The sequence below is a fragment of the Anaerobacterium chartisolvens genome, assembly GCF_003337415.1.
Lineage (GTDB): Bacteria > Bacillota > Clostridia > Acetivibrionales > DSM-27016 > Anaerobacterium > Anaerobacterium chartisolvens.
Genome location: NZ_QPJT01000017.1, coordinates 1 through 57,671, shown reverse-complemented (window position 1 = coordinate 57,671; position 57,671 = coordinate 1). Strand labels below are relative to the sequence as shown.

The 57,671-nt window shown below is 42.2% G+C and carries 47 protein-coding genes, 1 tRNA gene, 1 CRISPR repeat array and 1 riboswitch (1 of these 50 running past the window's edge); of the genes, 42 read left to right on the top strand and 6 right to left on the bottom strand.

Annotation, left to right across the window (positions count from 1 at the left end; genetic code table 11):
• The 9 genes in view from DFR58_RS14490 to DFR58_RS14450 are tightly spaced (at most 49 nt apart) and all read left to right on the top strand, a layout consistent with a single transcriptional unit that may run on beyond the window.
• A protein-coding gene (locus DFR58_RS14490) for a Cas10/Cmr2 second palm domain-containing protein (RefSeq protein WP_114298571.1) crosses the window boundary here: on the top strand, window positions 1-1,082 show its 3' portion. The gene continues 1,012 nt to the left of window position 1, outside the view; only the last 1,082 of its 2,094 coding nucleotides appear in the window; its start codon lies beyond the left edge, outside the window; its stop codon occupies window positions 1,080-1,082.
• Complete coding sequence (locus tag DFR58_RS14485) at window positions 1,072-1,653, top strand: RAMP superfamily CRISPR-associated protein (protein WP_114298570.1); 582 nt, start codon at window positions 1,072-1,074, stop codon at window positions 1,651-1,653. Before DFR58_RS14490 ends, DFR58_RS14485 begins: the two co-directional genes overlap by 11 nt.
• The gene (locus tag DFR58_RS14480; RefSeq protein ID WP_114298569.1) at window positions 1,634-2,827 is read left to right on the top strand and encodes a hypothetical protein; all 1,194 of its coding nucleotides are present in this window, start codon (window positions 1,634-1,636) and stop codon (window positions 2,825-2,827) included. Before DFR58_RS14485 ends, DFR58_RS14480 begins: the two co-directional genes overlap by 20 nt.
• Window positions 2,824-3,318: a hypothetical protein gene (locus tag DFR58_RS14475; protein ID WP_114298568.1), complete on the top strand. Its 495-nt coding sequence runs from the start codon at window positions 2,824-2,826 to the stop codon at window positions 3,316-3,318. The genes DFR58_RS14480 and DFR58_RS14475 overlap by 4 nt, the downstream gene beginning before the upstream one ends.
• Window positions 3,318-4,130: a type III CRISPR-associated RAMP protein Csx7 gene (gene csx7 / locus DFR58_RS14470; RefSeq protein ID WP_114298567.1), complete on the top strand. Its 813-nt coding sequence runs from the start codon at window positions 3,318-3,320 to the stop codon at window positions 4,128-4,130. The genes DFR58_RS14475 and csx7 (DFR58_RS14470) overlap by 1 nt, the downstream gene beginning before the upstream one ends.
• Window positions 4,123-4,911 carry a type III CRISPR-associated RAMP protein Csx7 gene (csx7, locus tag DFR58_RS14465; RefSeq protein WP_114298566.1) on the top strand — a complete coding sequence of 263 codons (789 nt, stop codon included), beginning with the start codon at window positions 4,123-4,125 and terminating at the stop codon, window positions 4,909-4,911. Before csx7 (DFR58_RS14470) ends, csx7 (DFR58_RS14465) begins: the two co-directional genes overlap by 8 nt.
• Complete coding sequence (locus DFR58_RS14460) at window positions 4,895-5,728, top strand: RAMP superfamily CRISPR-associated protein (RefSeq protein WP_170138166.1); 834 nt, start codon at window positions 4,895-4,897, stop codon at window positions 5,726-5,728. Before csx7 (DFR58_RS14465) ends, DFR58_RS14460 begins: the two co-directional genes overlap by 17 nt.
• Before the next feature lie 9 nt (window positions 5,729-5,737).
• Window positions 5,738-6,310 (top strand): hypothetical protein, encoded by a 573-nt coding sequence (locus tag DFR58_RS14455; RefSeq protein WP_207659240.1) that lies wholly within the window; start codon window positions 5,738-5,740, stop codon window positions 6,308-6,310.
• A gap of 49 nt (window positions 6,311-6,359) precedes the next feature.
• Complete coding sequence (locus tag DFR58_RS14450) at window positions 6,360-7,256, top strand: DUF6602 domain-containing protein (RefSeq protein ID WP_114298563.1); 897 nt, start codon at window positions 6,360-6,362, stop codon at window positions 7,254-7,256.
• Between the two features lie 238 nt (window positions 7,257-7,494).
• Window positions 7,495-8,317: direct repeats of the CRISPR family, unit length 30 nt; unit sequence GTTGAACCTTAACATAGGATGTATTGAAAC.
• Between the two features lie 321 nt (window positions 8,318-8,638).
• Here the strand turns inward: DFR58_RS14450 and DFR58_RS14445 are convergent.
• Window positions 8,639-9,241, bottom strand: coding sequence for a nuclear transport factor 2 family protein (locus DFR58_RS14445; protein ID WP_170138165.1), 603 nt, complete (start codon window positions 9,239-9,241; stop codon window positions 8,639-8,641).
• 218 nt (window positions 9,242-9,459) lie between these two features.
• Here DFR58_RS14445 and DFR58_RS14440 point away from each other — a divergent pair, with 218 nt between their 5' ends.
• The 18 genes from DFR58_RS14440 to DFR58_RS14355 all read left to right on the top strand — a co-directional run bounded on the left by DFR58_RS14440 (window position 9,460) and on the right by DFR58_RS14355 (window position 33,652).
• Entirely contained in the window at window positions 9,460-9,945 is a 486-nt protein-coding gene (locus DFR58_RS14440; RefSeq protein ID WP_114298561.1) for a hypothetical protein, read from the top strand.
• 767 nt (window positions 9,946-10,712) lie between these two features.
• A complete protein-coding gene (locus DFR58_RS14435; RefSeq protein ID WP_114298560.1) occupies window positions 10,713-11,312 on the top strand; it encodes a reverse transcriptase domain-containing protein in 600 nt (199 codons plus the stop codon).
• A gap of 483 nt (window positions 11,313-11,795) precedes the next feature.
• A complete protein-coding gene (ltrA, locus tag DFR58_RS14430) occupies window positions 11,796-13,085 on the top strand; it encodes a group II intron reverse transcriptase/maturase (RefSeq protein ID WP_114298559.1) in 1,290 nt (429 codons plus the stop codon).
• A 132-nt stretch (window positions 13,086-13,217) separates the two neighbouring features.
• On the top strand, window positions 13,218-14,030 hold the full coding sequence (locus tag DFR58_RS14425; RefSeq protein WP_114298558.1) for a group II intron maturase-specific domain-containing protein: 813 nt from the start codon (window positions 13,218-13,220) through the stop codon (window positions 14,028-14,030).
• Window positions 14,031-14,249: 219 nt separating this feature from the next.
• Window positions 14,250-14,525, top strand: coding sequence for a hypothetical protein (locus DFR58_RS14420; protein ID WP_114298557.1), 276 nt, complete (start codon window positions 14,250-14,252; stop codon window positions 14,523-14,525).
• Window positions 14,526-15,010: 485 nt separating this feature from the next.
• Window positions 15,011-16,348 carry an NADP-specific glutamate dehydrogenase gene (gdhA, locus tag DFR58_RS14415; RefSeq protein ID WP_114298556.1) on the top strand — a complete coding sequence of 446 codons (1,338 nt, stop codon included), beginning with the start codon at window positions 15,011-15,013 and terminating at the stop codon, window positions 16,346-16,348.
• Window positions 16,349-16,457: 109 nt separating this feature from the next.
• Window positions 16,458-17,792, top strand: a complete 1,335-nt coding sequence (gene glnA / locus DFR58_RS14410) for a type I glutamate--ammonia ligase (protein WP_114298555.1) — start codon at window positions 16,458-16,460, stop codon at window positions 17,790-17,792.
• A gap of 19 nt (window positions 17,793-17,811) precedes the next feature.
• The gene (locus tag DFR58_RS14405; RefSeq protein ID WP_114298604.1) at window positions 17,812-18,150 is read left to right on the top strand and encodes an arsenate reductase family protein; all 339 of its coding nucleotides are present in this window, start codon (window positions 17,812-17,814) and stop codon (window positions 18,148-18,150) included.
• A gap of 548 nt (window positions 18,151-18,698) precedes the next feature.
• On the top strand, window positions 18,699-20,468 hold the full coding sequence (locus tag DFR58_RS14400) for a histidine kinase (protein ID WP_242987647.1): 1,770 nt from the start codon (window positions 18,699-18,701) through the stop codon (window positions 20,466-20,468).
• Entirely contained in the window at window positions 20,443-22,158 is a 1,716-nt protein-coding gene (locus DFR58_RS14395; RefSeq protein ID WP_114298553.1) for a response regulator transcription factor, read from the top strand. The genes DFR58_RS14400 and DFR58_RS14395 overlap by 26 nt, the downstream gene beginning before the upstream one ends.
• A 142-nt stretch (window positions 22,159-22,300) precedes the next feature.
• Window positions 22,301-24,034 (top strand): extracellular solute-binding protein, encoded by a 1,734-nt coding sequence (locus DFR58_RS14390; protein WP_114298552.1) that lies wholly within the window; start codon window positions 22,301-22,303, stop codon window positions 24,032-24,034.
• 110 nt (window positions 24,035-24,144) lie between these two features.
• Entirely contained in the window at window positions 24,145-25,047 is a 903-nt protein-coding gene (locus DFR58_RS14385; RefSeq protein WP_114298551.1) for an ABC transporter permease, read from the top strand.
• An 11-nt stretch (window positions 25,048-25,058) separates the two neighbouring features.
• Entirely contained in the window at window positions 25,059-25,940 is an 882-nt protein-coding gene (locus DFR58_RS14380; RefSeq protein ID WP_423230841.1) for a carbohydrate ABC transporter permease, read from the top strand.
• 35 nt (window positions 25,941-25,975) lie between these two features.
• A complete protein-coding gene (locus DFR58_RS14375; RefSeq protein ID WP_114298549.1) occupies window positions 25,976-27,820 on the top strand; it encodes a family 43 glycosylhydrolase in 1,845 nt (614 codons plus the stop codon).
• A gap of 27 nt (window positions 27,821-27,847) precedes the next feature.
• On the top strand, window positions 27,848-29,326 hold the full coding sequence (locus DFR58_RS14370; protein ID WP_114298548.1) for an alpha-N-arabinofuranosidase: 1,479 nt from the start codon (window positions 27,848-27,850) through the stop codon (window positions 29,324-29,326).
• Window positions 29,327-29,350: 24 nt separating this feature from the next.
• Complete coding sequence (locus DFR58_RS14365) at window positions 29,351-29,632, top strand: DUF6171 family protein (protein ID WP_114298547.1); 282 nt, start codon at window positions 29,351-29,353, stop codon at window positions 29,630-29,632.
• A gap of 238 nt (window positions 29,633-29,870) precedes the next feature.
• Window positions 29,871-31,370, top strand: a complete 1,500-nt coding sequence (locus tag DFR58_RS14360) for a glycoside hydrolase family 43 protein (protein ID WP_114298546.1) — start codon at window positions 29,871-29,873, stop codon at window positions 31,368-31,370.
• Between the two features lie 623 nt (window positions 31,371-31,993).
• Window positions 31,994-33,652, top strand: coding sequence for a ribonuclease J (locus DFR58_RS14355; RefSeq protein WP_114298545.1), 1,659 nt, complete (start codon window positions 31,994-31,996; stop codon window positions 33,650-33,652).
• Window positions 33,653-33,794: 142 nt separating this feature from the next.
• On the opposite strand, the gene DFR58_RS14350 is transcribed toward DFR58_RS14355, so the two are convergent.
• Window positions 33,795-33,871: transfer RNA gene (locus DFR58_RS14350), tRNA-Val, on the bottom strand.
• Between the two features lie 82 nt (window positions 33,872-33,953).
• A complete protein-coding gene (locus tag DFR58_RS14345) occupies window positions 33,954-34,775 on the bottom strand; it encodes an AraC family transcriptional regulator (RefSeq protein ID WP_114298544.1) in 822 nt (273 codons plus the stop codon).
• A 166-nt stretch (window positions 34,776-34,941) separates the two neighbouring features.
• Between DFR58_RS14345 and galT the strand changes: the two genes are divergently transcribed.
• From galT to DFR58_RS14305, 8 genes are all read left to right on the top strand, one after another.
• Window positions 34,942-35,931 (top strand): galactose-1-phosphate uridylyltransferase, encoded by a 990-nt coding sequence (gene galT / locus DFR58_RS14340; protein ID WP_114298543.1) that lies wholly within the window; start codon window positions 34,942-34,944, stop codon window positions 35,929-35,931.
• A complete protein-coding gene (locus DFR58_RS14335; RefSeq protein ID WP_114298542.1) occupies window positions 35,928-37,124 on the top strand; it encodes a galactokinase in 1,197 nt (398 codons plus the stop codon). The genes galT and DFR58_RS14335 overlap by 4 nt, the downstream gene beginning before the upstream one ends.
• Window positions 37,125-37,155: 31 nt before the next feature.
• The gene (gene galE, locus DFR58_RS14330) at window positions 37,156-38,142 is read left to right on the top strand and encodes a UDP-glucose 4-epimerase GalE (RefSeq protein ID WP_114298541.1); all 987 of its coding nucleotides are present in this window, start codon (window positions 37,156-37,158) and stop codon (window positions 38,140-38,142) included.
• Window positions 38,143-38,240: 98 nt separating this feature from the next.
• A riboswitch (TPP riboswitch) is annotated at window positions 38,241-38,346 on the top strand.
• A gap of 47 nt (window positions 38,347-38,393) precedes the next feature.
• On the top strand, window positions 38,394-39,071 hold the full coding sequence (gene thiT, locus DFR58_RS14325; RefSeq protein WP_207659237.1) for an energy-coupled thiamine transporter ThiT: 678 nt from the start codon (window positions 38,394-38,396) through the stop codon (window positions 39,069-39,071).
• Between the two features lie 42 nt (window positions 39,072-39,113).
• Window positions 39,114-39,848 (top strand): MBL fold metallo-hydrolase, encoded by a 735-nt coding sequence (locus DFR58_RS14320; protein ID WP_114298540.1) that lies wholly within the window; start codon window positions 39,114-39,116, stop codon window positions 39,846-39,848.
• A 149-nt stretch (window positions 39,849-39,997) separates the two neighbouring features.
• Window positions 39,998-40,888, top strand: coding sequence for an Rpn family recombination-promoting nuclease/putative transposase (locus tag DFR58_RS14315; protein ID WP_114298539.1), 891 nt, complete (start codon window positions 39,998-40,000; stop codon window positions 40,886-40,888).
• A gap of 149 nt (window positions 40,889-41,037) precedes the next feature.
• Window positions 41,038-41,703, top strand: a complete 666-nt coding sequence (locus DFR58_RS14310) for a phosphatase PAP2 family protein (protein ID WP_114298538.1) — start codon at window positions 41,038-41,040, stop codon at window positions 41,701-41,703.
• Between the two features lie 95 nt (window positions 41,704-41,798).
• Complete coding sequence (locus DFR58_RS14305; RefSeq protein WP_114298537.1) at window positions 41,799-44,147, top strand: DNA translocase FtsK; 2,349 nt, start codon at window positions 41,799-41,801, stop codon at window positions 44,145-44,147.
• Between the two features lie 57 nt (window positions 44,148-44,204).
• Here the strand turns inward: DFR58_RS14305 and safA are convergent, their stop codons facing one another.
• The gene (gene safA, locus DFR58_RS14300; RefSeq protein ID WP_114298536.1) at window positions 44,205-44,819 is read right to left on the bottom strand and encodes a SafA/ExsA family spore coat assembly protein; all 615 of its coding nucleotides are present in this window, start codon (window positions 44,817-44,819) and stop codon (window positions 44,205-44,207) included.
• A gap of 241 nt (window positions 44,820-45,060) precedes the next feature.
• Here safA and potA point away from each other — a divergent pair, with 241 nt between their 5' ends.
• The 6 genes from potA to glgA all read left to right on the top strand — a co-directional run bounded on the left by potA (window position 45,061) and on the right by glgA (window position 51,044).
• Window positions 45,061-46,107, top strand: a complete 1,047-nt coding sequence (gene potA, locus DFR58_RS14295) for a spermidine/putrescine ABC transporter ATP-binding protein (RefSeq protein WP_114298535.1) — start codon at window positions 45,061-45,063, stop codon at window positions 46,105-46,107.
• The gene (locus DFR58_RS14290) at window positions 46,104-46,928 is read left to right on the top strand and encodes an ABC transporter permease (protein WP_114298534.1); all 825 of its coding nucleotides are present in this window, start codon (window positions 46,104-46,106) and stop codon (window positions 46,926-46,928) included. The genes potA and DFR58_RS14290 overlap by 4 nt, the downstream gene beginning before the upstream one ends.
• Window positions 46,922-47,713: an ABC transporter permease gene (locus DFR58_RS14285; RefSeq protein WP_423230839.1), complete on the top strand. Its 792-nt coding sequence runs from the start codon at window positions 46,922-46,924 to the stop codon at window positions 47,711-47,713. Before DFR58_RS14290 ends, DFR58_RS14285 begins: the two co-directional genes overlap by 7 nt.
• Window positions 47,710-48,756 (top strand): ABC transporter substrate-binding protein, encoded by a 1,047-nt coding sequence (locus tag DFR58_RS14280; RefSeq protein WP_114298532.1) that lies wholly within the window; start codon window positions 47,710-47,712, stop codon window positions 48,754-48,756. The genes DFR58_RS14285 and DFR58_RS14280 overlap by 4 nt, the downstream gene beginning before the upstream one ends.
• Window positions 48,757-48,772: 16 nt before the next feature.
• The gene (locus tag DFR58_RS14275) at window positions 48,773-49,483 is read left to right on the top strand and encodes a heparan-alpha-glucosaminide N-acetyltransferase (protein ID WP_170138164.1); all 711 of its coding nucleotides are present in this window, start codon (window positions 48,773-48,775) and stop codon (window positions 49,481-49,483) included.
• A 130-nt stretch (window positions 49,484-49,613) separates the two neighbouring features.
• Window positions 49,614-51,044 carry a glycogen synthase GlgA gene (gene glgA, locus DFR58_RS14270; protein ID WP_207659242.1) on the top strand — a complete coding sequence of 477 codons (1,431 nt, stop codon included), beginning with the start codon at window positions 49,614-49,616 and terminating at the stop codon, window positions 51,042-51,044.
• A 68-nt stretch (window positions 51,045-51,112) separates the two neighbouring features.
• Here the strand turns inward: glgA and DFR58_RS14265 are convergent, their stop codons facing one another.
• Complete coding sequence (locus tag DFR58_RS14265; RefSeq protein ID WP_114298529.1) at window positions 51,113-53,581, bottom strand: cyclic nucleotide-binding domain-containing protein; 2,469 nt, start codon at window positions 53,579-53,581, stop codon at window positions 51,113-51,115.
• Between the two features lie 180 nt (window positions 53,582-53,761).
• Between DFR58_RS14265 and DFR58_RS14260 the strand changes: the two genes are divergently transcribed.
• Window positions 53,762-54,307 (top strand): NADH peroxidase, encoded by a 546-nt coding sequence (locus DFR58_RS14260; RefSeq protein WP_114298528.1) that lies wholly within the window; start codon window positions 53,762-53,764, stop codon window positions 54,305-54,307.
• 250 nt (window positions 54,308-54,557) lie between these two features.
• Here DFR58_RS14260 and DFR58_RS14255 read toward each other — a convergent pair whose 3' ends face one another.
• On the bottom strand, window positions 54,558-57,080 hold the full coding sequence (locus DFR58_RS14255) for a sugar-binding protein (RefSeq protein ID WP_114298527.1): 2,523 nt from the start codon (window positions 57,078-57,080) through the stop codon (window positions 54,558-54,560).
• Window positions 57,081-57,671 lie beyond the last annotated feature (591 nt).

The window sequence follows — 57,671 nt, the reverse complement described above, 5'->3', positions numbered from 1 at the left end:
GCAGGGAGGGAAGAGCAGAAAAATGCAGCTTGTGCGGAGTAAGAAATGCAAGCTACACTCTATTGGTGGATGAAAATGAGAAGGTGTGCGGGAGCTGCCTTCATAAGCGTTTTGCGGGAAAGAATGAAAAAAGGCGCTACATGGATGAATACAAGAAGCTTACCAATGACTCAAAAGCACAAATCAACAGTCTTAATGATATTGGGGACGATGTCGCCGTAGTATATGGAGACGGAAACAATATGGGCGGCATAGTAAACAGCGTTGACAGCCTTTATGAGATTATGTATTTCAGCCGGACAACGGCTGAAGCTGCGAAGAGAGCTACCTTTAAGGCGCTCCACAGGATTTACGGCAAAGAACAAAGGACACTTTTTGAAATAATAGCCGTAGGCGGTGACGACATATTCCTTTTTGTCGCCGGAAAGGGAAGCATACAGTTTGCCGCAGAGCTTATAGAGCTTTTTAATGAGGAGTTCCGAACGCTGCACATTACCAAGGATGAAGGTGCAAAGTATGCCGCTACTTTGTCTGTAGGCGTATGCATAGCGGGCAGCAGGACACCTGTCAGGGTAACGTTTAAAAACGCGGAGGACGCACTGCGCGAGGCAAAAAAATTATCCAGAGCCAATAATAAAAATGGTACAGATTCCGGAAGCTTGGGTTTTGTTGCTCTGGACTCGTTTACAGGCACGGACGAAAGGAAGCTTACATGTACTGAAACAGGCGAGAATGTTATGCTTACGCTGCTGCCATATTCTTTGGAGACTGCAAGAGATATGCTGAAGCTGGGAGAGATTATAAGCGGGGATACAAAAAACAGCAGGAGCAATCTTTTTAAAATATTGCAGACAGTCGAGGGAGCAGGCTCTGTCGCTGAAGGGATGCTCATTTACCTGTACGATCAGGCGAGGAATAGCCTCAGGCTTGAAAAGAAGCTTTCGTTTAATACCGTTCAAGGCTTTCAGTGGGCAGGCGGATATTATAAAAAGGGCAGTGAAAATGAAGGCATTAGATACTTGCCATGGAGGGATATACTGAACATATGCAGCTATTACAGGAGGGACATATATGGACAATAAATATTACCGTAAATACCCTGTGCAAATAACCTTAAAATCCCCTCTTAATATAAGCATGGGAGGTGAAAGGGGCATGAGTGCGGTAGTAAAGATGGACAAAACGCCTTTTATTCCCGCATCAACCATAAAGGGAAAGCTGAAGGCCAATTTTTCCAGAATTACGGGGTATCCAATACACATTGGAACTGACCCGGAGCAAATGTGCCCATGCCCTGTATGCGGCATATTTGGAGGAGGAGGCTACCAGCCTTCCAGAATATTTGTACAAAGCTTTTTCCCTGTGGCGGGGAATGAGAAGATACATGAGGCAAAGCTGGGGGCAAGAACAGGAATAGCGGTTGACAGATATCTTAAGACTGCTAACGACGGTTCTCTTTTCAGGACTGAGGTTGTGGAGGCAGGGGCTGTTTTTGCCGGAAGCATTGAGGTATATTTTACAGAATCAACTATAGAGTATGAGGACAGGCTTATAATGGCCCTTGAAATGGTGGAAGCCCTTGGCGGAGGGAAAAGCCGCGGGCTTGGGGCGGTCAAGGTGGAGGTGGGGCAGCTTGCCGAAGGTAGAGCTTAAAATGCAAAGCCCTCTTGTTATAGGGGGAAAAAGGATAAAGGACAATGTAATACCGTCTCTCGACTACATACCCGGCAATTTTGTAAGGGCGGCATTTGCAAAGCAAATTCTTTTAAGGTGTCCCCTGTATGTACCCGGAGAGAAGGACAAGCATGGAAGGTACAATTACGTAGGTTTAAGGGATGGGGAAAAGTGCAAGGAATGCGAATTATTCAGACTTTGTGAAAACTTTTCAAACATTGGCTTTTCCTTCTTTTATCCTAAAGGCTGCGACATTTTGCCGTTTACCTCAAGGAGATGTAAAACAGACCCTGACATTCACCAAATAAGGGATGTGCTTATTTATGGGGATCGCTTAAAATGCAGTGAATGTAAGGATAAAGACAAGGATAAGGCAAGGGGCAGGATGGAGTCTGCAAAGGGTTACATAATGGGAGGCAAAAGCTTTTCTGTTCCTCACATATCCTTTACAAGAACGGCAATTGACCCATACACGGGGACATCACTTGACAGCAGCCTGTATTCCATAAATGCCGTTAACTGTGTAATGGACGGCAATAGCCTTGTTTTTGAGGGTGAAGTATGGGGAGACGGGGCGGAGCTTATAAGTCCTATACAAACAATTATGGTTGGGCGCTATTCCTCAGTCGGTATGGGAAGGATGGGGATAAAGGTGTTAGGGGACGAAAAGAGGCAAAGGAATAATGAGCTTGCAAAAGGGCTGGAAAGTTTTAATAAAAAAATACGCGAAGAAAATATTCAGTATAAAGACAGCCCGGAGGATAAGACATATATACCCATGCTTTTTAAGAGCCATGCAAAGCTTGATTTTAAAGGGATGGAACATCCGCTGGACACAGAAGAGTATCTGGAAAGGTGGGGACAGGCCATGTTTGGACAGGAACAAACACAGCTTAAAGTTGAAAGGGTATACGCGGAGTACGACCTGTACAGGGGCTATGACACATCAAGGGAATGGGGCAAATGGGAAAAGCCCCCCGAAATACGTGTTTTAAAGGGTACTGTGGTATTGCTGTCTGTGCAGGAGCCGATGGATGAAACAGTGAGAAGTCTTGCCTGTATTGAAGGTGAAGGTATAGGCGGCGACAGGCTGAACGGCTTTGGAAGGGTGGAGTTTTGCAGCACATTTCATGCGAAGGAGGAGTCGAAATGAAAAAGAGCGAGATCATAGGCTATGTAAACGAGATAGCAGATAAGACCTCACTGAGAGCCATATTATCCGATAAGGAGACAGGACGGCTTTCACTGGGAAAGACACAGTTCCGCAGCATGGCTGAGCTGTGCCAGAAAGCGGACTGTCCTGAGGAAATTAAGCTTATGCTTGAATATAAAATGGCAAAGGGCAATGGATGGGATATTACAATAGGTGAGGGCAAAAGATGCGGGGATATATTCATAAATTACATAGAAGAGATAGAGAAGAAGACTCTAAAAGACTTTACCCAAGAGGGCGGCGGAGTACCAGAAAATTCAGAAAAGGATGAAAACAATAAGAACAATAAAAGTAAAGAAAACGAGAAAGTCTTAAAGAGCATGGAGCTGTTTTTTGGATATATGTACTGGAAGGCCACTGTGCTTATAGAGGAGAAAAAGCGTGACGAGCAGATGGGAAGCAGAGCCTATCAGAAAGGGGGGATAAGGTAATGCTGTTTAATGAGTTCCATTCCCGAATAAGGGTAGAGGGCAAAATTACTGCCATGAAGCCCATTCACATAGGCACGGGGGAGGACAGTACAAACCCTGCTCAGGTTGATGCGGCAGTGCTTAAGGATTCTGAGGGCAGAGCCATAATTCCGGGGTCATCCTTAAAAGGAGTTCTTAGAAGCAGGATTGAGGGAATTCTTTCAAGCGGTATAGACGGATGGAGAAGCTGCAATATACTGTCAAAGGATAGCTGCACACAGCAAGCGGCTCAGATAAAGGAGGCTTTTAAGGAGAAAGAAAAGGTACTTAAGAATCAGAAGACAAAAGTGGATGAAAGAGACGCGGACAGGAAATTCAGGAGGCTTTTGCAGGAGGAATATATAGAATGCTGTAAGGAGATTTATGAAAATAGCTGTGACGTATGCAGGATGTTCGGAAACGGAAAGCTTGCGGGACGGGTATCTATATGTGACATGTACACAAAAGACAAAATAAATACTGAAAGAAGGGACGGAGTGGGAATAAACAGGGATTCTGGAACTGCACAGCGCGGAGCAAAATACAGCTTTGAGATAGTACCCGCAGGGACAGAGTTTGATTTCCTGATGATAGCGGAAAATCTGGACGAAAAACAAAAGATGCTTCTCGAAATAATTCTGCAAATGCTGAAAGAAGAAGATATATCGGTTGGAGGCATTATCAGCAGAGGGCTTGGACAGATTAAGCTTAGTGCTATAACAAGAACAGAGATAAACAGAGACAACATAGCCGATCATTACGGGCTTGGGAAAAAGGAGGCCAGCAATGTTTAGGAACCTTTATAACGAATGTACAATAAAATTCATCTTAAACGCTGAAAGCCCTATATCAATACGCTCCGGCGAGAACCTTGACCTTGATCCCGCCATGCCTGACAACCGTTTTATACGCAGTATGCATAATGGGAGGGAACAGGTGGTAATGCCCGGAAGTGGCATAAAGGGCGTTTTCAGGAGCAGGGCCGAAAAGCTTTTGCCGGGGTGTTGCAATGTTTTTGGGAATGATTGCTTCAGGAAAGGGAACAAAAAGGAATATCAGGATGATATTAAGCTAAAATATAAAGCCAACTGCCCCGCCTGCCGTCTTTTCGGCAGCCTGTCACTAAAGAGCCGTATAGAATTCCGGGATGCATACCCAGAAAAGGGAAGCGAGGTTGTTATGGGGACACGCCACAACGTGGGAATAGATCGTGTTACAGGGTCTGCGCTTAAGGGTGCGCTTTTTGAACCCGAGGTTCTTGAACAGGGAAGCTTTGGTGTGGAAATTATAATTCGCAATTACTTTAGGTGGCAGCTAAAGGTAGTTTGTCAGGTCATATCCGACATAAACGAGGGATATGTTACCTTCGGGGGGGTGACATCAAGGGGCTTTGGAAGGATGTCCGCCCACAACATAAGCTTTACCGCCAGAGAATATAACGGAAAAGGGCAAAACGGCTTTTATCAGGAAAAGTGCTTTAACAGCCTTGAGGATATAAGCAGCGAGCTAAAGGATGTATATATTACCAAGGAAGAGCTGGAAAGGACGGAGCTTAGTCATGAGTCAATTTTATGATTTTGTAGAGTTCTTAGGGCCAAGGAGCTTTAATGAGAGTGGGAGCCTAAACGGAAGGATTCGGCTTGAAATAACCACTCAAACGCCCATTTTTATAGGCTCGGGCTATGAGGAAATAGAGGAGGGGGAGCTGTGGAAGTGCTTCCAGAGGTACGGAGGCAGCCCGGTTATTCCCGGAAGCACATTAAAGGGTGTCATGCGGACGATAAGCCAGTGTGTTTCATATAGCTGTGCCAGTGTGGACAGGAAAAGGGATCTTCCATTCTCCACAGGTATGTGCAATTGTATAGTATGCAAAACATACGGCAAAATGGGGCTTAAGGGATGTGTAAGCTTCGGAGAGTTTGTTTCACAGAATGCCGAAACCGGAAAGGTACTTATACCCATACAAATGACCCCTGACATAAGCAAAAGGGAGATATATTACAAGGGGGATAAGCTTAGGGGCATTAAGCTATACAGGCATGGAGATTATCGGCTTCTTGAAAATGCACAGGTGCCGGTGGAGGCTGTCATGGAGGGTGCGGTTTTTAAGGGTGAGCTTATGTTCAGCGGCCTTCATGGAAGGCAGCTTGAACTTTTGTGCTATTCACTTGGCTTAGACGGAAGCTTCATACCCAAAATAGGGGGCAACAAGGCGGGCTTTTTCGGAAGCTGTGAAATATCGGCGGGGTATGCATATATGAACCACAATACCTTTGATCCTTGTGAATATGCCAAGAAATACGGGATAAGCGATCTGCAAATAGCGAAGAACAAGCAGAAGGTGTCCGAAATACTGGGTTATGGCAGCAGGGTAAAGGAAATAACGCAATAAGCATGTGGGGTGGTTAATTTGGAAAACAAGGAAGAGCTGCTGAAGGCAGCGTCGCGTCTTGCAGAGCTGGGAACCAGAATTATAGTAGAAAAGTTTGTGTCAATATATCGCCACATACTGGACAGAAATGGGGTGAACCCTAATTCTCCTGTGAGGGAGGGGAATGTGGAGGAAAGGCTTAACTTGGATATAAGAAAGGAATTTATCGAGACAGTAAGCCTGTACTGCCGTAAGCCGGAAATTCTTGGAGGGGGAGAAACAAACAAGCAGAGCTTCAAGAGGTTTGCGGCGGAAGGGCTTGGAATAATGTGCCGGGGTGATGGTGCGGCAAGCTGGAACAAAAAGGAGCTTGCAGAGCTTGGCTTCAGGGAGCTTTCCTTTGTGCTTGGCTGGGCGGGGAGGCTTGCAAAGACAGGGGATAAAAAACCTAAAAATGGGACATTTGAGCATAAGGAAGGGTTTGGGGATTTTAAGGGCAAAAAGACCGAAGATGTTAACACAAAAAAAGAGACTTTACAGCCTGCTAATCTTGATGACAGCTTGGCAATGCTGGCAAAGTCCATAAACAAAAACAGAATGTAATTTTGAAAAAAATAGATTTTAACTAAACTAAACAAAGGAGGTCAAGCCCATGGCTAAACAATACAAAAACCCCGACGTAATAGGCAAAATTGCCGAAAATTACAAGCAGCTTGAGAAATCCATAGTAAGCCAGCTTAAATTTGACTGCCAGCATAACGTGACAATAGGCGGAGTAAGGGAAGAAATATGGAAATCGCTCTTTGAGCAGATTATACCCAAGAAGTTTTCCATTGCCCGCTCAGTCTTCATTATAGACTCAAATGGAGGTGTGTCGGCTGAAGTAGATCTGGCAATTTTCGACGAGCAGTACACCCCGTACATATTTAATTACGGAAACATGAGATTTATACCCATTGAAGCGGTGGCAGTAGTTATACAGTGCAAGAGTAAAGAACCAAAGACAAAAGAGCTTGAACACTGGGTTAAAAGCATAAGTGAACTTAGAACATCCTTAAATTCTATAGCAAGGTTGTATACAGACATTGCAATTGGAGAACTGGCTTATGATAAGGATAGCCACGGTAAAATCCAGCTTGGGGAAAAAGGGAAAAAGACAACCCAAACATCAACCAGACCTATAAGAATACTTTGCCACACAGATCAAATGATTGGACAGAGAAGTCGCATAACTGAAATTTTTGATATTATACTTAACCCTGATAGTAATAAGGACTGTCTTCAAATTTCCATATTTCCTCAAGGCAAAAACTTAGAACACTGGTACAATGAGCTTAACCATGTGGATAGCAAATATGAGAATATCCGTCGTGAATACGGTTCACGTGCTAATGTTAACCTAAATGATTACAGGGTCTTAGATTCGTCAGGCCAGATATCTCTGCTGTCCCTCATATTCCAGCTAAACCAGCTCCTTATGCTGATAAACAACCCTATACCCTTTCCGCATCAGGAATATGCCAAGATGTTTAATGATTACGGTAAATAAGTACATACTTAGTTTGAGAACATTTTCTTTCGGGGACGTTCCGGCAAGAGGGCAAAGCTGCTTTTGTTCCAACCGCCAAAAATACTAAAACCTCTGGAAACCTCACAGCGCAAGGGTTCGGAGAGATTTTCCATTGCAAAAAAAATTTCTCCAAACGACTGGAAAAAAACTGCTGTAAGTGCTACAATAAGAGGGAAAGAGGCAAAATGCCAAAAGCTGAAACCCGCATTTTATGCTGGTTGAACCTTAACATAGGATGTATTGAAACATGGATTAATTAATCCGAAATATAAAAATCAATATGTTGAACCTTAACATAGGATGTATTGAAACGATTGTGCTGCAAGGTCGGTGTACAAGCCGGATATGGTTGAACCTTAACATAGGATGTATTGAAACTGAGCTGGCAATAAGCATCAAGCTTGAGCATATCGAGTTGAACCTTAACATAGGATGTATTGAAACCCCTCAACCGTAACCACCTTTTGCAGCCAAGCATTAGTTGAACCTTAACATAGGATGTATTGAAACTAATCCATCCCTCCAATACATAATTTATATTTGATAGTTGAACCTTAACATAGGATGTATTGAAACTTGCACAATACAAGACATGTAACACCATTGCTATTTGTTGAACCTTAACATAGGATGTATTGAAACCAGATACATTTTTCTTCACATCTTTCAAATCTATTAGTTGAACCTTAACATAGGATGTATTGAAACAAACCCTTAATTATACCGTCACTATAATGGTATAATGTTGAACCTTAACATAGGATGTATTGAAACCGAAATATGCTATTCGTAGAATCAACTACACAATGGGTTGAACCTTAACATAGGATGTATTGAAACATTAAAGGCGCAGATGGATCAGCTGCAGCAACAGGTAGTTGAACCTTAACATAGGATGGATTGAAACAAGGCGGGCTTATATGGGATTGAAGGAGGGGAGTTAGTTGAACCTTAACATAGGATGTATTGAAACCCTGTAGCCTAAATAAGCAAGGCCTGTGCCGATTATTGTTGAACCTTAACATAGGATGTATTGAAACTGGATGATGTAATATGGTTCCCGGCAATGGCTGGCTAGTTGAACCTTAACATAGAATGATAGGATGTATTGAAACTGGCTATATTCCGGCAGGACGTGAATGTCAGCAATCTGTTGAACCTTAACATAGGATGTATTGAAATTATGTAACCATAACACAATGCCACACCTTGCAACACAGTTGAACCTTATCATACCATGGGAACATTTCACTCCCCCAAGCGAAGCTGAATGCCGCAGAAAACAAAGGATGCTTACCGTGTTTTCTACAAGGCAAGCATCCCTTATTGGCATGTATTAGCTCTACTTTACTTTCTTCAGCTTAATTGCCGCCGTCCATTTCCGCAAAAGCTTTGGCAGCGTTCCCTGTCATTGCATTAATCAGACTATCATCGGGAACAATGAGCCAGCTCTTTTTATCTTTGGAGTACGACAATTTAATTTCTACATCAGATGAGATTAAAGGCATATCAGGAGAAGATAAGCTGTTGTCGAAGTACTGTTTTATCAGCTCTTCACTGTTTTGATCCGCATTCTCATCACCGCTTAATGCCATTTCAAAAAGTTTGGGCATTAGCTCACTAATCATTTCAGACACGATCTTTACCAAATCAGGTGAGGTTATTTTTACATTAACGGTAGCAGTGTCCCCATCCTTTTCAGTTGAAATAATTTTATAGTCCAAATTGTTGAATATTTTTTTCATTATCTTTTCTTGCTCTTCATCATCATATGTAAGGTCGTCACTTGCTGAAGACAGGTATTTAGAAGCAGTGTTCACGTCAGCCTCTTTAATTGCTTCAAAAAAACTGGAAACTGCCTTGTCGGGCGACCCGCTTGCGCTTGTACAGGATGCTAATGATGCCGTAAGTGTAAAGAGCAGGCATAAGATAATTGCCTTAACAAAAATATTTTTGTTTCTCATTGTATTTCCCCTTATAGTATACAAATATTTACATGAAATTTTTACATGCATTTTTGCATTATACCATGTTGCATACAAAAAATCAAAATATTTGATTTTTTGTTGTAATTAATTTAAAATGTAAATATTCCTAAGTACGAGATATATTTACTTTCTAAATAAGGCTTGACCTTTATTTAAATATATTAGTATTTTACAAGAAATGGAGCTGTGTTAGAATGATAAAAAAGAAGCAATTTATAATCCTTATAATTTGGATAATAACAATATTTGTATTACTTATTTGGAATCATAATAATTACAAAAAGGTAGCTGCTAAAAATTTGGAAGGCATAGAGTGGGAATTGTTGAATTGCTGTAACTATTTTATGCGTAATGCACAAAATGTTGATTATAATGAAATAAATCAGTCAATAAAGCATTTAGATATGGCTATAAAAAATTATCAAGATAACAGAATAACTCTAATAAGGGCTAATTCTGAAAAAACGATTGACATAATAGATAGCAATTTTCAAAAAATTGCATCTAGCAATATTGTGACTGAAAAAAATATTGAGCAGTTTTATAAAAATATGAATGAATTGAGGGTAGCTATAAATGATTCATTAAAGCAAATGCAGTTTGGTGATATATCTAAAGAATCATCTGAAGCCATATTTAATACTCTTGAGAAGCTAAAATTACATTTGGTTGATAATTAATTGGGAAGTCTTTCAAGACTATGTATATTAAATTTTAAGTCGGCAAAAATCCCCACCCAACCAAAAATTTTATCCAAATATGTATAAAAACATCTTGCCCTTCCAGCATAAAACAGATATAATATTTGCTAGAAAACAAAATAGTGCGGCATCCTGTGGCTTGAGGAACCACAGGCTTGCTCGGGTGAAACCACCACCGTCACAACAGCTTTCCAAGCTGTACCGCACATACATTATTATAAGCGCATTCCTGCCTTTGTGCAAGGACTAGTTTACAAATATTTGTATGCTGTGGTTTGTGTTGCACTTGAATTTTGAATAATTCAGTGCCGTGAACGGGAGGATTCCCGCGCGGCACTTTTTGTTGTGTGCCCAGCATGGGCACAATCTTAAGGGTGAAAGTCCCAAACACGCCCTAGTAGTGGGAAGTGTATAGCTTAAAGCAAGGGTGTCCACCGAGAGGTGGAATCTGAAGGAAGCTGGAGGCAAATCTCTGGTCTGACGAACAGAAATCACATCAGGCGCAAGTTGATGGATAAGGTTGCAATACAAACTGAAGTCCAATAACTACTCAGAATCAACAGCGTAAATGTGGCAGATAGATGGAGAGAAAGATTGTGCTCTTACCTGGGGAGATCTCACGGACATGTGGAACGCCTTTGCGAAGCATGGTTGAAACAAGATTTGCCATGAGAAGTCAGCAGATACCATATTAGCGACCTAATCAACAAGGCCGTGAAGGGTTGAACCTAAGGAGGTGAAAGTCAATGAAAGTTACCAAATTCGGGACGAAGAAAAGCAGAATACACTGTAGTGACAGTGGCTACTGTCAGAGAGATAGTGCGGAACATGAAGGGTATGGCAGAGCGCTTACCGAAAAGAGGATAACTGAAAACAACATCACCGATGCCAACAGTGGAGTGAATGGACTTTTGGAACGAATCCTAGACCGAGAGAATCTTAACCGAGCCTATAAACAGGTGAAGAAGAATAAAGGGTCACACGGAGTCGATGGGATGGAAGTAGAGCATCTTCTACAATATCTCAAAGATAATGGGGATGAGCTAAGAAAGACCATTTTGGAAGGTAAATACCGACCAAAACCAGTTCGACGGGTAGAAATACCTAAGGACAACGGAAAGAAACGACAACTAGGAATACCGACAGTAGTTGATAGGGTTGTGCAACAGGCAATACAACAAGTGCTATCACCGATATATGACCCGATATTCAGTGAAACCAGCTATGGTTTTAGACCGAAACGAAGCGCAAAAGATGCCCTTAAGAAATGTGAGAAATATGCTAATGAAGGATATACCTATGTGGTAGATATGGACTTAGAGAAATTCTTTGGGGCGCCGGGCTAAGCCGGACACTTTCAGCTGGTGGAATTCCAACTCAGGAAAGGAGTGAAGCCGCTCCACCTGAAATCGAGTCTTGGGTGTGTGGAGGTAACGACACATACTAAGCGTAGACAGAGCGAAATCAGGCCGTAACGCAAGTGAAGCGATTGAGCCTCGTTAGTACGTCCGGAGGCCGACAAGGTCGAATACTTGGAAGGCAATAGTAGGTTTCCGATATAGGCGAGGGAACCGGAGACTCCGGCGGGGTCTAAGAGCATGGCATGATGGAAAAGGAAGTGTAGCGGAACCCGGGAGACCCGCCACGGTCTTTGTGAAAGCAGAGTACGCAAGCCGAACGGACCATCCACAAGCAAGCGGAAGCTGTGACGGGAGTCGGACCTGTTGGTAGTACTCGGAGCGTAGGAAAGCTGCGTACATGGGGAAGCGGCAGGGCAAAATGAGTTCTCGACAAGGAAACATAAACTACACAAACAGAGGTAGGCATCTATGTCAACGAAATTGGACGGGATAGCAGTAAAGGCTCGTAAAGACAGGAAAGCGGTATTTACATCGTTGGCGCACATCATTACTCCAGAGTTTCTTAAAGAAACGTGGAAAATGATGAACAAGAAAGGAGCAAGCGGTGTAGATGGAGAGACAACTAAAGAATTCGAAGCAAACCTAGACGAGAGAATACAAGATGTATGGGAAAGGATGAAGGCAAAACGGTATAAAGCACTGCCGGTCAGACGTGTCGAGATACCAAAAGGGAATGGCAAAACTAGGCCGCTAGGGATACCGACTGTTGAAGACAGGCTTGTACAACGTGCTGTCGCCAGGGTACTTGAAGCAATATACGAACAGGAATTCCTGGACTTCTCATATGGCTTCAGGCCCGGCAGGAATCCTCACCAAGCATTAAAGGCTCTCAGAAACTGTATCGTAAAACGAAAGGTGCGACACATATTCGAAGCCGACATTCGTGGTTACTTCAACAACATAAACCATAAATGGCTTATGAAGATGATAAGGCTGCGGATTGCTGACCCGGTAATAATAGGGTTAGTAGGCAAATGGCTGAAAGCGGGAGTAATGATAAATGGCGTAGTAACTCGGAATGAGGAAGGCACGCCACAAGGCGGGTCGATCAGTCCGATACTTGCCAACATATACCTTCATTACGTCCTTGACCTGTGGTTTGAAAAGAAATACAAAACCTACACCCAGGGAGAAGCCTACTTGGTAAGGTTCGCAGACGATTACGTGGCGTGCTTCCAGTATAAAAGAGATGCAGAAAAGTTTGCGAGGTACATGAAGTATCGGATGAACAAGTTTGGATTGGAACTAGCGGAAGAGAAAACAAGACTTATGCCCTTTGGACGATATGTATGGGAAAGGATAGACGGCCATAGTGAAAAGCCGGAATCCTTTGACTTTCTGGGCTTTAGGCATATAAGTGGGATTGGGAACAATGGGCAGTTTGCATTGATCCGGAAACCTACTGTCAAGAGCTGTAGGAAATTTCTTGACAAAGTACATAAATGGTTGAAGGAGCACAGTCACTGGAAAAGGAGAGACCAGCAAAAGCAACTGACAAGCATGCTTAATGGCTTTTACCAGTATTTTTCGCTGTATCACTGCAGAAACAAGCTTGTATACATCCGGGAAGAAGTTGTCAAACAATGGATTAGGTCACTCAGGCGAAGAAGCCAACGACATAAAATGTACTGGTCATACCTGACCAATCGCGAATGGTTTAAGCTTCCATACCCGGAGTTGATACATGCAGATGTCTAATAGGAGCACGAATGTGAATCATTTTGGGGAGCCCGGTGCGGGAAAACTGCACGCCGGGTTCTGATTGGGGCTGGCAGTACAAGGGTAAAACCAAGGCTGCCTTCTACCAGCCACACAGTGAGTCAATCTAAAATGATAGAAATCTTGTCAAGAACTATCAAAGACCGACAGGTCATATCATTGATTCACAAATACTTAAGAGCGGGAGCTATCGTAGATAGGAAATTCGAAGAAACAACCGAAGGTCTGGCACAGGGCGGAAACTTAAGCCCATTGTGTAGTAATATCATGCTGAATGAATTGGATAAGGAACTGGAAAGACGAGGGATACGCTTCGTGCGTTATGCAGATGACATGATGTTGTTTGCACAAACAAAGCGAAGTGCCAATAGAATTATGGAACATATCTTACCGTATATCGAAGGGAAACTAAAACTTCGAGTAAACAGGGACAAGACGTCTGTTGCTTACATTGGAAGAATTAAGTTTCTCGGATATGGGTTTTATCCTTCCAAACAGGGAATTAAGTTAAGGGTGCATAGGAAAACAGTAGCCAGAATGAAAGACAGGATAAAAAAAATCACTGCTAGAAATAGTGGAATCAGCTATGAAAAGCTTAAACTAAACTTAAAGCAATACGTGATAGGTTGGGTAAATTACTACAAACTGGCAGATATGAAAAGTCTTTTAACGCGTATAGATGAATGGCTACGTAGAAGATTGAGGAGTTTCATCTGGAAAAGATGGAAGAAAATCAAGACAAGGTATCGCATGCTGAGAAGGTTAGGATATAACTATCATAATGCAATCAAATACGCCAACACTAGAAAAGGCTACTGGCAAGTAGCCAGTAGCCAAATTCTTAGTTGTTCTATCACAGACAATCGACTTAGAGAGTCGGGTTACCTGTTCTTTACGGATTATTACAAAACTGTTTGTGTATAAACTTAGGAAGCGCCGTATACGAGAACCGTACGTACGGTGCTGTGGGAGGTCGGGAAAATTATTCGATTTTCCCTCCTACCCGATTTCCCTGAAACCGCATGGCACGGGGGAGCTGTTTATTATTCTTAAATACCACCATCCCCTATATCTCCTCTCCCCTGTGCCGGCGGTATTAAGGGGAAAAATATATATTCGTACTAAAAGGGAGAGGGTTTTAAAATGCTTAAGGACATTGAGGATATCACCATTCGGGATTTTTTGCGTATAAGCAGGCTGGAAAAGATGGAATACCTCATCTTAATAAGGCAGACGGATTTTCAGAAGACAAAGGAGTACATTGATGAAAAGAGCGATATAAAAAGGCTTGTGGAGGATTTAATAGAGGGAAGGAATGTAAATGAAGCAAAGCTGCTGCTTGCCGACAAGATATTGGACGTAGAGGACATGTGCTACAGGGAGGGCTATAAGGCGTGCGCGGTGGACAGCTTGACTTAAGGGGATAGTGACGCACGGCGCCGCAAGGCCCAGTAAATCTGCATGGAAATAAGCGGAACAGAGAGGGGGGCATGGAGCCTATTAAAAATTTTCTCACGCAAAAAACCGTCGGCCTTCGGGGGCAGTAAAACACCCCGAAGGCCGACGGTTTTTTACAAATAAATACTTGCGTTTTCGCTGCCTGTTTGATATAATTCGCTATGTTTAGTAGCATGTCTTTTTAATTATCCCCAACTTTTAATTTGGGGTATACAATGGCGTATGCTTATCTAAGTAATGTGCAATGATGTGCATTACAGGGTCATGATTTATATGGCTCTATTAGCTTAATAGCTTTAGGCAGGTTGCTTTAATTGGTACCTGATATTACCTTTTTAAACGCTGAGGTATATTTTTGGTGCCTTTTGGAGTGTTTGTGCTTACAGGGTGTATGAATATGCACTTTAGAAAGCGGTAAATAAAATTAATATGTTGGGGGTTTTGTGATGCAAATACTTAAAAATGTAATGGATCAGGTAATTAAAAGAAATCCTGATGAGCCTGAATTCCATCAGGCAGCTCTTGAGGTTTTAGAGTCCTTGGAGCCGGTGGCTGAAAGAAATCCGCACTGGGTGAGAGCCGGGATATTCGACAGGATTGTCGAGCCTGAGAGGCAAATATTTTTCAGGGTTCCGTGGGTGGATGATCAAGGAACGGTACATGTAAACAGAGGGTTTAGAATTCAATTCAACAGCGCAATCGGCCCTTATAAGGGAGGGATAAGGCTGCATCCTTCGGTAAATGCAAGCATACTAAAATTTCTGGGCTTTGAGCAGGTATTCAAAAACTCGCTTACCGGTCTTCCCATAGGAGGCGGAAAGGGAGGAAGCGACTTCGATCCTAAGGGTAAATCCGATGGAGAGGTTATGAGATTTTGTCAGAGCTTTATGACCGAGCTGTACAGGCATATAGGAGAAAATACGGATATTCCGGCAGGCGATATAGGCACAGGCGCGCGGGAAATAGGCTTTATGTACGGACAGTACAAAAGGATTAAAAACAATTTTACAGGTGTTCTTACCGGCAAGGGCCTGACATGGGGAGGAAGCCTTGCAAGAACAGAGGCTACCGGTTACGGCCTGTGCTACTTTATGGAGGAGGCCTTGCGCGCTAAGGGCAAATCCTTTAAGGATGCCACTGTTGTTATATCAGGCTCTGGAAATGTTGCCGTTTATGCAGCCATAAAGACCAGCGAGCTGGGCGGAAAGGTGGTTGCGCTAAGCGACTCAAACGGATATATTTATGACCCGCAAGGAATTAATATAGATACTGTCAGAAAAATTAAGGAAGTTGAAAGAAAAAGAATAAATGAGTATGTAAAATACCATCCTGGCGCAAGCTATACTGAGGGCTGTGCGGGAATATGGACGGTCAAGTGCGATATAGCTCTCCCGAGCGCCACTCAAAATGAAATTGATGAGGAGTCTGCCACCGCACTTGTATCAAATGGCTGCTATGCGGTGGGAGAAGGCGCAAACATGCCGTCTACACCGGGCGCTATACGCGTGTTTTTAAAGAACGGCGTTATCTTCGGGCCTGCTAAAGCGGCAAATGCCGGAGGAGTTGCCACTTCGGCACTTGAAATGGCGCAGAACAGTATGAGGTATTCATGGAGCTTTGAGGAGGTTGACGCAAAGCTTAAAAGCATAATGGTGGGAATATATAAGGCTGCCAGCAGTGCCGCGGATGAGTACGGGTATCAAGGCAACCTCTGTGCAGGGGCAAATATTGCGGGCTTTTTAAAGGTGGCGGATGCCATGTATTCTCAGGGCATAGCATATTAATTTGTAAATTACTGTTTCCCAAAAGAAGTTTGATTTGGTATAATTTTAAGCAAATACTACCCTGTTCTATTTGTTAAGATTTTTAATTATATGTTTGGAGGTATGGGCTTTGGCTAAATATTCTAAGGAAGATATTATCAGGCTGGCAAGTGAAAATGATGTTAAATTTATTAACCTGCAATTTGCCGATATTTTTGGGATTTCCAAGAATGTGTCGATTACAGTCGAGAATCTTGAAGTGGCCTTGGACGGCGGATGCATGTTTGACGGCTCATCGGTGGACGGCTTTGTAAGAATAGAGGAGTCGGACATGTACTTACTACCTGATACCGATACCTTTGTAATACTTCCGTGGAATGAGTACGACGGGAAAGTGGCACGCCTTATATGTGATATAGTTACCGATGACGGCAATGCCTTTCAAGGGTCGCCCCGGTATATACTGAAAAAGGCATTGAAAGGACTTGAGGATATGGGGTATGACTGCTTTAACGTAGGCCCTGAGTGTGAATTCTTCCTGTTTATAACCGATGAAAATGGAGAGCCAAAGCTTGTAACTCAGGACAGGGGAGGCTATTTTGACTTGGGCCCTGTAGATTTAGGCGAAAATGCAAGACGGGCTATGTGCCATATGCTTGAAAAGCTGGGCTTTGAAATTGAAGCCTCGCACCATGAGAATGCTCCTGGGCAGCATGAAATAGATTTCAGGTATAAGGACGGGCTTTCAATTGCCGATTGTATACTTACCTTCAAACAGGTTGTAAAAACCGTGGCCTACCGCAGCGGCCTTTATGCCACATTTATTCCCAAGCCCATTGCAGGGGTAAGCGGTTCGGGTATGCACACCAACCTTTCCATATTAAGAAAGGGCAAAAACATTTTTTACAGCGAGGCTGACCCCAGAGGCATGAGCCAGGAGGCATACTGGTTTATAGGAGGGCTTATAAAGTATGCCCGGGAGATAGCAGCTATAACGAATCCTATTGTAAATTCCTATAAAAGGCTGGTGCCGGGGCATGAGGCACCAACCTATGTGGCATGGTCGGCAAAAAACAGAAGCACCATGATAAGGATTCCCGCTGCAAGAGGGGAAGCTACCAGAATTGAATTAAGGACCCCCGACTCCACCTGCAATCCTTACCTTGCCTTGGCACTGATACTTAATGCGGGGCTTGAGGGAATAAAGCAAAAAATACAGCCCCCGGATCCCTATGAAAGAAATATTTACAATATTCCAGAGAGCCGCATAGGGGAGTTTGGAATTGACAGGCTTCCTGAGAGCCTTAAGGAGGCGGTTGAGTGCATGAGAGCGAGCAGCATGGTTAAGGAGACTCTTGGGGAGCACGTTTTTGAGAGCTATATAGAGGCAAAAACCCGTGAGTGGAATGACTACAGAAAAGTGGTGACTCAGTGGGAGGTTGGCCAGTATCTTGGAAAATACTGAATATAAGGCGGTGTGGACTGTGAATATTCAGATTTTCGGAGTCAAGAAGTGTTTTGATACGCAAAAGGCGGAGAGATACTTTAAAGAAAGAAAAATTAAATACCAGTATGTTGATCTGGAAAGGTACGGCCTTAGCAAGGGTGAGTTTGAAAGCGTAAAAAGGGCGGTAGGACTAAAGGAGCTTATAAACATAGGTGCAAAGGAGTACAAAGCTCTTGGAATGCAAAACCTTGGAACGGGGAATGTTGCGGAGGAGGTGCTTTTCAAGAACCCAAAGCTTCTTAAAACACCCATCGTGAGGAACGGAAGGCAGGCTGCGGTGGGGTTTAAGCCTGAGGTTTGGGGAGAGTGGGAGTAAATAAGCGCGTGAATGCTTAGCCGGGAATCTCTGTTGCATTGCAGGTTAAGAATTAGGATATTAAAATAATTAAGTAAATATTATGAAATAAAGGCCAGTGACTTCCTGTTTTGAATTCCCGGAAGCCATTGGCCTTTATTCTATGCCGAATTCCGCTTCTCTTATGGAAGTATTTTCCAATAAGATACTATTGATTAAAATTATTTAAGAAGGTATACTACAACTATGCATAACAAAACATTCTACATGTAATTAATTTTCTAAAATATCTAATTTGAAGCTGTATTTGTAGCTATTTTATCCTGTTGTAATATATATAGGATGCAATAAAGATTTTACAAACATGGAGGCTATAATTGCTTACAGAAATTTTTAATAGCAACGAAAAGACGCCTTGCGGGGAAATGTCTCACGGGTATGTCATCAGGCGCTTTTCTTAGATGTATTCCTTACGGGTCAAAAAAATTTCTTCCATCAAGTTATATCCTCCATGTAAAATCTTTATCGCTATATATATAGAAGCAAATAAAAATGAAAAGAGTGATGCTTTGGAGATACCGAAATTTAAATTGGGAAGCAGTATTTTTAGTCGGCTCATTGTTACTTTTCTCATCATAATAATTCCTATATATATGCTTGGAATATATATCAATAGCTGGAGCTTATATACTGTTAAAAATGAAATATCAAAATCCACTGCCGCTCAGGTCTCCTTTTATCTCGAAGGCTTGGAAAAAGAAATTGAAAGGATAAAAATCCTTCAATATGATTGCTTGAATGATGAGTACCTGAATAAACTTGCGATCAGATGGAATATAATGAATATGTATGAAAGAGTTGAATCTTTAAGACAGCTTCAGCAAAGGCTGGTTACTATAAAGAACAGCAGCATTTATATAAAAAATGTTAATGCGTATATCTTTCCCGCAGGAAGAACAGTCTCTTCAAATACGGGGATAGATAATATTGATATGGAAGGATACCGTGAAATACGAGTACCTGCCGATATCAAAGGGGCTCAGATTATTAATTTTAAAGGAGGACTCTACTTGAGTACTCTTCAACAAAAAAACATATCCAATACTAGTCCCCTGTACCTAATAGCAATAGAACTGAATCAGGACGCTTTAGAGCAGGCACTGGCCCAGTTCAATACCCTTGAGGGAAGTGGCTCGATACTTATAAACCTTACGGACAACGGTATAATCATGAATAAATCTGATGCTGCCGATACCTTATCAATTGATAGTGTCCTGGACAATTTAGATAAGAATGGCAGCAGCGGAATGGTATTTAACAAAACCGAGCATACCAAAAACTATATAGTATATGCAAAATCAAATTATTTAAATATGATTTTGCTGAAATATATTCCTGAGGAATTCATATTGAAACCCCTTTGGAGTTATTATATTTGGGTGTGGGTTTTTTCTATCGTATCTGTGTGCATTATACTTATTTACTCATTTTCAACCTATAAATTCATGCACAAGCCGCTGGCAACATTAGTTAAGGCCTTCCGCAAAGTAGAAAGCGGAGATTTACAGGTATCAATCAATCATGATTCCAATAACGAATTCGGTTATCTTTATAAAAGATTTAACAATATGACGAGAAATTTGAATACGCTTATTGATCAGGTATATAATCAAAAGATTCTGATGCAGCGTGCCGAATTGAAACAACTGCAATCACAAATAAATCCACACTTTTTGTATAATAGCTTTTTTATGATAAACACCATGGCAAAGGTTGGAGATGAAAATTTAATACCATTTACCAAGCATCTTGGAGAATATTTTCGCTTTGTAACAAGAAATTCATCGGACTATATACCGCTTTCGGATGAGGTTAACCATGCCGGGGTCTATACAAGTATTCAACTGATGCGTTTTTCCAAAAGAGTTCAAATACAGTTTGCACAATGCCCCGAAATGTACAGCGATTTAAAGGTACCCCGTCTTATTCTGCAGCCCATCATAGAGAACGCATTTGAGCATGGTATTGAAAAGAAAAAAAATGGCGGTATTATACGGATAAATTTTGAAGCGGATGAAAAAGGGCTGAATATTATCGTTGAAGATAATGGAGATGAAATGGCGGACGCACGGCTTTCGGAATTGCAGAAAGCACTGGAATACAGCAGGGAGGATACACAAATTACAGGAATTATAAATATAAATCGCCGCATTAAGCTGGTGTTTGGTGAAAAAAGTGGATTATATGTTTTTAGAAGTGAATTGGGAGGACTCAAGGTGATATTAAAAATTAAAATATCGGGAGGGGATGATCATGCACAGATTGCTGATTGTGGATGATGAAGAAATCATTGTAAATGGGTTATATGAAATATTCAGCAGTATGAGAGCGCTTGATCTGGATGTTTATAAGGCCTATTCGGGAGAAGAAGCAATTGAATGGCTGAATAGAACCAGAATAGATATTGTTCTGACAGATATAAGAATGCCTGAGATTAACGGCTTGGAATTGATGGATATCATTCATAGGAGCTGGCCTCAGTGCAGGGTGATATTTCTTACAGGCTATGACGAGTTTGAATATGTATATAAAGCTATTCAGCATAATGGTGTTAGTTATATCCTGAAAACCGAAGATCACGATAAGGTTATCAGTGTTGTTGAGGAGGCTATTAAGGAGATACAGAAGGGAATAAAAATTGAAGATTTGATTCATAAGGCAAAAGAGCAGATGAATATGGCCCGTGACCTGTTCCAGAAGGACTATTTCATTCATTTGCTGCACGGAGATCCCTCACTGAATATCACCAAGCTTCAATTTGAACAGCTTGAAATCCCAATGTATCCCGACAAGCCCGTAATCTTGCTGCTGGGGCATGTTGACAACATTCCGGCCGACTTATCCTACTGGGATAAAATACAGTATCTTTATTCGGTAAAGCTTGTTATGAGCCGGTATTTGAATACAAATACAAGAAGTGTCAATGTGTTGAATGAAAGCTATAGATTCGTTTTGTTTATACAGCCTAAGGAGCTGCAAGCTGCAAACAGTGAACAGCCTGAAACGGCGGCCTTTTATGCCAAGACCATTTCGTTTTTAAAGGGAACCCTTGAAGTGATTCAGGCTGCCTGTACCGAGTCTATCAACGCATCTATAAGCTTTGCTCTGGGCGGAGAGCCCTGCGTATGGGAAGATGTATCAAAAAAGTATCATTCCCTGAATCAACTGCTCAATTTTCGGATTGGAACAGGAATTGAAATGCTTCTGATTGATAAGGAATTCAAAAACAATATTTTAAATACAGCCTCTGAGGTTCCCGAGCTGGAAGCAGGCAGCGAAGCTCTGGAGGGGATTTTGAGGCAGAAGGAGCTGCATACGCTTGAATTATATCTTGAATCGGGACAAAGAGATAAGTTCTTTGAAACATTAATCCGATTGATTGACCCTTTAAAAGCTATCAGGAGCAAAAACAGCAATATAGCGATAGAAGCCTATTATAAGGTAGCCTTAAGCCTTTTGTCTTATATAAATCGGTGTAAGCTTACCCAAAAGATTGCATTTTGTATCGACCAAAACAGGTTAATGCGAATAGATAAGCATGAATCATGGGAAGAAGGAGTAGAGTACATTTATAGTCTTTCAGATATTATTTTCAAAATACAAAGCGAGGAGCAAAACAAGAGAGCCGACAGTGAAATTAACCATATACAGGGGTTTATAGAGCAGCACTTAAGTGAGGATCTTTCTCTGGTAAGACTTGCCGAGCAGGTATACTTGAACCCGTCATACCTTTCCCGCTTATATAAACAGGTTACAGGAACAAACCTTTCTGATTTTATAGATAATGCAAGGAGAAAAAAGGCCAAGGAGCTATTGGAAAAACAAAGTGTGAAAATTCATGAGGTTGCAAAATCGGTTGGGTATGAAAGCGCGGCCTCTTTTACAAGATTTTTTAGAAAGGTAGCCGGCTGTTCTCCTCAAGAATATCATGAGGCATACCTGACGGGTAAACAAATGACAACAAAGTAAAGCCCGGATAATTATACTGCATGTTTGGCAAATCGACAAGTAAACAATTGATAACAAGGTAAAAACATGTGTATGGAAATGACATTGCATAGCTAGTATAATTTTAATTGAGGCCTCAATTAAAATTATTGGGAGGAAGAAAATGAAGATTAGCTATTTTAAGAAAATAATTGCCTTGACTGTAGCTCTTTTTCTATTAGTTTCACTAGTGGCAGGCTGTGGGAATAGCTCTAAAGATAATAATTCGGCATCAAGCACGGCAGAACAGGGAAACGAATCAACCGGGGCTTCTGCTCAAGGAGGGGATAAGAGTCCCTTGGGTAAATACGAGCCCGCTATTGATATTTCTTTTGTACGCGGTATAGACGATGATCTTGCGGCAAACATATTGCCTAAAACACCTGGAGAAACACTTGAGGACAACCGTTGGACCAGGACCTACAAAGATGAACTGGGTATTAATATAAAATATGATTGGACTGTAAAGGGAAATGAAGTTTCCGATGCATTTGTTCAAAAAATCAATGTGACTCTGGCATCGGGAGAGCTTCCGGATGTTATTCTTGTCAATCCCCCCCAATTGAAGCAGCTTATTGACTCAGACATGGTTGAAGATATGACCCAATATTATAACGATTATGCGTCGGATTTGTTAAAGAAATATATGACTGAGGAGGGTTCGGGAAATATTGATTCCGTTACCTTTAACGGTAAAATGATGGCCGTTCCCGAAATTCTTGCTATTAACGAATTGGCCCAATACCTGTGGATAAGGAACGATTGGCTGAAAAAACTGAATTTAGATCCCCCTAAGACAATGGATGATGTCTTGAAGATAGCAGAAGCCTTTACAACAAGGGACCCCGACGGAAACGGAAAGAATGACACTTACGGAATTCCAATTACCAAGGATTTATATAGCGGATGTATGGGAACAGAAGGCTTTTTCGCGGGTTATCATGCATACCCCAATATGTGGGTAGAGGATAGCTCCGGGAAGCTTGCATGGGGCAGTACATTGCCGGAAACGAAGGTAGCCCTTCAAAAGCTGGCTGATATGTATAAGGTGGGACAAATCGACAAGGAATTCGGTATTAAGGATGGATCTAAGGTGGCTGAAACTATAGCCGCCGGAAAAGTGGGCATTGACTATGGCGCGCAGTGGAACCCCATGTATCCGCTGATAAGTAACTATAATAATGACAAAAATGCCGACTGGACAGGATATCCGCTCACTTCCGCCGATAGCCAAAAGGTTATGGTTCCGCTCAAGTTTAACCAGACAAGAATATTTGCAGTTAAAAAAGGATATAAACATCCTGAAGCACTTGTAAAGCTCATGAATATGCATCTGGAAAAATGCTGGGGTGAGACAGCAGACTTTAATAAATACTATATGCCAAAGGAAAACGGCGGAGTAGGAGTATGGAAATTCTCTCCTGTATGCCCGGCGCCTCCTTTTAAGAACACCGAAGCGTTTGTGGCTATTGATGAAGCAAGAAAGAATAATGATTTCAGTAAATTGATTGATGAGCCCAAGAGTATTCAGGCAAATATAGAAGCTTATGAAAAAGGCGACACAACTCAATGGGGATGGGAGAAGATTTACGGAAAAGATGGAGTTTTCCGCAACATGGTACAATACAGGGAAAACAACCAGCTCCTCAGTGAAAAGTTTGTAGGAGCGCCAACCAAGACAATTACTGAAAAGAAGACCACGCTCGATAAGATGGAAAAAGAGGTATTCGTAAAAATTATTATGGGAGCTGCTTCTATCAATGAGTTTGATAAGTTTGTAGCCGATTGGAATAAGCTGGGCGGGGCTGATATGACTAAAGAAGTTAATGAGTGGTACGATTCTGTAAAAGCGAAATAGTATACTCGTCTTATGCTGTAAGGAAAGGATTCAAGCTCGTGCGTGTCTCCTTTCCTTACTATATAAATTAGGATACAAACTCATATTTACTGTCCAAAGGGGGCATTCAATTGCTAAATGTAAAGATAAAAAAAGAGCTTCCGTTGCATTTAATGATATTGCCTGGATTTATTTTGTTAATAATATTCAGCTATATTCCCATGGCGGGGATTATTATTGCTTTCCAAAAATTTATACCCGTAAAGGGTTTGTTCGGAAATCAGAAATGGATTGGTCTCGAAAACTTTTCGTATGTTTTTGGAATGCCGAATTTCCATAGCGTATTGTGGAATACCATTTCCATAGCGTTGATGAAGATCGTTTTGGGACTCTTCATTCCTCTGGTAATATCCATATTGATTAATGAAGTCAGAAATTCCGGCTTGAGAAGAGGGATTCAGACAGCCATATATTTGCCGCACTTTTTATCATGGGTTGTACTTGGCGGCATATTTATTGACATGCTATCACCTTCGGGGGGTATAGTTAACGGCTTTTTGGGGCTTTTGGGAATAGAACCGATTTTTTTCCTTGGGAGCAATAAATGGTTCCCGACTACCATGGTCATTACGGAAACATGGAAAGAGTTCGGATATGGGACGATTATATATCTGGCGGCAATAACCGGTATAGACCCAAGCTTATATGAAGCGGCTCGTGTTGATGGCGCAAATCGGTGGAAACAAACACTCAATATTACTTTGCCTGGCATGAGGATGGTTATAGTGCTGCTTATGGTGCTGAGCCTGGGAAATATTTTAAACGCAGGATTTGATCAAATATTCAATTTATATAGTCCGCCGGTTTATGAGAGCGGAGATATAATAGATACACTTGTGTACAGACTTGGCTTGCTTGAGGCACAGTACGGAGTTGCTACTGCGGTCGGACTTTTCAAATCACTGGTTTCCTTTGTTTTCATTTCAGTGTCCTATTTCTGTGCATACCGTTTTGCTGATTACAGAATTTTCTAGGGGGGATTTTTTTGTCTAATAAATTACAAAAAATCAGCATTTTTAATATACTTAATTCTACTTTCCTTATTTTTGCGGCGTTCATTTGCCTTATGCCTCTGATTCATATAGCCGCTGTTTCATTCAGCTCAAGTTCGGCTGCGGCTGCAAACAGCGTGACATTCTGGCCGGTAGAATTTTCATTAAACTCTTATCAGTATGTTGCACGAAGGTCTGCATTCTGGGCAGCTATGCTTACATCAGTTCAGCGAATCGCACTAGGCGGAGCAATCAACGTATTGCTGACTATTCTTGTGGCATATCCCTTATCTAAAGAAACAAGGGAATTTCGATTCCGTACATTTTATGCATGGGCATTTTTTCTTACCATGCTGTTCGCGGGAGGGTTGATTCCTTGGTATATGATAATCAAGCAAATGGGATTGATAGATAAGATATGGGCTCTTATTCTGCCCGGAGCTGTGCCTGTATTCAGCGTTATTCTGCTTTTGAACTTTTTCAGGGAGGTGCCGAAGGAATTAAGCGAAGCGGCTTTTATAGACGGTGCAGGGCATTGGACTACCTTATGGAAGATTTACGTGCCGGTTTCAACCCCCGCGCTGGCAACAATATTGCTGTTTTCTCTGGTAGGCCATTGGAACAGTTGGTTTGACGGACTTATACTGATGAATAATCCAAAGAATTATCCACTGCAAAGCTATATACAAACCATTGTGGTACAGAGGAATTTCAATATGCTGACAAGAAGGGAGATAGAGGAACTGGCTACCATATCGGACAGGACACTGAGAGCCGCTCAGATTTTTCTGGGTTCGCTTCCCATCATTTCGGTATACCCATTCCTTCAGAAGTATTTTGTGAAGGGAATTGTGCTGGGAGGGGTTAAGGGATAAGTTGCAATTTTTTCAAATAAAGGAGAGAATTACAAATGGAAGATTTGAATGATTACCAATCAAATCAAGATTATACTTATATTTTATGCTATACAAGAACTCCCTTGGACAATTTGATATATTCCCCCAAGCTGGCGTATAGTATGCATTTGGCTGTTAGTAAGGATGGAAAAGCCTATGAGGGGCTAAATCATAATTCAGGAGTCTTATTTGCAAAGGCAACCAGCAATGAAGACGGAACCTTGAATGCAAAGAGCTTAAAGAACCCTTATATATTTTATATGGCGGACGGTGCCTTTGGTGTTATAGCAGAGCGCACTGAATTTGACGGTGAAAATGATTCCCAAAGCAAGGGATGTATAATATTGTTTACCTCATCTGATTTATTGAGCTACGAAGAGATAGGTCTGATTGATTTAAAGGGCAATACATTTGTAAGTGACGCAATTTGCGAATATAACCCGGATACAAAGATATATGAAATCACCTGGTGCGATGCATCGGGGAATTATTTCAAAAACACAATGCCTGATTTTTCAGATTTGGGCAGTGCTTCCCAGCCTAAAGCAGCCTCTGCTTTTTCAATTGAATCTGCACCGACAGCTATTGAGGGGGCGGTTGAGCGCAATGTAATAGGCATATCCCGGGAAATTGGAAACAGAGTAAAGACTAAATTGTCTGTTCTTAAAAATACCGAAATCCGGGTGGAGGAAACAGTAAATGCTGCGTCTCCAATTGATGTGGAAAGGGTAAAAGCCACCGCTGTTTATAACGACGGCTCAAAAGCTGTTAAGAAAGTGGTGTGGGATACGACGGGGATTGATTGGGATGTAGACGGTACTTATGCAATTACAGGCATAGTACATCAGGATACGTATAAATTTCCTATAGCTGTCAACCGTGCAGACCCATGTATTATAAAATGGAAAAACAAATACTATTTTATAGCCACTAACGATGATGCTTCCATCCCGCAAGGAATATATCTTCGTGAGGCTAAAACCATTCCAGGCCTTGTAAATGCAAGAGAAAGCCTGATTTTAGACGATAAAGCCTACTCACACATTAATAAATTTTTCTGGGCACCTGAGCTTCATATAGTGGGGGATGAGCTGTATATATTTTTTGCCGGCAGCGACGGTACATTAGAGGACAGCGGAGTATTCGGCAATATTCATTCTCATGTAATGAAATTGAAAGCAGGCGGCAATCCCATCTATGCTAATGACTGGGAAATGCCTGTAAGAGTTCAGAAAAAGGATGGAGGCTATCTGTTTGATTCGGGTATAACACTGGATATGACTTATTTCGCGGCTGACGGCAGGCACTATGTTATGTGGGCACAGCGACAGTTTTCGCCTGTGGATCAAGGCTCATGGCTGTACATTGCCAATGTGGACCCTAAAGCGCCATGGAGGCTTATAAATGATCCTGTTTTAATCTGCAAGCCCGAATATGGATGGGAGAATAATAATGTTATTGTGGATGAAGGTCCATTTGCCATTATTGCCAACGAGTATATATTTGTTACCTTCTCCGGCGCGCTTATAGATGCCACCTACTGTGTAGGTATGCTAACGGCTGAAAGAGGAGCCGATTTGCTGGATGTAAACAGTTGGACAAAGGGAAACTATCCGTATCTCACATCCCGCTCGGTAAACGGAGAATATGGACCGGGTCATAATTCTTATGTATTCGATGAAGATGGCAACTGCTATAATGCTTATCATGCCAGATATGGCATAGACGGACCAAGAAGCAGCGGTATCCGCAGAGTACAATTTGATAATGAAGGGTATCCGGTGATGGATCTTACAGAGGAGCTTGATTTGAACAAAGATTTAAGGCTTGTAAAAACAAAAGTAATAGTTAAAAAATAATCAGGTGCTTAGGAGGAGAATTTGCGTATGGCAAAAATGGTATTGAATGCGGATATTAAAAAGGGGAAAATAAACAAGAATATTTACGGGCATTTTTCGGAGCATCTGGGAAGGTGCATATACGAGGGAATATGGGTTGGAGAAGATTCGGAGATTCCGAATATAAACGGTTTTCGGACAGATGTTGTGGAAGCGCTGAAAAACATGAAAATACCTGTTTTAAGATGGCCGGGAGGCTGTTTTGCAGATGAATATCATTGGATGGACGGAATAGGGCCCAGGGATAAAAGGCCGTATATGATAAATACTCATTGGGGCGGTGTGGTAGAAAATAATCATTTTGGTACTCATGAATTTTTAGAGCTATGTGAAATGATTGGTGCTGAACCATATATCTGTGGAAATGTGGGAAGCGGAACAGTAAGGGAAATGCAGCAATGGATAGAATACATGACTTTTGACGGGAAATCCCCGATGGCTGATTTAAGAAGGGAGAATGGGAAGGAAGAGCCGTGGGGGCTGAAATACTTCGGAATTGGCAATGAAAACTGGGGCTGCGGGGGAAACATGCGGCCTGAATATTATGCGGATTTGTACAAAAGATATGCCACCTATGTCAGAAACTTCGGCAAAAATGTTGTTTTCAAGATTGCATGCGGGCCAAATGTTTCGGACTATGGATGGACGGAGGTTCTGATGAAAGAAGCCGGCCGTTTTATGCAGGGGCTCAGCTTACACTATTATACCGTGCCGGGTGAATTCAATACGGTAAAGGGATCTGCAACAGTGTTTGGCGAGGAGGACTGGTTCAATACACTTAAGCGCACGTTATATATGGAGGAGCTTGTGGCCGGGCACAGCACCATAATGGATAAGTATGACCCGGAAAAGAAGGTTGGGCTGATAGTGGATGAGTGGGGTACATGGTATGACGTGGAACCGGGCACCAATCCCGGCTTTTTGTATCAGCAGAATACTCTTAGGGATGCGCTGGTTGCCGGGATAAACCTGAATGTTTTCAATAACCACTGTGATAGGGTGCAAATGGCAAACATAGCACAGACGGTTAATGTCCTGCAGGCGGTAATTCTGACTGAGGGGGATAAAATGCTTTTAACTCCCACATACCATGTCTTTGACATGTATAAGGTGCATCAGGATGCACAGCTTCTGGCAGTTGAGCTTGAGAATTCCGAATATACGTATAATGGGGATAAAATCCCGCAGCTTAGTGTTTCCTCATCTCTGGACAGGGAGGGGAAAATCCATGTTTCTATTTGTAATCTCAACCACCGGGAGGATTCGGAAATTGATATTGATATAAGAGGAACGGCGGTACAGAGTGTAAGCGGAAAAATTCTTACAGCGGAAGAAATGAATTCATTAAACACGTTTGAAGACGGAAATCAGGTTGAAATTAAAGTGTTTAATGATGCCGCAATAGAAAGCAACGGCGTTAAGTGCAGAATTCCTCCAAAGTCGGTGGTTGTTCTGGAAATTGTATAAAGCGGGTTTTTTGAGGTGATTTTTATGATGGAAGTGAAATGCAAAAGCTGCTCGGAAAACATAAGCACACATACACAAATTTCAGAGCAACAGATTAATGAAGCCATTGACAAGCTGACTAAGATAAAAAAGATAAGGCTTGTTGACGATAGCACCTATGAGTACAGGCTGTCGCAATGCAGGGACTGCAAATATCTTGAATTTGGGGTGACCTGCCTGCAATGCGGATGCTTTATCCGAATCAGGGCAAAGCTTGCGGATGCGGGGTGCCCGCTGTCAAAACGGAAAAGATGGAGTCCTATATAATTTAGGCTTTTGCATATGGGATAACAGAGGATGTAAAATAATATCCTCCAGAATAATTTCTACTCTAACTACAGAAGCATGTATACCTGTAGAAGACGCTTGTGACTTTAGTTAGCCTAAATTGCAGCGCGGTCACGTATTCCGGGGAAATTATTCTTCCGGAAATTATTTTACATTCTTTTTAGATAGTTTATATCCGAATTTATATAGTGTTAAAAGGAAAAGGAGAAGCTATAAAATGAGGGTTCAAAATCCTATCATATGGGCTGATTTCCCAGATCCTGATGTTATACGTGTTGGTGATACATTTTATATGGTAACTACAACTATGTTTGTGACGCCCGGAGGCCCAATCTTGAAATCAAAGGATTTGTGCCACTGGGAAATTGTTTCGTATATATTTGATATTATTGAGGATAACGACATTTACCAGCTAAAAAATGGAAAGAACGCATACGGAAAGGGTCAGTGGGCTACCAGTCTGAAATATTATCAGGGGATGTATTATGCGTGTTTTGTATGCAATGATATGCACAGGACCTATATTTATTACACTGATGATATAGAAAAAAGCGGCTGGAATAGATATGTAATTGAAGGCATTTATCACGACATGTCTTTTCTGTTCGATAATGGCAAGCCGTATTTAATTTATAATTGCGGAGATGTCAGAATAGCTGAGTTAAAGGATGATCTGTCGGGAGTGAAAGAGGGGGGCATAAATCAGCTCCTTTTTAGTACTCCGTCCGAAAATATGCGGTTGCGTTGTGAGGGATGCAGGGCATACAGGATAAACGGATATTATTATCTTCTATTCATTGAATGGCCAAGTGATGGACATGGGAGAAGACGCGTAATATGCTACCGTTCAAAAGACCTTTTGGGAGAATATGAGAGAAAGATTCTTCTTGATGATGATATGGGTTATCACAATCAGGGAATTGCTCAAGGAGCTATAATTGATACGCCTGACGGTAAATGGTATTCCATTCTGTTTCAGGATCATGGAGCTGTCGGAAGGATTCCATATTTGCTTCCCGTTTCATGGAGCAATGAATGGCCGGTGCCGGGTATAGACGGAAAGGTGCCTGAAAGCTTTGATATACCGTTTGAGAGGTATGAGGCTAAACCACTGATAATAAGTGACAGCTTTAATCATGATGAAGATAAAATGGATTTACGGTGGCAATGGAACCACAATGCTGAAAGAGGCTGCTGGTCGTTTGTTGAGCATCCCGGATATTTGCGGTTACGGACGCAATCTCTGGCCAAGGATATTTTGTCGGCCAGAAATACATTAACCCAAAGAACTGCCGGTCCCAAATGTGCTTTTACTGTAGAATTGGAAACGGAAGGAATGAAAGCCGGAGATTATGCCGGACTTGCGGCGTTCCAAAGCAACTATGGGATAGTGGGAGTAAAAGCTGACGATAGCGGTTCAAAAAGAATTGTCATCGCTAAAAAAGATTCCGACGTGCAGCAGAGAGACGAGGAATATGCTTTACTGGCGGGAGAGTGTATTTTCTTAAAGATTGCTTTTGATTTTGAAAATAGCAGGGATATGGCTATGTTTTATTTCTCTAAAGATGGCATAGGGTGGACGAAAATCGGAAGCAATCTGCATATGCTCTATACCTTGGATGTTTTTACGGGGTATCGTATAGGAATATTCTATTATGCAGAAAAAGAAATAGGCGGATATGCAGATTTCCGCAATTTTAGATATGAAGCAGTATGAAAAGGGGTGCATAAAACAAAAGTAAAGAAAAAATATCCTTTGCGAGACATGCTTTCATATAGGACGCGATAAAGATTTTACAAACATAGAGGATATAATTGCTTACAGAAATTTTTAATAGCAACGAAAAGATGCCTTGCGGGGAAATGTCTCCCGGGTCTGTCATCAGGCACTTTTCTTAGATGTATTCCTTACGGGTCAAAAAAATTTCTTCCATCAAGTTATATCCTCCATGTAAAATCTTTATCGCTACATATTATATAATAATCCATATCTCATTCCTCCTGCAAATAAAATTTGTTCTGTATTCATATAATAAAGCTTTTACGTGACGGTTGTTGCGGCAACAATATTTCGACAAAAAACAAGGCTGTATCTGCCGGCAGAATATTAAAATTAATAAGAAATCTTTAAATACGGCGGTGAGTTGTGGTTTGCCAAAGGAACCGGTGTGTGGTATTATTTGAATAGCACAATATAAATAATATGGCATACTGTACAATATTATGTCAGGCCATGTCATTTGCTGTTTGACAGGGGCGGCAGTCGATGCGGAGAGAAATGTATTAAAAATATATAAATGTGTCAACACTTTAAGTGTAAATAGCAATAGGAGGGTTATAGTGGCAAAGGGTAGAAAAAAACTTAAAATCATTCCCCTTGGAGGGCTCGGAGAGATTGGGAAAAATATTACGGTATTCGAGTATGGGGAAGACATTATTGTGGTGGACTGCGGCATGGCGTTTCCCGATGATGAAATGCTGGGAATAGATCTGGTGCTGCCGGATACTACATATCTGGCTAAGAATAAAGAGCGCGTAAAGGGAATTGTTTTAACTCATGGGCATGAGGACCATATAGGAGCGCTTCCATATGTACTCAGAGATGTGAACGTTCCCGTCTATGGAACCAGACTTACACTGGGCTTGCTGGAATACAAGCTTGAAGAGCACGGAATGCTTTCAAAATGCCACCTGCAGACGGTAACGCAGGGACAGACCATAAATCTTGGTGTTTTCAGAGTTGAATTCATACGCTCCACTCACAGCATAGCAGATGCTGTGGCACTGGCAATTCACACACCTATAGGAATAGTTGTCCACACCTCGGATTTTAAGGTGGATTATACGCCTATTTCAGGAGAGTCAATAGATTTGGCACGCTTTGCGGAGCTGGGGAAAAAGGGTGTTATGCTGCTGATGTGCGACAGCACAAATGTTGAGCGGCCCGGGTACACCATGTCGGAAAGAACAGTGGGAGAAACCTTTGAAGAGATATTCATGAATGCGAGGAGCAGAATACTTGTTGCTACCTTTGCATCAAATATTCACAGGGTTCAGCAGGTGGTAAACGCCGCAGCCAAATACGGCCGGAAGGTGGCCATTTGCGGAAGAAGCATGGTTAATGTCAGCAATAAGGCAATAGAGCTGGGATACCTGACTGTGCCTGAGGGTATGCTTGTGGATATTGATAAGATAAAAAACTACAGGCCCGAGCAGCTTGTTATTGTTTCAACGGGAAGTCAGGGAGAGCCCATGTCCGCGCTTACCAGAATGGCACTGGGGGCTCACCGGCAGGTAGAAATAGCTCCGGGAGATCTTGTGGTTATTTCTGCCACTCCTATTCCCGGAAATGAAAAATCGGTATCCGGGGTAATCAACGAGCTGTTCAGAAAAGGTGCCGATGTTATATATGAGGCGCTTGCCGATATTCACGTTTCGGGGCACGCATGTCAAGAGGAGCTTAAGCTTATGCACAGGCTTGTAAATCCTAAATTTTTTCTCCCGGTGCATGGAGAATACAGGCACTTAAGGCAGCATGCCAACCTCGCTCAGGGTCTTGGAATGGAAAAGGAGAGAACTCTGATCATGGAAATAGGGCAGGTTCTTGAGATAAATTCCAGTGAAGCCCGTATAAGAGGGACTGTTCCGTCTGGGAAGGTGCTTGTTGACGGACTGGGCATAGGGGATGTCGGAAACGTCGTTTTAAGGGACAGAAAGCACCTATCGGAGGATGGGTTGATTATTGTAGTTCTTACAATACAGAAGGAAACCTCCGGCATTATTACAGGGCCTGATATCATTTCAAGAGGCTTTGTTTACATGCGGGAATCGGAGGCGTTTATGGATGAAGTAAAGCAGGTTTGCAAGGAGGCTATTGCCAAATGCCAAGGGAAAAACTGCCTGCTGATAAAAAACACCATTAAGGATATCTTACGTGACTATTTATACCATAAGACCAAAAGAAATCCTATGATACTTCCAATAATTATGGAAATATAGCGGATAAAAAGTCCCGGGAATAAGCTTTAGTGCTTTGCCGGGGCTTTCTTATTTGAAAGTGCCTATTGCACAAGCCTTTATTTTCTGTAGAAACAGATAAAAAAGAGTATGCAGAATTTTCTCCGCATACCCAATTTATCAATGGTGACGAATACTGGATTCGAACCAGTGACCCCTTGCATGTCAAGCAAGTACTCTAACCAACTGAGCTAATCCGTCATTTGCATATTCTATTATGCTTGTATTTGTATCTATTGTCAAGATACAAATCTAACATTTCTGATAAATTCTATATAATATGTCATCGTTCATTCCTGTACTGTCTTGGGGACATCCCCTTTATCTTTTTGAAGGTTTTGGAGAACAGCAGGGGATCATTATACCCTACCGAGCGGGATATGTCCCCTATTGACAGGTCATGATTCTCCATAAGCTCGCAAGCCTTTTCAATTCTGTAGCTGATGAGAAATTCCTGAGGCGACATATTGAGATTTTCCTTGAAGATAGAGTAGAGGTAGCTCCTGTCAAGCCCGACGTAATGCGCCATTTCATGTATGCTAAGCTCTCCCCAGTAGTTCATTGCTATGAACTCCACCGCTTTTTTTATATAGCCCTCCCTTTTGTTTTCATTCTTATCAATATCCCTGCGCTGAGGTGAAACCTCAATAAGCTGAGAAAGAAAAATGTAAAGAAGCCCTAAAAGCCTTATTTCCCTTCCCCTTGCAAGGTTTTTAGTGGCTATCATCCGCATAAGGCAGTCCTTCATAAAATCATATCCCGCGCAGGTAAATATCGGAGAGTGTGCGGAAAGTCCTGCGCGTCGAAGATAGGCTTCAGCCTTAATACCATGAAAGCCCACCCAGCCATAGCTCCAGGGGGCTTCCTCATCCGCCCGGTAATGTGCAATTACGTTTGGAGGCATAAGGAAGCCCTGCCCTTTTTCCAGATAATAGGTATTGGGGCCAAGCTGAAAGCTCCCCTTTCCCTCAAGTATATAATGTATGAGGAAGTGATCCCGGAGGGCAGGGCCCCATGAATGACCCGGCTTGCAATCCTCTATACCACATCTGTACATATTTAAATCTGTATAGTCGGGATGATTGATATAAATTTTTTCCAGCATGTAAAACCTCGAATAAAAGTATTATAACTATATAATACAACATTATAACATATTTTTATAACATGCCTCCATTTACCTTTAAGCATTTAAATTTTATAATGTTAATGTAGAGAAAACAAATCGAAGCATAAAAAATTATTAATACATTGAGGAAGGTGTTTTTTAAATGGCAGAATTACGCTGGCATCCGTTAATAAAGGATTGGGTAATGATTGCTTCTCATCGCCAGAACAGGCCTCAGATGCCTAAAGACTGGTGTCCCTTTTGCCCCGGTTCAGGGAAGGTTCCTGACAGCTATGATGTGTATAAGTATGACAATGACTTTCCGGCATTATCCCAAAATCCTCCTGTACCTGATGACGTAGCGACAGATTTGTACAAAACGGCGGAGGCATATGGAAAGTGCGAGGTTATACTGTATTCTCCCGAGCATACAATAACACTGCCGGAACTCTCCGATGGACATATTAAGAAGCTTGTGGATCTCTGGACTGAGAGATTTATTGAAATAAAAAAGGATGAAAATATAAAGTACGTCTTTATATTTGAAAACAGGGGCGAGGCTGTAGGTGTGACAATGCCGCATCCCCACGGTCAGATATACGGCTATTCGTTTATACCCAAAAAGATTCAGCTTGAGCTGGAGGCCTGCCGAGAACACTATGACGGGCATAAGTCCTGCCTTATCTGCGATATGCTAAGCGATGAGAAAAGACAGGGCGGAAGAGTGATTTTTGAAAACGAGCATTTTATTGTATTCCTCCCCTTTTTTGTAGAATATCCTTACGGCATATATGTAGCCAGCAAGGGCCATAAACAAAGCCTTGATCAGTTTGACGAGGCTGAAAGGTATAGCCTTGCAAAGGCTGTAAAAGAGGCGGTAGGCACCTTGGACTCATTATTTGACACACATTTTCCTTATATGATGTGTATGCATCAGGCACCGGTAAACAGCGGAGATTTCAGTGATTATTATCATTTTCATATTGAGTTCTTTCCTCCGATGAGATCGGCGGACAAGCAAAAATTCAATGCGTCGAGTGAAACAGGCGTATGGGCGCACTGCAATCCTACTGCGCCGGAAGAGAAGGCACAGGAGCTAAGGCAGGCTCATGAAAGGTTTATTGAAAAAATGGGAAAGGAGGAAGTAAAATGACGGTACAAGAGCTTAAGCAAAGGTTTATTGAAATATACGGCGGAGATGAAAGCGGGCTTGCCGGCCTGAGGGTATTTTCTTCTCCCGGAAGAGTAAACTTGATAGGAGAGCATACTGACTATAACGGGGGCTTTGTTTTCCCTGCGGCACTAACATTAGCTTCTACCGTAGTGGTAAGAAGGAGGAATGACAGAAGGATAAGCCTTACTGCTACCGATCTTCCCGGAGTGATGGTTACCGCGTCTTTAGACGAGCTGGATAAATTCAGAAGTATAAAATGGGGAAATTACCAGCTCGGAGTGGCGGATGAGCTTCAGAAGGCGGGATATAAGCTTATAGGCTGCGATATACTTTTTCATGATACCGTGCCGTTAGGAAGCGGGTTGTCGTCCTCGGCGGCCATTGAGGTAGTGACGGCACTGACCCTTGCAACCCTTGGAAATGAGGCAAGCTCAATTTCCAAAGAGATTGACATGGTCGAAATGGCAAAAATAAGCCAGCTTGCCGAAAATAATTTTATAGGCGTAAAATGTGGTATAATGGATCAGTTTGCTTCGGCAATGGGCAAGGCGGACAATGCCATATTTTTGAACTGCAGGGATTTGAGCTATAATTATGTTCCGCTCGATATCAAGGGCTTTAAGATTGTACTGTCGAACACAAAGAAGAAAAGAAGCCTTGCGGCTGTTAAATACAATGAAAGAAGGGCGGAATGTGAAGCGGGGCTGGAGCTTTTAAAGCAGGCCTTGCCGGAGGCAAGCTGTCTTGGAGAGATTTCACGCAAGCAGTTTGAAGCACACAAGCTGCTTATAAAGGATGAGGTTGTAAGAAAAAGGGTAGAGCATGTTATATGCGAGGATGACAGAGTGCTGCTGTCCGTTGAGGCTTTAAAGCAGGGAGACATAAAGAAATTCGGGGAGTACATGAACCAGTCCCATGACTCATTAAAATATCTTTACGAGGTTACCGGGGAGGAGCTTGACACCTTAGTGGAGGAGGCTGTTAAAATAGATGGTGTTATAGGCTCAAGAATGACAGGGGCGGGCTTTGGAGGCTGCACTGTAAGCATTGTAGCGGAGGATTCCGTCGAAAGGTTCATTAATGAAGTGGGGGAAGCGTATTTTAAGAGAATAGGGCATAACGCCGAGTTCTATGTATCGGACATAGGCGACGGGGGAAGAGAAATTAAGTAATTAATAAGCTTATTTTAAAGGTGGTGTTTTTATGGCAATTTTAGTCGCCGGAGGCGCGGGATATATCGGAAGCCATACCGTTGCGGAGCTGCTTGACATAGGGGAGCAGGTGGTTGTGGTTGACAATCTTCAGAAGGGGCATAGAAAAGCCGTTCTTGGTGGAAAGCTCTGCGAGGGTGATTTAAGAGATGATGAATTTATGGACAGGGTTTTTAAAGAGAATGAAATTGAAGCGGTAATTCATTTTGCCGCCGATTCCCTTGTCGGAGAGAGCGTTACGGAGCCTCTCAAATACTATAACAACAACGTTGTTTCTACATTAAGACTTGTGGGCAAGATGAAGGAATACGGGGTTAAAAAAATAGTTTTTTCTTCTACCGCCGCTACTTACGGGGAGCCTGAAAATATACCCATACTTGAGACAGACAGGACTCTGCCCACCAACCCTTACGGGGAAACAAAGCTTTCGGTTGAAAAGGCTTTAAAGTGGGCGGACAATGCATACGGAATAAAATATATTCCTCTTAGGTATTTCAACGCCGCAGGCGCACATATAAGCGGCAAGATAGGAGAGGATCACACCCCCGAGAGCCACTTAATACCCATAATACTACAGGCTGCTCTGGGCAAAAGAGAGTCTATAAGCATATTCGGAGATGATTACAACACTCCTGACGGCACCTGCATAAGAGACTATATACATGTTACGGATCTGGCACAGGCGCACATACAGGCATTAAAAAAGCTGAGGGAAGGTGGAGACAGTGATGTGTTCAACCTTGGAAACGGCACCGGCTTCTCTGTTAAAGAGGTGGTTGAGCTGGCGAGGGAGGTAACGGGGGTAAACATAAAGGCTGTTGTTTCCGAAAGAAGGGCGGGAGATCCAGCAATACTTGTGGCATCCTCCGAAAGGGCGCAGAATGAGCTGGGATGGAAGCCCAAATACAACGACTTGAAAACCATAATTGAGACCGCCTGGAACTGGCACAGGAACCACCCCGACGGCTTTGGGGATTAAGTATTAAAGACGAGCTTTTTTGCTTATTGCAATGACGGTGTATTTATGATACGCTTAGATTAAGGCTGGGGCTGATTAGAGCCGGCCGCAATTTAATTAAAAAATGCTGGGGGAGCCTTAAACGGCTGAGAAAGTATGAAAATATCTTGACCCTTTGAACCTGACGCGGTTAATACCGCCGTAGGGAAGCGCGCAAAAGCATATGAATATGAATTGAAACGCTTGCCCTGCTTTGGGGGCAGGCGTTTTTTATGAAAAAAACAATTTATGGGGGGATTTTAATGCTGCAAGGTATTATGGAAACTTTTCAAGAGTATTTTCTGAAGCTGCTTGTGCCGAGAACACTGATTACAATGGTGGCAATGGCTATACTGGTTGCCGTTTTAGCGGTTATCGGCAGAAAAAAGGTATTTGGAACAAGGATTTTAACGTATGGTGCGCTTGCTATAACGGCTGCGTTTATACTTTCGTATATAAGGGTTTTCAGGATGCCTTACGGGGGCACAGTTACCCTTGCAAGTATGCTGCCCATATTTATATTTGCATATATTGCGGGTACGAGAGCAGGGCTTATGGCGGGTATATGCTACGGGCTTCTCCAGTATATACAGGACCCGTTTTTTGTACACCCCATCCAGTTCCTTCTGGATTACCCTCTCGCCTTCGCGCTTTTAGGGCTGGCGGGGATTTTCAAGGAAAATTACTTTTTGGGGGCATTGGTGGGAAGTGCGGGGCGGTTTATCTGCCATTTCCTTTCAGGGGCGGTTTTCTTCGGTGAGTATGCAAACGGTCAAAACGTGTTCTTGTATTCGTTTATATATAACGGATCATTTTTGCTTCCCGATATGATTATATGCATGGCTGTCCTTCTTATACCAAACATGAGAACGGCCATAAAAAGGGTATGCCGGCAGGCACATACTGCTTAAATAAAGATTTAAAGTCTTAAGTATAAGGGAGGTATATATACGATGAAACTTACCGTACTTGGAAATAACGGCCCTTTTCCGGGGGCCGGCGGAGCCTGCTCCGGCTATCTTATACAGGAGGGTGGAGTTAACATACTTTTGGACTGCGGAAACGGTGTGCTTGGCAACCTCCAAAAATTTATAAGCCTCAAGGAGCTGGACGCAATAATACTTACGCATCTTCACAGTGATCATATTTCGGATATGATGGTTTTAAGATACTGGGTGCAGATAAAGAAAAACAGAGGCGAAATAAACAGTCCCATAAAGGTCTTTGCTCCTAACGAGCCGGCGGACGAGCTGGCAAGGCTTGATATAAAGGGCATTTTCGAGCTTGAAACGGTATCTGAGGATACGGAATTGAGCTTTGGAGGCCTTGACATTACCTTCAGCCCGATGAAGCATCCCATTAAATGCTATGCCGTATCTATAAAAAACGAAAGCAGGCATTTTGTTTTTTCGGGAGATACCGCATGGAACACCAATATAATAGATTTTTCAAAAAACGCCGATGTAATTATGCTTGATTCGGGGCTTCTGGCAAGAGATAAAGCCAGCAATGACGTGCCGCACCTTACAGCCGGTGAATGCGGGCTTGTGGCTGCGCAGGCGGGAGCCAAAAGGCTGCTGCTTACGCATTTTTGGCCCGAGTATGACTTAAACGAGCTGCTGGAAGAAGCGAAGCAAAGCTTTCAAAACACCCAGCTTGCGCAGTTGCTGGGGGTATATGAAATTTAACACAAGCGGGAATGTCACCAACGGGAGTGTATCTGTTTAATTCTTAAGAAATAGGTGTTAATTCTCCGGGTTTTTTGGTAAAATAGTAGTATGTTGAAAGAATGTGTGCTGCTGCATGTAAAAATAAGCTTTCTTGGGGATGTGTTCAGATGAAAAGACTGAAGGTAAAGAACGACTTTATATTCCAGAAGATATTTGGGCAGGCGGAGAATAAGGAAATACTCATAAGCTTTTTAAATGCGGTTTTAGAGCTTGAAGCACATAAGCGGCTTGAGGATGTTGAGATAATAGAAAATACCAAGCTGAAAAAGGAAGGAATAAATGACAAGCTGGGCATATTGGATATACGGGCTAAAACTATGCTTGGAGAGCACATAAACATAGAAGTGCAGCTAGTGAATCAATACAACATGGATAAAAGAACTATTTTCTATTGGTCGAAAATGTTTACAGAGCAGCTAAAGGAGGGCCAGCCCTTCAATAATCTTAAAAAGACAATAACAATAAACATACTGGATTTCAATTATATAGATGTGGACAGCTATAGTACTGTGTTCCACCTGTGGGAAGACACACACAAGGACTGTAAGCTGACAGACATAATGGAAATAAGGTTTATAGAGCTTCCAAAGTTCAGGAAGTCGAAGCCTGATCTTGGGAAACCGTTGGACAGATGGCTTGTGTTTATAGAAGACTCGCCAGAGGAGGTGCTTGAAGTGGCAATGAGGGAGGAACCTGCAATTGCAAAGGCTGAAAATATACTGGAATACCTGGGAAGCCTGGACGAGATAAAAAGGTACTACGAGTCACGGGAAATGGCAGTACATGACGAGATTACCCGGCTTGTAGGGGCAAGGGAAGAAGGGCTTCAGGAAGGTATGGAAAAGGGAATAGAAAAGGGAATAGAAAAGGGCCTTCAGGAAGGCATAAAAATTAGGAACATCCAAATAGTGAAAAATATGCGGAGTCTGGGTATGAAGGATGAGGATATAGCAAAGTCCATCGGACTTATGATAGATGAGGTAGAAAGCATAAAATAAAGGCAGGAGAACGCTTTTCCTTCTTTAATTATCCTAATAAAAATTTCTTTGTAAAAGAAATGTAACTGGTATATAATAGAGCAGAAGGAGGCCGCGTTTAAAAAAGGCGGCCTAAAATTTTTGCGTCAAAGCTGCATAAAGGGGTTAAAATGAAAAAGGAAATGTTCTACGGGTGGTTTAAAAAATATAATCATTTTCTGATTCTCTTATATTACGTTGTTATAATAATACAATTTTACAGGCTTGAGGGCAGCACAGCCCCAAGGTACTATATGCATAGCAGGATAGATGATTATATTCCGTTCGTTAAGGAATTTATAATTCCGTATGCACTTTGGTTTCCGTACATTGCCGTTACTCTCATATTTTTTGGGTTTAAATCAAAGAATATTTTTATAAAATACTGTATGCATATGTTTATTGGAATGACAATAAGCTATATTATTTATGAGCTGTACCCTAACGGTATAAATTTAAGACCTGTGCTTGTTGAACAGGATTTCTTTACAAATTTAGTCAGATATTTATATCAGATAGATACTCCAACCAATTCTGCTCCCAGTATTCATGTGCTCAATTCAATAGCTGTGCATACAGCCATTGTAAATTATAAAAACTTTAAGAACTACAGGCTTGTCCGGAGGGCTTCGTTTATTTTGGCGGCTGCCATAATAGCCTCGACTGTTTGCTTAAAGCAGCACTCGGTAATAGATGTGTTTTGGGGGGCTCTAATAAGTATAGTTCTGTATTTGGCGGTGTACAAAGTAGACTACAGAGGAATATTCAGGCAGGAAAGAAAGAGGCTGTTTGAGTGAAGCATAGCCGACCATTGCTTTTTCTGGACGAAAAAATTCCAGTATGCTAAAATAATTAAAGATGTAAATTGTTAATAGGAAGGCAGTAAGAGCTGATGGAAAGAGATTGCTCGAGAGTTTCAGGGCACAAACGCAGGCTTAACCGGAAACGCTTAAAGACCGTCCTGCTTATATTGCTTGCAATAGCTGATATTATAGTGATGCTCCTGTCCGGCGGAGTGGTAAAGGGATTTTTTATAATATTTACATTTGGCATAGTATGTGCTGTTGTGGTTTATGGATTTAAGAGCAGAAATGCTTCGGAAGAAAATGAAAAGGCAGTAACCCCAAGAAATGAGAAAAAGGAAGCTCTTCAACCTTCTGCTGCAAGAGGCAGGGCTGTTAAAAGGGTTGAAAAGGCTGCGAAAAATTATAATTGGGTGGTTGAAGACAGCAGAAAGAGGGAAGCTTTTAGTGCTTCTGCGTCCCGGCCAAAAACCGAAAAGACTCAAGAGGATGCCAAGGAGGAAATAAAGGCCGATATAATGAACCGCATATCGGCACTTTACGGCTCTATACCTGAGCACGCGAGGACTTTGCAGAAAAATTCCGTAATACGGCCTGTGAATACTTCGTTTCGGGCAGAAGCTTCAAAGCCGGCAGAAGCTGCTGAAAAGGAGCAGACCGCTGCTCCGGCAGAAGCTTTAAAGCCTATAGAAGCCGCTGAAAAGGAGCAGACCGCTGCCGCTGTTATTGCCAAGGAGGATTGGGACGTTACACACTATGAGGAGATGGCCGCACAGCCTGTGACCTTGGAGCCTCCGGCTATTGAAGATGAAAAGCAACATAAAGCTCCTCCCATATATGAAAAAGAGAATATTGACGAATACCCCTCTCGGTATATGAATGAGGAAACAGATTACAGCATTGAGGAAGAGCCCGCACAGCAAAGCGTGGAATTTTGCGAGGCAGAGGATGAGAATAAAACAGACTGCGAAGATTTACAGTATGCTCCCGAGGTAACAGAAGACATTCCGTATTCATGTCCCCCCATATCTCTTTTGAACAAGATTCAGGCTGCTTCCAGAGATCCCAGCCGCAATCAGCATTCCGAGCAAAATGCCGTAAAGCTTGTAGAAGCTCTGGCAAGCTTCGGGGTGGGAGCGAAGGTTATAAATATAAGCGAAGGCCCTTCTGTGACGAGGTATGAGCTTCAGCCCGATTATGGTGTCAAGGTAAGCAAAATTGTCAACCTGACAGATGATATCGCACTGAATCTGGCAGCCACTGGCGTGAGGATTGAGGCCCCAATACCGGGAAAGTCGGCTGTGGGGATAGAGGTTCCGAATAAGGAGATAACCCCTGTGCTTTTTCGCGATGTGGCTGAGTCGGAGGATTTTCAAGGAGCATCCTCAAAAATCGCTTTTGCCGTAGGAAAGGATGTTGCGGGAAATGCCGTTGTGGCGGATATTACCAAAATGCCTCACCTGCTCATTGCGGGAGCTACGGGATCGGGAAAAAGCGTATGCATAAATACATTGATTGCAAGTATACTTTTTAAGGCATCACCTTCTCAGGTAAAGCTGCTTATGATTGACCCAAAGGTCGTTGAGCTTAGCATATACAATGGAATACCTCACCTGCTTGTGCCTGTTGTGACAGATCCCAAAAAGGCCGCAGGGGCATTAAACTGGGCAGTTCAGGAAATGACGGGAAGGTATAAGCTTTTTGCCGATAACAATGTGAGGGATTTAAAGGGCTATAATCGTTTGATAAAAAGCAATGGTGAAGGAGATATTCTTCCCCAGATAGTTATAATAATTGACGAGCTTGCCGATCTTATGATGGCGGCGCCTAACGATGTAGAGGACTGCATATGCAGGTTGGCCCAGATGGCAAGGGCAGCGGGAATGCATCTGGTGATAGCTACTCAAAGGCCTTCGGTCGACGTAATAACGGGTGTTATAAAGGCAAACGTTCCGTCAAGAATTTCCTTTGCTGTATCGTCACAAATTGACTCAAGGACAATTCTTGATATGGGGGGAGCAGAGAAGCTGCTCGGAAGAGGCGATATGCTGTTCAGCCCCGTAGGCATGTCAAAGCCCTTAAGGGTGCAGGGGGCATTTATAAGCGACGGGGAGGTAGAGTCCATAGTGTCATACCTTAAGGCGGAACAGCAGCCTCAATATGACCAGCAGATAATTAATAAAATAGATAGGGGAACAGAAAGCTCCCAGGCGGATATCGACAGCGAGGATGAGCTGCTTCCTCAGGTGATAAGCATGGTTATTGAGCAGGGACAGGCATCAACCTCTCTAGTGCAGAGGAAGTTCAAGCTGGGATATTCCAGAGCGGCAAGGATATTGGATCAGATGGAGGCGGGAGGCATAGTTGGTTCCTTTGAGGGAAGCAGGCCCAGAAAGGTGCTGATTACAAAAGAACAGTGGGAGGAAATGAACGGCTGAAAAAGCAGCAAAAGACCGTTTTGCGATTTTTTGCTGCTTTTCCGAGCCGTATATCCTTCAACTCCGGGGCTTTATGAACATCTGTGTCCAGTAGCAGGTGCCCTTGGAGTTTTTTGCAAGCCCTACCCCTATCTGTGTGTAAGAGGAGTTTAGTATATTAGCCCTGTGGCCTGAGGAGTTCATCCACCCGTTCATAACCTCCTGAGCTGTTCTCTGCCCCATAGCTATGTTTTCCCCAGCGGTAGAGTAGTTTATACCAAAGCTCTTTATCATGTCAAAGGGAGAGCCGTAAGTGGGAGAGGTATGGGAAAAATAGTTTTTGTTAATCATATCCTGAGACTTGTATCTGGCTATTCTGGAAAGCTCCCAGTTTTCAGTAAGGGGCTTTAGCCCGGCGTTCGCTCTCTGAACATTTACAAGCCTCACAACCTCACTTTCTACACTCTTGACAGAGTCGATATTGGGTATCGTAAGCTTTTGCCCCGGATATATAAGCGCGGGATTTTTTATCTGGGGGTTGGCGGCAATTATTTCACTTAACCCTATTTGATACTTTACCGCTATCTTCCACATGCTGTCACCGGACTTTACAGTATAAGTCGAGGACTGTGCATGGGCGTTTGCTGTAAACAGCATCAAAAAAACACAAATTGTAATAAAATATTTTCTCATAAATTTATTCACCTCGTCTTATATTTTTACGACAAAAACAGATTATTATATCAAGTAATTATTTATAATTCAGAGAATTTTCGCACAAATATCTATAAATTTTTTTTCTATTGACTTTAACTTTGCAATATGTTAAAAATACATTAGTTTGTTCTCTTTGAGGGAGTAAAATTTGTGCTGGTTTTTCATATTTAAAATAGATTTTTAGAAGTTTAAGGGTTAAAATCAGGGGGGAACAGAGATGGCAGATGAGATAATAAGACTGGTAAACGTTACTAAGGAATATGATGGAAATAAAGCTCTTAAAAGTATAAATTTGTATATACGCCGGAACGAGTTTTTGACCCTGCTAGGACCAAGCGGATGCGGAAAGACAACGACGCTCAGGATTGTGGGAGGCTTTGAAACCTGCACCGAGGGTGACGTTATTTTTGAGGGTAGAAGAATAAATGATGTGCCTCCGTTCAAAAGAAAGCTTAATACGGTATTTCAGAAGTATGCACTTTTTCCGCATATGAATGTATATGAAAACATTGCTTTTGGCTTAAAAATAAAAAAAATGGATAAAAAGGACATTGAAAAAAAGGTTGAAGAAATGCTGGAGCTGGTCAATCTGCCCAAGTACCAGAAGAGGTCTGTCGACTCCTTAAGCGGAGGCCAGCAGCAGCGTGTGGCTATTGCAAGAGCCCTTGTAAACGAGCCTCAGGTGCTTTTGCTGGACGAGCCTTTGGGGGCGCTGGATTTGAAGCTCAGAAAGGACATGCAGACAGAGCTTAAAAACATACAGAAAAGGCTTGGAATTACTTTTGTATATGTTACTCACGATCAGGAAGAGGCACTGACAATGTCCGACACAATAGTGGTAATGAAAAGCGGGACTATTCAGCAGATAGGAACGCCTACGGATGTATATAACGAGCCGCGGAACGCATTTGTAGCGGATTTTATAGGCGAAAGCAATATTATAGAGGGAAAAATGCTTGAGGACTGCCTTGTAGAATTTGCGGGGAGAAGGTTTGAATGCGTTGATAAGGGCTTTGCCTCTAATGAGGCGGTGGATGTGGTTATACGCCCGGAGGATGTGAAAATTGTTCCCGCGCAGGAGGGAATGCTTAGCGGAGAAGTGTTGTCGGTGGTTTTTAAGGGAGTGCATTATGAAATGCTTATACTCAGCGGCGGTATCAAATGGATGGTACACAGCACCGTCATGGAGCCTGAGAAGTCAAAAGTCGGCTTTAACATTTTTCCTGCCGACATACATATTATGAAAAAGGTGAATGGCATATGAAGAAGAACTGGATTTCCTATCCATATGTTGTATGGATGATAATATTTACGCTGGTGCCGCTTGTCCTTGTAATTTATTACAGTGTTGTATCTGTAACAGATAACGGAATAGCCCTTACCCTCCAGCACTTTAAAAAGGTATTTGAGCCTATTTACATAATTGTTTTTCTTCGCTCGATTAAGCTTGCTTTAATAAGCACGGCAGTCTGTCTGGTTTTGGGGTATCCTATGGCTATGATACTTGCCGACAGGGGACTTAGCAAAAGGAATATTCTAATAGTTCTGTTTGTAATACCCATGTGGATGAATTTTCTCGCAAGAACCTATGCGTGGATGACGCTTTTAGAAAAGAACGGTCCTATAGAAACTATGCTCAGTAATTTGGGGCTGCCCCCTCTGGGTATTTTATACACTGAAAAGGCGGTTATTCTCGGAATGGTATACAACTTTCTTCCGTTCATGGTACTGCCCATTTATTCGGTTTTAAGCAAAACAGAAAAGCACATCGTGGAAGCGGCGGAGGATTTGGGGGCCACACCCTATATAAAATTTAAAAGAATTATTTTTCCTTTGAGTCTCCCCGGTGTAATATCGGGGATTACCATGGTATTTATGCCTGCCGTAACTACTTTTGTAATTTCAGAGCTTCTGGGAGGCTCGCAGTATACCCTCATAGGAAACCTGATAGAGAGGCAGTTCCTTGGAACGATGGACTGGGGCTTTGGTTCGGCGCTTTCCATTGTGCTTATGCTGCTTATACTGCTGAGCATGGGAGTAATGTCCCGGTATGAGAAGGAAAACGAAGGAGGGGGACTGTGGTGACTACATTTCTGAAGAGAATATATACCTTTATTATATTTTTCTTTTTATATGCGCCCATACTGGTGCTCATAGTTTTCTCTTTTAACAACTCAAAATCGAGAGCCCGTTGGGACGGCTTTACCTTTAAGTGGTATATAGAGCTTTTTAATGACCAGTACATAATGGCATCGCTGTACAATACACTGATGATAGCGTTGATATCCTCTCTGGCGGCTACATTTATAGGTACTGCCGCTGCGATAGGCATACATAATATGAAGGGGCTTTCTAAGAAGCTTGTGATGAATGTGACATATCTCCCTGTTCTGAACCCTGACATAGTAACAGGTATCGCGCTCATGATGCTGTTTGTGTTTGCAAATATGCACAGAGGATTTTTCACGCTTCTTATGGCACACATAACCTTTAGTCTTCCGTTTGTTATAATGTCGGTGCTGCCTAAAATGAAGCAGCTCAACAACCAGCTTTACGATGCGGCGCTTGACTTGGGTGCAAGCCCTGTCTATGCGTACAGGAGAGTTGTTTTACCGCAGATTATGCCGGGGGTGGTTACAGGCTTTTTGCTGGCCTTTACGCTGTCTATTGACGACTTCGTAATCAGCTTTTTTACAACGGGTGCAGGTGTCTCAAATCTTGCCATAACCATTTATTCAATGGCAAGGCGTGGAATCAAGCCTGAAATAAACGCACTTTTAACAATTATGTTTGTCAGCATATTATTACTGCTGATTATTATAAATAATAGAATGTCAAAGGACAGTGAGAGGGAGGATAAAGTAAAATGAAAAAGGTCTGTTGTTTTGTTGTATTTTTAATTATTTCGGCAGCAAGTGTTTTTTTAATGTCTGGATGCTCGGAAAGCTATAAAGCTACCATAAAGGTATATAACTGGGGAGACTATATTGATAAGGATGTTCTTGAAAGTTTTACGACAGAGCACAATATAAAGGTTATTTACAGTGAGTTTGCTACAAATGAGGATATGTATGCCAAGCTCAAGGCCGGAGGAGAGGACTACGATGTGGTTATACCTTCGGATTATATGATTAAGAGAATGATAAATGATGATATACTTTATAAAATAGACTTAAACAATATTCCAAATTATAAGCTTATTGACGACAGGTTCAAAAACCTTGCATATGACAGGGAAAATGAATACTCAGTTCCGTATATGTGGGGAACGGTAGGGCTGCTTTATAATAAAAAGATGGTTGACGATGTTGTGGACAGTTGGAGCATTTTGTGGAATGAGAAGTATAAAAAGCAGATACTTATGCTGGACAGTCAGCGTGACTCCATAGGCATTACCCTTAAAATGCTGGGACATTCCTTAAACAGCAAGGATGAGGCGCAGCTTGAAGAGGCCAAGGAAATGCTGATGGATCAAAAGCCGCTGGTGCTGGCGTATGTGGGAGATGCGGTGAAGGACAAGATGATAGGCGGGGAAGCGGCGTTGGCTGTAGTTTGGTCTGGCGATGCAATATACATGAAGCGTGAAAATCCTGATTTGGAATACGTAATTCCAAAGGAAGGAAGCAATATATGGTTTGACGCAATGGTAATACCTAAAACCAGCAAGAACAAAAAAGAGGCGGAGCTGTTTATAGACTACATGTGCAGAACCGACATCGCGCTTAAAAACGCTGAGTTTATAGGGTTCTCGACTCCCCATACAGAGGTAAAGAGCCAGCTCCCCGTTGAGCTGACCTCGGATAAAACGGTCTACCCCGGCGTTGACGACTTGAGCAACAGCGAGGTGTTTGAGGATCTGTCCGACACTCTGTCGATTTATGACAGGATATGGACGGAAATCAAGGCAAAGTAGCGGAAGCAGGGATTTTATGGGCAATATTTCAGATAAAAACCGAATATGGGAATTGGATTTTGTGAGAGGGATAGCACTGATTCTTATGGTATACTTCCATGTAGTATATGATTTGAGAGAGATATACGGGTATAGTGTCAGTTATGCCGGAGGTATAAACTATTTCATAGGGAAAGCCTCTGTAATATTGTTTATGTTTGTTTCCGGCATAAGCTGTTCCTTAAGCAAAAACAACTTAAAAAGAGGGCTTAGAATACTTGCGGCTGCGGCAGTAATTACGCTGGCCTCATGGGCGTATAATGCTGACCTTATAATTTTATTCGGGGTGCTGCATTTTTTTGGCGTATGCCTTATCATGGCTCCTTTGATTTCGAGGCTTAATGAGTACGTGCTTCTTGGGCTGGGAACCGCTGTAATAATGCTTCAATTTTTAATACCGCATATAAAAACAGGCAATGACTGGCTTATGCCTATTGGCATTCATAGCCCGGGCTTTACGTCCTCAGATTACTATCCGCTGATACCGTGGCTTGGAATCTTTTTATACGGGCTTGCGGCGGGAAAGCTGTTTTACAGAGCGAAAAAGAGCATTTTCAGTTTCCGGCTTAAGGACAATATAGTTAGCAGAGCGGGGAGGAATACTCTGCTGCTTTATATATTACACCAGCCTGTAATTATAGGAACGCTTATGCTTTTGGAAAGAATGGGTATTATAAGCGGCAAATAGGGTTATGATGGAATATTAGCCATGTTGTTGAAGTAAAAAAATATAAATATAAAGGATATTAAAAAATTCTTCCTCTAGTGTTATAATTAGATAGTAATTTAAAAATACAGGGGGGAGAGGAATGGAAAATATGAGAGTTCTTTTAGCGTCATCGGAGGCAGTTCCTTTTGCTAAAACAGGGGGGCTGGCAGATGTGGCAGGGTCACTTCCGCCTGCTTTAAAAAAGCTTGGACAGGATATAAGGCTGATTATTCCCAAATATAAATGCATTGCTTCGGAATATACCGGTAAAATGGAAAAGCTCGGAGAGATAATGGTAAATGTGGGCTGGAGAAGGCAGTATTGCGGAGTGTTTAAGCTGGTGCACAATGAAGTCACGGTATATTTCATAGATAACGAATATTATTTTAAAAGGGATGGGCTATATGGATATTTTGATCAGGCAGAGCAATTCGTCTTTTTCTGTAAGGCTATAATTGAGGTACTCCCCATGATAGGCTTCAAGCCTGACGTTATACACTGTAATGACTGGCAGACTGCCATAATTCCTTTGCTCCTGAAAGACCATTACAAGCGGTTTCCTTTTTACGCAAGCATAAAAACGCTATTTACAATACATAACCTGAGCTATCAAGGAGTGTTCCCGGAGCAGGTGCTGCCGGATTTAACGGGTATTTCCTGGGAATATTTCAACCAATGGGGAGTAGAGTTTTATGGAGGCGTAAATTTCATGAAGGCAGGTCTGGCCTTTGCAGACATGCTCAGTACTGTAAGCACAACTTATGTCCAAGAAATAAAAGGCGATTTTTTCGGAGAAAACTTAAATGGCGTGCTAAACAGCCGCGCGTCAAGCCTGTATGGGATTTTGAACGGAATAGATACCATAGAGAACGATCCTGCAACGGACGGCAGACTGTTTGCAAACTATGATGTAAATAATTTAGAGGGCAAATATATTAACAAGCGTATGCTGCAGCAGAGCCTGGGGCTGGAGGAAGACCCCGAAATGCCTGTTATATCGGTAATATCAAGATTGGTTGATCAAAAAGGCTTTGATCTTATTGCATGTGTGCTTAACGATATGCTTCAAATGGATATACAAATTGTGGTTCTTGGCACGGGGGAATACAAGTATGAGGAAATGTTTAAGAACACATCGGCTGCTTTTCCCCGAAAGGTATCGGCAAACATAAGGTATGACTCTACGCTTGCTCAGAGGATATATGCAGGCTCCGATATGTTCCTGATGCCGTCGCTGTTCGAGCCTTGCGGTCTGGGACAATTGTTCAGCATGAGATACGGAACCGTGCCCATTGTAAGAGAAACAGGGGGACTCAATGATACCGTGAAAGCCTATCAGGAATCAACAGGAGAGGGCAATGGATTTACCTTTGCAAATTACAATGCCCACGACATGCTTTATACCATAAGAAGGGCGGTAAGCTTTTATCACAATAAACAAGTGTGGAATAAGCTTATAACAAAATGTATGAGTCAGGATTATAGCTGGGATAAATCGGCATCACAGTATGTTGAGCTATACGAAAAATTGCAGAGCTGATGCAGAGCTGAAATGAAGAGGAGAATGGTTACGGACTCGCAAGCATTCTCCTCTCTGTATTTAAGCATTTATTTATACTTATAGAAATTCAAATTTTCCTCAAGCTCGGGGTCAAGCGCTATACCGCTTTTCACAATCTTATTATATCGGTTTTCAAGCTCTCTTACATATTTGGCTTTGGAATTTTCATATTTTGCGGCCATATCCACAAATCTGGGCTGCTTTGAAAGCATTTCTCTTATAGCCTTTGAAAAAGGGCAATGCCTGAAAAGTATTTCTCTGGACACCTTATTTAAACGCATTATTCCTTTGGATTCGTGATTGATCCAAATCTCATAATCCGATGTAAATATATCCCTTGCCCTGTTGTGGTACTTTTGTATCTGTGCCTTTACTTTTTCCTTAGCCTCCTCCGATAAATCCTTATTCTTTTTGTAGAACTGTATATAGTCCATGTATTCGGAGGTTAACGACTTTTGAGTTATGTCGTTCCAGGAAACTCCCATCATAGTCCGGCACAGCTCCCAGCGGAAATTCCCAAGAAGCTTCAAAAGCATGTCGTTTAGGTTTTCGCCGGTGAATGCAGGAAGGATAAGTCTTCCCGGGGTCGTTCTGTCCCTTCCGGTGATCTCCTGCCACATAAGTGAGCGGCAGCCGTATATTGGCATTCTGATTATATCGGGCACCACCCGCTTCATAATGAACTCCTTTTCTATCCCCGTATCGGCATTCCTATAAGAAACCTCTCTATGGAATATGGAAAAATCGGTTTCTACAATTTTGTCGATGGCTTCCTGTATTTTAGAGTCGGTCACCTGAGTTTTTGAAAGGTCTCTGGTTATCATTTCACTGTGAAGCACGGGAAAATACACGCTAATCTGCCCGTGGCAAAGCTTTTGTGCAACTCTCAGCATGTTTTTAACTTCAAAGTCCACTCGTCCGTCAAGATCGTTGTCATACTTAAATTTGTCTTTATCGGACAGCTCCTTGCGCTTCTTCTTTTCCCTGAATATGTCGTTATAATCCTGCCCGAACTCATTTATCGAAGGATCCTTTTCCTTGCTGTAAATATTTATAAGCCAGTCCTTTGTGCCGTATGCAGAGTAGGAGGCCGGCGCGGGCTGCTTGCCTGACAGGTAATAGAGAGTGTTGACCTCCTCCGGGGTCAGAACATTTTCATCCATATACGAGTAATTTAAAAACATACTGAAAAGCCTGCTTGTGTTCTTTTCGGAAACAACCTTTTTAAAAACTGCTCCATAAATGTTGAAATATGATGCGGCTATGGCAGACTTAAGCTCCCTTACGGAATTATCTGAGGAGAGCTTGTTCTTTAAATGTCTGAATGTAGAAAAGTTAGCCAAAAACGCCTGACCGATCTCCTTTGGCACATCGGAATACGTTACAATTTTCTCCAAGCTGTCCTTTAATTCCTCCGAAATGGTTTCACCGCTGCCCCTTACCTCAATAGAGGAGGCGGAGGCATGAGATTTTGTCTGATTAACCGCCAGCTCAAGATAGGTTATGTCTATATCCAGCTTATGATTGTATTGCTTTTTGTATATCGCAGCAAATTCCTTTATTTTAAGAACAGTAAAATCAAGGGCTTTTAAAATTTCCACAGTATCATGGCTACTTAAATCCTGATCCATAGAGGCCTTTTGATACTCTGAAAAAATACACTGCTTATTGTCGCAGTAAAGTCTTTCCAAATATTCATTTGCAGTACAAAAGCTTTCTTTTAAAGCATTATAAATGTCATAAAACAGTTCTGAGGCATCCTTCAAATGATACTCCGTTATGAAAGCGTCGGCAGCGAAAAAGCTCTTGCGAAGCTCTAAGGGCAATTCCAGTATATGCCTGTAGTAATCTACTCTGGGGGTGCTTATGGCAGAAGGGTCAAGATATTCCGTTTCAAACACCTCGGAAAAATCCCTGACCAAAAAAGCCTTATCAAATTTAAATGGAAGATCGACGTTTTTATCCTTCAAGGTTTGGAGCTTGTCCAGCCCATCCCTGAAAAAATTCTCCGAAGGAGTGGATGCAAAGCTATACTTTTCTTTAAGCAGCCAGAAGTATACAATAAGGTTATCTGTAAGATTGCTCAATTCTTTTATAATTTGCCTGATATCTCTTAAGGCAGAATAGGAAAGATCCAGCAAGGTTGAAATGGAGGTAACCATATAAGCCGCATAATCCTTCTGGCTCTCGATTAACGCTATAACGCTTTCAGGACTCTTTGCGGCAAATGAATATATTGTTGAGCTTTCTCTGGCTATGTAACTGAAGGAATATTTTTTAGAATTAAACAGGTCTGCGGCATTAATAAAAACATTTTGGTCAATACTGAACAGCCTGTAGCCGTTTCTCAGTATTTGCTCTTTAGGCGCATCACAAGCATTTTCGGAATGTGAAATTATTGCGTCAAGCTTTCCTTGCAGAAGAAGGTTTACTGACTGTGTATCCTGACCTTCATTAAATATTATGTCATTTTCTTTAACGGAGTAATTTCCGCTTTGGCACGGGACTATACCCATTGGTTAATCACCTTCCATTGCTAAGATTTTATGCAGTTCACTATTTATATATCGAAAATTTGTAGAAAATGTTAACACATTATTATAAACATTTTAAAAATTAATGTTTCTATTAAGTGCGCCTGTGGTAATATTAAAATCGTTATTATATAAAATTTAACTGTATGGAGGAAGTAATATATGAAAAAATTTGTCTGTTCGATATGTGGTTATGTGCATGAGGGAAATGAGCCCCCGGAGAAATGTCCCCAGTGCAAAGCACCCAGCGAAAAATTTTCAGAGAAAAAGGAAGGTTTGCTTCAATGGGCCGATGAACATAAGATAGGTGTTGCACAGGGCGTAGATGCTGAGATTGTTGAAGGCTTGAAGGCCAACTTTATGGGAGAATGCACCGAGGTGGGCATGTATCTTGCAATGAGCCGGCAGGCTGACAGAGAGGGCTTTCCTGAAATAGCAGAGGCGTATAAGAGAATAGCATTTGAAGAGGCCGAGCATGCCGCAAAATTTGCCGAACTGCTGGGCGAGGTAGTCAATGCCGACACTAAGAAGAACCTCCAGCTCAGGGTTGATGCTGAGTATGGGGCATGTCAGGGGAAGAAGGATCTTGCCGTAAGGGCAAAGCAGCTTAACTATGACGCAATCCATGACACGGTGCATGAAATGTGCAAGGACGAAGCAAGACATGGTGCGGCATTCAAGGGGCTGCTGGAGAGGTATTTTAAGTAAGCGACATTACAACATAATGCCCCCCTTGTATTGGGGACACTCCTCATGTATTGGGGACATTCCTCAAAAAAAGTCTTTACGACTTTGCTTGAGGAGTGTCCCCTTTATTGCGGAAGCGGAACGCCATGGCAGGGGAACGCCACAGGGGGCGTTCCCTACCAATGGTTTTCATGTATTTTTCTGTGCCGGAAAAGCATGATTCTTCTCAACAAAAGCTCATGCTTGTTGAGGAATGTCCCCATTTCCGATCTTATTGAGGAATGTCCCCAAGCAGATACAGCTTTAGCTTCATAAAATCTATGGAGTCTACAGTGCCGTTTGAATCCAAATCTGCTGCCAATAGTGCGTCGCCTGTCAATTCGGTGATTCCAAGGATATGTGACTTGAGAAGCGCAAAGTCTACAGAATTTACTTTAGAATCATTATTCAAATCACCTTTTTGAATTGTTGGTGTCTCAGAATCAACCAGCTTCAAGGTGTCAAACACGCTGGCATTTATCCAGGCGACATTTTTATCCGCTCCGGGTATATCAAAGGAGCCTATAAAATTATCACGAGTCATATTGCCGTCATTATCATTGTATGCAACACCAAATCCCATAATTTTGTCTTTTGTAAGAGTAACCGGCATATTAGTTGTAACCTTATCATTATATGTGTCATCAAATACCTTCAATTCAATTTCCCATGTATGTAAATTCCCATTACTGGTTCGTATAACATTTGCATGGTCATTATATAAGCTTTGGGTACCTGAAGTGTTGTTATCTATTATGTTGTAGTTCAATTGAATATGGTAGGCAAACGCATTATGATTGTTCTGATGGTTTCCCCCTGAATGGTCTTCATCTATGAAAAGTTCGACGCAGTCATTGTCATAGTAGTTTCTAAACAGGGTAGTATTGGGAGCCGACAGCTTATCATCGGTTATTTCAATAAGATAATACAGCCTTTCGGGAGTCCACACCATCTTGAAACGCCCGCTAAAATCGCTGGCTGTTGGAGGTTGCCCAAGCCATACATAGTTTATATCCTTCCACTGGGCCTGCTGCCAGCAGGTTTCACTGCCGATGCCGTCTATAACCGGAGCCTGAGCAGCTTTTGGAGCACAGTAGCCTATACCCGGTTCTACGGTGCCGCTGGCTGTGAACTGCGCTGTTTTGGTTGTGCGGTTTAAATAACGGTCATACGCTTCAACAGTTAATTCATGATTTCCGCTTAAGCCCGATATATCTACATTAATAATGCTCATACCCGATACGGACGAGGGTTTGCGTAATTGACCATCTATATAGACCAATTCTTTTACCGTTTCACTGTCGGCAGTCAATGAGATTTTCAGATTGCTTCCGGCTGCCTGCACAGAATCTATTGTTAACTGCGGAGCTGTTGTATCAGTAATTTTGGTTACTCCCATTGTAGTTGTGCCTGCAAGATACTTTCTCACCTCATCTACCTTTTTACCAGAAATATTTATGCACTCTGGGCTGATGTTACCCAACTTACTTGTATTAAGGTAGCGCAGATAACTGATGGACTCCGGGTCATAACCTACGGTAAGTGAAGCGACGCTGTCAACAGCCACTGCATCCTTGCCTGCAAGTATCAGCCTCATGTTCATCTGGTTTCCGATGGCACCTGAAGCACTTGAGGGGAAAGGCCCGTTTTGGTAACCCTGAAGTCCGTCCATGATTACAAGATCAGCCGGACGGCATTTGTAATAATCATGAATCCATTTGTGAAGGTCGTCCGTACTATGATTAACCATATTATTTCTGGCCGGCTGGTTTGAGGATATCCCATATATATTCCCGGGTGTTGCTCCTATGGCCACATTCTTAATAGCTCCTGTAAAGCCGGCACTCCAGTGAGTTTTCATTGTGGGAAGGCTTATGACGACATCGGCTTCCTTATACTTTCGGTTAAGATAATATTGATTATACAAAAGCCCATCAGGCAGAGCCATAGACACTAATCCGGAGGAGCTTTTGTCCTGCCATGTTCCGCTGTCCTTCTCAATTGGCAAAAATCCATCCACTCCTGGAATGTTTTCATATGTGTATTTATAGTAGCTAAAAATTCTTGCGGTATCAGAAATGGCTCCCTCCATGACATAAACCTTGCCACTGGGATTTACGCTCCGTACCAGTTCAACCACTGCTTTGGTTATACGCCAATCGGTGGTTACTCCGTTTGACTCGGTAGACAGACTGTTTGTTACTATAAGGTTGGGCTTTAAAACAACAGTGTCTCCATTTTTTACCACACTTTCAATACCGCCTACTCCCGAAACAGCGTCTGAAACCATCTGTTTTATTTCAGCATAATCAATTTCTTTCACGTCGGATTTAATCGATTGAACTATTGCTACATCAGATTCAGCAAGCTTTGTGGGGGTAAAGGCTGCTAAAGCATTGTTGTAAGGGAAAAAGTGGAGATTCCAGAGGACGGCGGATAAAATGGCTGCTCCGGCTACACTGGCTGCTATGTAACGGGATGCATAAAATCTTTTTTTCAGCTTGCTGAAAATAAATGCACCACCAAAAATCCCCATAAGCCATATGACAAAGGAAGATGCAATTGGGAAGGCGGCTCTCTGGCATGGATAAGCTGCCCTGCTTGGCTTTGGGATTACACGGATGAAAAACCATATGAGTGCGGCCAGACCCATAATAGGAAGCAGAAGCCTTTTGAAGTTGAACCTGTTTTTTTCTGCACGTTCGGCAGAAGAGGGGTGTGCTTGCAGCCCTGAATTTTTAGGAATGCTTTTCATAATAAAACCTCCTGTTTTAGATATTTAAAAAGCTTATATGATAAACTTGTTATGCCTCAAAATATATTGGAATAATGTGTAAGAGATTGTTTGCTGATATAATATTTGGAAGTAACTACGTAGGAAGGTGCAATTTGTAAGCGGTATATATTTAATTATATTAAGATACTGCGTGAAAAGCAAGATCTTTAGGGGACATTTCTTAAGTTATTTACAAAAATAGATTTGTAAAGGTATGAGTATGGGGCTGTGAAGAAGGTATTTTAACAGCATGAAATATTGAAGATAGACTTCTAAAGGGATTATTGGGGTAGAGGTAAAAAGGAATGACAATGCAACCTTAATGAGACTCATTAAGGTACATAGTGAAGGTACTGCGCTGTTAGGAGGATATTGTAGATATTTTGATATTTACTTTTTATAAGTAAGGAACTATACGCTTAAGTCTGCCAGCTCATCAAACACGCTTTGGTACATAGGATTGCCCGAGCTAAGCAGCTCATAGCCCCTCGCAAACATGCGTGAGCAGCCGGATATGGTTATGTTGTGCATGCTGCCGCAGATTTGCCTGTAGCCCAGCCCGCACAGCAC

What these genes read in the sequence shown, in the direction of transcription:
- DFR58_RS14485 (WP_114298570.1), top strand. Translation starts at nt 1,072, where the DNA reads ATGGACAATAAATATTACCGTAAATACCCTGTGCAAATAACCTTAAAA.
- DFR58_RS14475 (WP_114298568.1), top strand. Translation starts at nt 2,824, where the DNA reads ATGAAAAAGAGCGAGATCATAGGCTATGTAAACGAGATAGCAGATAAG.
- csx7 (WP_114298567.1), top strand. Translation starts at nt 3,318, where the DNA reads ATGCTGTTTAATGAGTTCCATTCCCGAATAAGGGTAGAGGGCAAAATT.
- csx7 (WP_114298566.1), top strand. Translation starts at nt 4,123, where the DNA reads ATGTTTAGGAACCTTTATAACGAATGTACAATAAAATTCATCTTAAAC.
- DFR58_RS14460 (WP_170138166.1), top strand. Translation starts at nt 4,895, where the DNA reads ATGAGTCAATTTTATGATTTTGTAGAGTTCTTAGGGCCAAGGAGCTTT.
- DFR58_RS14450 (WP_114298563.1), top strand. Translation starts at nt 6,360, where the DNA reads ATGGCTAAACAATACAAAAACCCCGACGTAATAGGCAAAATTGCCGAA.
- DFR58_RS14445 (WP_170138165.1), bottom strand. Translation starts at nt 9,241, where the DNA reads ATGAGAAACAAAAATATTTTTGTTAAGGCAATTATCTTATGCCTGCTC.
- DFR58_RS14440 (WP_114298561.1), top strand. Translation starts at nt 9,460, where the DNA reads ATGATAAAAAAGAAGCAATTTATAATCCTTATAATTTGGATAATAACA.
- DFR58_RS14435 (WP_114298560.1), top strand. Translation starts at nt 10,713, where the DNA reads ATGAAAGTTACCAAATTCGGGACGAAGAAAAGCAGAATACACTGTAGT.
- ltrA (WP_114298559.1), top strand. Translation starts at nt 11,796, where the DNA reads ATGTCAACGAAATTGGACGGGATAGCAGTAAAGGCTCGTAAAGACAGG.
- DFR58_RS14425 (WP_114298558.1), top strand. Translation starts at nt 13,218, where the DNA reads ATGATAGAAATCTTGTCAAGAACTATCAAAGACCGACAGGTCATATCA.
- DFR58_RS14420 (WP_114298557.1), top strand. Translation starts at nt 14,250, where the DNA reads ATGCTTAAGGACATTGAGGATATCACCATTCGGGATTTTTTGCGTATA.
- gdhA (WP_114298556.1), top strand. Translation starts at nt 15,011, where the DNA reads ATGCAAATACTTAAAAATGTAATGGATCAGGTAATTAAAAGAAATCCT.
- DFR58_RS14395 (WP_114298553.1), top strand. Translation starts at nt 20,443, where the DNA reads ATGCACAGATTGCTGATTGTGGATGATGAAGAAATCATTGTAAATGGG.
- DFR58_RS14390 (WP_114298552.1), top strand. Translation starts at nt 22,301, where the DNA reads ATGAAGATTAGCTATTTTAAGAAAATAATTGCCTTGACTGTAGCTCTT.
- DFR58_RS14375 (WP_114298549.1), top strand. Translation starts at nt 25,976, where the DNA reads ATGGAAGATTTGAATGATTACCAATCAAATCAAGATTATACTTATATT.
- DFR58_RS14370 (WP_114298548.1), top strand. Translation starts at nt 27,848, where the DNA reads ATGGCAAAAATGGTATTGAATGCGGATATTAAAAAGGGGAAAATAAAC.
- DFR58_RS14365 (WP_114298547.1), top strand. Translation starts at nt 29,351, where the DNA reads ATGATGGAAGTGAAATGCAAAAGCTGCTCGGAAAACATAAGCACACAT.
- DFR58_RS14360 (WP_114298546.1), top strand. Translation starts at nt 29,871, where the DNA reads ATGAGGGTTCAAAATCCTATCATATGGGCTGATTTCCCAGATCCTGAT.
- DFR58_RS14345 (WP_114298544.1), bottom strand. Translation starts at nt 34,775, where the DNA reads ATGCTGGAAAAAATTTATATCAATCATCCCGACTATACAGATTTAAAT.
- galT (WP_114298543.1), top strand. Translation starts at nt 34,942, where the DNA reads ATGGCAGAATTACGCTGGCATCCGTTAATAAAGGATTGGGTAATGATT.
- DFR58_RS14335 (WP_114298542.1), top strand. Translation starts at nt 35,928, where the DNA reads ATGACGGTACAAGAGCTTAAGCAAAGGTTTATTGAAATATACGGCGGA.
- galE (WP_114298541.1), top strand. Translation starts at nt 37,156, where the DNA reads ATGGCAATTTTAGTCGCCGGAGGCGCGGGATATATCGGAAGCCATACC.
- thiT (WP_207659237.1), top strand. Translation starts at nt 38,394, where the DNA reads ATGAAAAAAACAATTTATGGGGGGATTTTAATGCTGCAAGGTATTATG.
- DFR58_RS14320 (WP_114298540.1), top strand. Translation starts at nt 39,114, where the DNA reads ATGAAACTTACCGTACTTGGAAATAACGGCCCTTTTCCGGGGGCCGGC.
- DFR58_RS14315 (WP_114298539.1), top strand. Translation starts at nt 39,998, where the DNA reads ATGAAAAGACTGAAGGTAAAGAACGACTTTATATTCCAGAAGATATTT.
- DFR58_RS14310 (WP_114298538.1), top strand. Translation starts at nt 41,038, where the DNA reads ATGAAAAAGGAAATGTTCTACGGGTGGTTTAAAAAATATAATCATTTT.
- DFR58_RS14305 (WP_114298537.1), top strand. Translation starts at nt 41,799, where the DNA reads ATGGAAAGAGATTGCTCGAGAGTTTCAGGGCACAAACGCAGGCTTAAC.
- safA (WP_114298536.1), bottom strand. Translation starts at nt 44,819, where the DNA reads ATGAGAAAATATTTTATTACAATTTGTGTTTTTTTGATGCTGTTTACA.
- potA (WP_114298535.1), top strand. Translation starts at nt 45,061, where the DNA reads ATGGCAGATGAGATAATAAGACTGGTAAACGTTACTAAGGAATATGAT.
- DFR58_RS14290 (WP_114298534.1), top strand. Translation starts at nt 46,104, where the DNA reads ATGAAGAAGAACTGGATTTCCTATCCATATGTTGTATGGATGATAATA.
- DFR58_RS14280 (WP_114298532.1), top strand. Translation starts at nt 47,710, where the DNA reads ATGAAAAAGGTCTGTTGTTTTGTTGTATTTTTAATTATTTCGGCAGCA.
- DFR58_RS14275 (WP_170138164.1), top strand. Translation starts at nt 48,773, where the DNA reads ATGGGCAATATTTCAGATAAAAACCGAATATGGGAATTGGATTTTGTG.
- glgA (WP_207659242.1), top strand. Translation starts at nt 49,614, where the DNA reads ATGAGAGTTCTTTTAGCGTCATCGGAGGCAGTTCCTTTTGCTAAAACA.
- DFR58_RS14265 (WP_114298529.1), bottom strand. Translation starts at nt 53,581, where the DNA reads ATGGGTATAGTCCCGTGCCAAAGCGGAAATTACTCCGTTAAAGAAAAT.
- DFR58_RS14260 (WP_114298528.1), top strand. Translation starts at nt 53,762, where the DNA reads ATGAAAAAATTTGTCTGTTCGATATGTGGTTATGTGCATGAGGGAAAT.
- DFR58_RS14255 (WP_114298527.1), bottom strand. Translation starts at nt 57,080, where the DNA reads ATGAAAAGCATTCCTAAAAATTCAGGGCTGCAAGCACACCCCTCTTCT.